The organism is Acetobacter fabarum, assembly GCF_022483405.1.
In the GTDB taxonomy this organism is placed as follows: domain Bacteria; phylum Pseudomonadota; class Alphaproteobacteria; order Acetobacterales; family Acetobacteraceae; genus Acetobacter; species Acetobacter fabarum.
Genome location: NZ_JAKVNI010000001.1, coordinates 1870001 through 1927671, shown reverse-complemented (window position 1 = coordinate 1927671; position 57671 = coordinate 1870001). Strand labels below are relative to the sequence as shown.

The 57671-nt window shown below is 56.8% G+C and carries 41 protein-coding genes, 1 tRNA gene, 2 rRNA genes and 5 pseudogenes (2 of these 49 running past the window's edge); 9 read left to right on the top strand and 40 right to left on the bottom strand.

What is annotated here, in order from left to right:
• From LKE65_RS08970 to LKE65_RS08955, 4 genes and pseudogenes are all read left to right on the top strand, one after another.
• Window positions 1-3330: the 3' portion of an alpha-2-macroglobulin family protein gene (locus LKE65_RS08970; protein ID WP_278741065.1), read on the top strand. It extends 1731 nt beyond the left edge of the window; 3330 of the gene's 5061 nt are visible here — the last part of the coding sequence; its start codon lies off the left edge, out of view; its stop codon occupies window positions 3328-3330.
• On the top strand, window positions 3327-5345 hold the full coding sequence (locus tag LKE65_RS08965) for a transglycosylase domain-containing protein (RefSeq protein WP_278741064.1): 2019 nt from the start codon (window positions 3327-3329) through the stop codon (window positions 5343-5345). The genes LKE65_RS08970 and LKE65_RS08965 overlap by 4 nt, the downstream gene beginning before the upstream one ends.
• 309 nt (window positions 5346-5654) lie before the next feature.
• On the top strand, window positions 5655-5894 hold the full coding sequence (locus LKE65_RS08960) for a hypothetical protein (protein WP_278741063.1): 240 nt from the start codon (window positions 5655-5657) through the stop codon (window positions 5892-5894).
• A 131-nt stretch (window positions 5895-6025) separates the two neighbouring features.
• A pseudogene (locus LKE65_RS08955) lies at window positions 6026-6715 on the top strand (transposase); the annotation flags it as partial.
• Between the two features lie 110 nt (window positions 6716-6825).
• Here LKE65_RS08955 and LKE65_RS13570 read toward each other — a convergent pair.
• The 25 genes and pseudogenes from LKE65_RS13570 to LKE65_RS08835 form a co-directional block, all read right to left on the bottom strand.
• A complete protein-coding gene (locus tag LKE65_RS13570) occupies window positions 6826-7155 on the bottom strand; it encodes a DUF6984 family protein (protein WP_408744058.1) in 330 nt (109 codons plus the stop codon).
• 190 nt (window positions 7156-7345) lie between these two features.
• Window positions 7346-7483, bottom strand: a pseudogene (locus LKE65_RS08950) (IS5/IS1182 family transposase); the annotation flags it as partial.
• 58 nt (window positions 7484-7541) lie between these two features.
• Window positions 7542-8063 (bottom strand): RidA family protein, encoded by a 522-nt coding sequence (locus tag LKE65_RS08945; protein ID WP_278741062.1) that lies wholly within the window; start codon window positions 8061-8063, stop codon window positions 7542-7544.
• A 477-nt stretch (window positions 8064-8540) separates the two neighbouring features.
• Window positions 8541-9866, bottom strand: coding sequence for an RNA polymerase factor sigma-54 (rpoN, locus tag LKE65_RS08940; protein ID WP_278741060.1), 1326 nt, complete (start codon window positions 9864-9866; stop codon window positions 8541-8543).
• 9 nt (window positions 9867-9875) lie between these two features.
• Entirely contained in the window at window positions 9876-10922 is a 1047-nt protein-coding gene (locus LKE65_RS08935; protein WP_278741059.1) for a HoxN/HupN/NixA family nickel/cobalt transporter, read from the bottom strand.
• Window position 10923: 1 nt separating this feature from the next.
• Window positions 10924-11979 (bottom strand): hydrogenase expression/formation protein HypE, encoded by a 1056-nt coding sequence (gene hypE, locus LKE65_RS08930; RefSeq protein ID WP_278741058.1) that lies wholly within the window; start codon window positions 11977-11979, stop codon window positions 10924-10926.
• Window positions 11979-13100 carry a hydrogenase formation protein HypD gene (hypD, locus tag LKE65_RS08925; protein WP_278741057.1) on the bottom strand — a complete coding sequence of 374 codons (1122 nt, stop codon included), beginning with the start codon at window positions 13098-13100 and terminating at the stop codon, window positions 11979-11981. Before hypD ends, hypE begins: the two co-directional genes overlap by 1 nt.
• A 3-nt stretch (window positions 13101-13103) precedes the next feature.
• Entirely contained in the window at window positions 13104-13385 is a 282-nt protein-coding gene (locus tag LKE65_RS08920; RefSeq protein WP_086646444.1) for a HypC/HybG/HupF family hydrogenase formation chaperone, read from the bottom strand.
• Window position 13386: 1 nt separating this feature from the next.
• Window positions 13387-14874, bottom strand: a complete 1488-nt coding sequence (locus tag LKE65_RS08915; protein WP_165925973.1) for a sigma-54-dependent transcriptional regulator — start codon at window positions 14872-14874, stop codon at window positions 13387-13389.
• A gap of 7 nt (window positions 14875-14881) precedes the next feature.
• The gene (gene hypB / locus LKE65_RS08910; protein ID WP_278741055.1) at window positions 14882-15808 is read right to left on the bottom strand and encodes a hydrogenase nickel incorporation protein HypB; all 927 of its coding nucleotides are present in this window, start codon (window positions 15806-15808) and stop codon (window positions 14882-14884) included.
• A complete protein-coding gene (gene hypA / locus LKE65_RS08905; protein ID WP_278741053.1) occupies window positions 15808-16149 on the bottom strand; it encodes a hydrogenase maturation nickel metallochaperone HypA in 342 nt (113 codons plus the stop codon). Before hypA ends, hypB begins: the two co-directional genes overlap by 1 nt.
• The gene (locus LKE65_RS08900) at window positions 16142-17146 is read right to left on the bottom strand and encodes a nickel-dependent hydrogenase large subunit (RefSeq protein WP_278741052.1); all 1005 of its coding nucleotides are present in this window, start codon (window positions 17144-17146) and stop codon (window positions 16142-16144) included. The genes hypA and LKE65_RS08900 overlap by 8 nt, the downstream gene beginning before the upstream one ends.
• A 2-nt stretch (window positions 17147-17148) precedes the next feature.
• The gene (gene hybE / locus LKE65_RS08895; RefSeq protein WP_278741050.1) at window positions 17149-17991 is read right to left on the bottom strand and encodes a [NiFe]-hydrogenase assembly chaperone HybE; all 843 of its coding nucleotides are present in this window, start codon (window positions 17989-17991) and stop codon (window positions 17149-17151) included.
• Window positions 17988-18878 carry a hydrogenase expression/formation protein gene (locus LKE65_RS08890; protein ID WP_278741048.1) on the bottom strand — a complete coding sequence of 297 codons (891 nt, stop codon included), beginning with the start codon at window positions 18876-18878 and terminating at the stop codon, window positions 17988-17990. Before LKE65_RS08890 ends, hybE begins: the two co-directional genes overlap by 4 nt.
• Complete coding sequence (locus LKE65_RS08885; protein ID WP_278741047.1) at window positions 18875-19285, bottom strand: hypothetical protein; 411 nt, start codon at window positions 19283-19285, stop codon at window positions 18875-18877. The genes LKE65_RS08890 and LKE65_RS08885 overlap by 4 nt, the downstream gene beginning before the upstream one ends.
• A 6-nt stretch (window positions 19286-19291) precedes the next feature.
• Window positions 19292-19660, bottom strand: a complete 369-nt coding sequence (locus tag LKE65_RS08880; protein ID WP_278741045.1) for a HypC/HybG/HupF family hydrogenase formation chaperone — start codon at window positions 19658-19660, stop codon at window positions 19292-19294.
• A gap of 3 nt (window positions 19661-19663) precedes the next feature.
• The gene (locus LKE65_RS08875; RefSeq protein WP_278741044.1) at window positions 19664-20314 is read right to left on the bottom strand and encodes a HyaD/HybD family hydrogenase maturation endopeptidase; all 651 of its coding nucleotides are present in this window, start codon (window positions 20312-20314) and stop codon (window positions 19664-19666) included.
• A 218-nt stretch (window positions 20315-20532) separates the two neighbouring features.
• On the bottom strand, window positions 20533-21294 hold the full coding sequence (gene cybH / locus LKE65_RS08870) for a Ni/Fe-hydrogenase, b-type cytochrome subunit (RefSeq protein ID WP_086646434.1): 762 nt from the start codon (window positions 21292-21294) through the stop codon (window positions 20533-20535).
• Between the two features lie 13 nt (window positions 21295-21307).
• The gene (locus LKE65_RS08865; protein WP_095349795.1) at window positions 21308-23128 is read right to left on the bottom strand and encodes a nickel-dependent hydrogenase large subunit; all 1821 of its coding nucleotides are present in this window, start codon (window positions 23126-23128) and stop codon (window positions 21308-21310) included.
• The gene (locus tag LKE65_RS08860) at window positions 23125-24204 is read right to left on the bottom strand and encodes a hydrogenase small subunit (RefSeq protein WP_025825895.1); all 1080 of its coding nucleotides are present in this window, start codon (window positions 24202-24204) and stop codon (window positions 23125-23127) included. Before LKE65_RS08860 ends, LKE65_RS08865 begins: the two co-directional genes overlap by 4 nt.
• A gap of 174 nt (window positions 24205-24378) precedes the next feature.
• Window positions 24379-26688 (bottom strand): carbamoyltransferase HypF, encoded by a 2310-nt coding sequence (gene hypF / locus LKE65_RS08855; protein ID WP_278741040.1) that lies wholly within the window; start codon window positions 26686-26688, stop codon window positions 24379-24381.
• Window positions 26688-28163 carry a nickel-dependent hydrogenase large subunit gene (locus tag LKE65_RS08850; protein ID WP_278741038.1) on the bottom strand — a complete coding sequence of 492 codons (1476 nt, stop codon included), beginning with the start codon at window positions 28161-28163 and terminating at the stop codon, window positions 26688-26690. The genes hypF and LKE65_RS08850 overlap by 1 nt, the downstream gene beginning before the upstream one ends.
• An 8-nt stretch (window positions 28164-28171) precedes the next feature.
• Window positions 28172-29170, bottom strand: coding sequence for a HupU protein (locus LKE65_RS08845; protein ID WP_278741036.1), 999 nt, complete (start codon window positions 29168-29170; stop codon window positions 28172-28174).
• A gap of 7 nt (window positions 29171-29177) precedes the next feature.
• On the bottom strand, window positions 29178-29717 hold the full coding sequence (locus LKE65_RS08840) for a sensor histidine kinase (RefSeq protein WP_278741035.1): 540 nt from the start codon (window positions 29715-29717) through the stop codon (window positions 29178-29180).
• Window positions 29710-30543, bottom strand: coding sequence for a PAS domain-containing protein (locus LKE65_RS08835; protein ID WP_278741033.1), 834 nt, complete (start codon window positions 30541-30543; stop codon window positions 29710-29712). The genes LKE65_RS08840 and LKE65_RS08835 overlap by 8 nt, the downstream gene beginning before the upstream one ends.
• Window positions 30544-30740: 197 nt before the next feature.
• Here LKE65_RS08835 and LKE65_RS08830 point away from each other — a divergent pair, with 197 nt between their 5' ends.
• Window positions 30741-31358 (top strand): YceI family protein, encoded by a 618-nt coding sequence (locus tag LKE65_RS08830; RefSeq protein WP_278741031.1) that lies wholly within the window; start codon window positions 30741-30743, stop codon window positions 31356-31358.
• A gap of 534 nt (window positions 31359-31892) precedes the next feature.
• Window positions 31893-32849 (top strand): GGDEF domain-containing protein, encoded by a 957-nt coding sequence (locus LKE65_RS08825; protein WP_278741029.1) that lies wholly within the window; start codon window positions 31893-31895, stop codon window positions 32847-32849.
• 91 nt (window positions 32850-32940) lie between these two features.
• Here the strand turns inward: LKE65_RS08825 and LKE65_RS08820 are convergent, their stop codons facing one another.
• The 5 genes and pseudogenes from LKE65_RS08820 to LKE65_RS08800 form a co-directional block, all read right to left on the bottom strand.
• Entirely contained in the window at window positions 32941-34137 is a 1197-nt protein-coding gene (locus tag LKE65_RS08820) for an MFS transporter (RefSeq protein ID WP_278741028.1), read from the bottom strand.
• A 275-nt stretch (window positions 34138-34412) separates the two neighbouring features.
• A pseudogene (locus LKE65_RS08815) lies at window positions 34413-34817 on the bottom strand (excinuclease ABC subunit A); the annotation flags it as partial.
• 36 nt (window positions 34818-34853) lie between these two features.
• A complete protein-coding gene (locus LKE65_RS13565; protein WP_075624942.1) occupies window positions 34854-36467 on the bottom strand; it encodes an ISL3 family transposase in 1614 nt (537 codons plus the stop codon).
• Window positions 36468-36527: 60 nt separating this feature from the next.
• Window positions 36528-38681 (bottom strand): annotated as a pseudogene (locus LKE65_RS13560) (excinuclease ABC subunit A); the annotation flags it as partial.
• Between the two features lie 11 nt (window positions 38682-38692).
• On the bottom strand, window positions 38693-39493 hold the full coding sequence (locus LKE65_RS08800; RefSeq protein ID WP_278741026.1) for a deaminated glutathione amidase: 801 nt from the start codon (window positions 39491-39493) through the stop codon (window positions 38693-38695).
• 221 nt (window positions 39494-39714) lie between these two features.
• Here LKE65_RS08800 and LKE65_RS08795 point away from each other — a divergent pair, with 221 nt between their 5' ends.
• Window positions 39715-40491 (top strand): acid phosphatase, encoded by a 777-nt coding sequence (locus LKE65_RS08795; RefSeq protein ID WP_253530135.1) that lies wholly within the window; start codon window positions 39715-39717, stop codon window positions 40489-40491.
• A gap of 101 nt (window positions 40492-40592) precedes the next feature.
• Here the strand turns inward: LKE65_RS08795 and LKE65_RS08790 are convergent, their stop codons facing one another.
• The 7 genes from LKE65_RS08790 to LKE65_RS08760 all read right to left on the bottom strand — a co-directional run bounded on the left by LKE65_RS08790 (window position 40593) and on the right by LKE65_RS08760 (window position 53872).
• On the bottom strand, window positions 40593-42812 hold the full coding sequence (locus LKE65_RS08790) for a TonB-dependent siderophore receptor (protein WP_278741023.1): 2220 nt from the start codon (window positions 42810-42812) through the stop codon (window positions 40593-40595).
• Window positions 42813-43094: 282 nt separating this feature from the next.
• Window positions 43095-43877 carry an AraC family transcriptional regulator gene (locus tag LKE65_RS08785; RefSeq protein ID WP_086646422.1) on the bottom strand — a complete coding sequence of 261 codons (783 nt, stop codon included), beginning with the start codon at window positions 43875-43877 and terminating at the stop codon, window positions 43095-43097.
• Window positions 43878-44243: 366 nt separating this feature from the next.
• Window positions 44244-46628: a TonB-dependent siderophore receptor gene (locus LKE65_RS08780; RefSeq protein ID WP_264802378.1), complete on the bottom strand. Its 2385-nt coding sequence runs from the start codon at window positions 46626-46628 to the stop codon at window positions 44244-44246.
• Between the two features lie 536 nt (window positions 46629-47164).
• A complete protein-coding gene (locus LKE65_RS08775) occupies window positions 47165-48406 on the bottom strand; it encodes an MFS transporter (RefSeq protein ID WP_278741022.1) in 1242 nt (413 codons plus the stop codon).
• Complete coding sequence (locus tag LKE65_RS08770; protein ID WP_278741020.1) at window positions 48406-50415, bottom strand: TonB-dependent receptor; 2010 nt, start codon at window positions 50413-50415, stop codon at window positions 48406-48408. The genes LKE65_RS08775 and LKE65_RS08770 overlap by 1 nt, the downstream gene beginning before the upstream one ends.
• A gap of 134 nt (window positions 50416-50549) precedes the next feature.
• Window positions 50550-52307, bottom strand: coding sequence for an ABC transporter ATP-binding protein (locus LKE65_RS08765; protein ID WP_278741019.1), 1758 nt, complete (start codon window positions 52305-52307; stop codon window positions 50550-50552).
• Entirely contained in the window at window positions 52304-53872 is a 1569-nt protein-coding gene (locus tag LKE65_RS08760; protein WP_278741018.1) for an ABC transporter ATP-binding protein, read from the bottom strand. The genes LKE65_RS08765 and LKE65_RS08760 overlap by 4 nt, the downstream gene beginning before the upstream one ends.
• Window positions 53873-54001: 129 nt before the next feature.
• Here LKE65_RS08760 and LKE65_RS08755 point away from each other — a divergent pair, with 129 nt between their 5' ends.
• Both LKE65_RS08755 and LKE65_RS08750 read left to right on the top strand, forming a co-directional pair.
• Window positions 54002-55615: an ISL3 family transposase gene (locus LKE65_RS08755; RefSeq protein ID WP_075624942.1), complete on the top strand. Its 1614-nt coding sequence runs from the start codon at window positions 54002-54004 to the stop codon at window positions 55613-55615.
• Between the two features lie 91 nt (window positions 55616-55706).
• Window positions 55707-56142, top strand: a pseudogene (locus LKE65_RS08750) (recombinase family protein); the annotation flags it as partial.
• Here the strand turns inward: LKE65_RS08750 and LKE65_RS08745 are convergent.
• The 3 genes from LKE65_RS08745 to LKE65_RS08735 form a co-directional block, all read right to left on the bottom strand.
• Window positions 56099-56175: transfer RNA gene (locus LKE65_RS08745), tRNA-Met, on the bottom strand. The pseudogene LKE65_RS08750 and the gene LKE65_RS08745 overlap by 44 nt on opposite strands.
• A 54-nt stretch (window positions 56176-56229) precedes the next feature.
• Window positions 56230-56345, bottom strand: a 5S ribosomal RNA gene (gene rrf, locus LKE65_RS08740).
• A gap of 112 nt (window positions 56346-56457) precedes the next feature.
• Window positions 56458-57671: ribosomal RNA gene (locus tag LKE65_RS08735) — 23S ribosomal RNA — on the bottom strand; it runs 1527 nt beyond the window's last position.

Sequence of the window (57671 nt, the reverse complement as noted above, 5' to 3'; positions counted from 1 at the left end):
ACCTTCATGCCGGATATTCCTCCGGGCCTTACCCGACCACTCGCGCTTGATATACGAGCCGGTTTTCTGGACCCCATGGGGCGGCGCGTGAGTGAGCACTTTACAATTCCCGTCCGCCGCACCGCGCCGCTGATCGGCCTCCATGTCGCGACCGATGCCTCCTCCAGCATGGGTAGTGCTGTTATCCCCGTTGATCTCGCAAGTTTTGCGCCAGATAACAGTCCAGTTGCCATCGACAAAATTCACTGGACCCTGTCACGCGTCAATCGGATCTATAACTGGTCCCACACACCCGACAATGGCTGGACCTTCAGCAGCCACACCGTGGACGTGCCCATGCGCTCGGGCGATATTGCAACAGATGCCAAAGGCACAGCGCGGATTACCCCCACGCTGGACTGGGGCGAATACCGCCTGAGTGCCGTCCCGAGCGAGAGTGACGGCGTAACAGGCAGTTCGCTCCGCTTTCAGGTCGGTTGGGGTGGTAGCGGTGATGCCAGCACACCGGACCATCTGCCGCTCAGCGTGCGCGATACCCATATCGCACCAGACGGCAGTACGGTCCTCCACATTGGTGGCGGTTTTGCCGGGCAGGCCCAGATAACGCTTGCAACAGACCGTGTGCTGAACACACGTTTTGTGGACGTACCGAAAGAAGGGCTGGACGTGCCCGTAACCGCCACACCGGACTGGCATTCCGGTGCTTATGCACTGGTCACACTCTACCGCCCCCTCAACAGCCCCTCCGGCCTGCGCCCGCATGACCCTGTGCGGGCGGTTGGTGTCGCATGGATTGGTGTTAATCAGGACACGCATCGGCTGAACGTAACGCTTGATGCGCCCCGCACGGTCACGCCGCGCCAGCGCATCACCATTCCCGTGGCTGTGCAGGCCAGTCAGGGTCTGCCAGTGGGGCAGGTGCAGGTTGCGGTGTCCGCGGTCGATCAGGGTATTCTCAACCTCACGCATTTCACGCCGCTCAACCTGTTTGATGCCCTTTACGGTCGCCCCCGCCTTGGGCTGGACATGCTGGACAACTACGGGTCCCTTCTGCTGAGTGATGCGAAAAATGGCCAGATCCGCTCTGGGGGGGATGCGGCCTCAAACGGCAGCAGCGCAGACGGCCCACCCGTGCGAACAACGGAAAGCGTCGCGCTGTTCGATGGTCCGGTCGCACTCGACAGCACCGGGCACGGCACGCTCTCATTCGATGTGCCGGATTTTGACGGCCAGCTTCACCTGATGGCCTCCGCCTGGAGCAAAGATGCCGTTGGCAACGCGCAGGCAGACATCACAGCGCGGGACCCGGTTTTCCCCGACCTGGGGTTGCCACGATTCCTCGCCCCGGGGGATACGGCGCAGGCACAGGTATCCATCATCAATGTTGATGCGCCATCAGCACCTTACGAGGTGCAGGTCACCACAGATGGGCCGCTCCGTGTTCTCGGCTCCAGCACACTCAACGCCCCCGTCAAACCCGGTGAGCGCGCTGACCTGCGCGTTGCGCTGGCCGCCACCCCTACCCTACCGGGCCGCACTGCCACTGCGCATGTCCATCTTACATTGCGCCGATCCGGCTCATCAAAAGCGCTGCTGACGCGAAGCTGGCCCATCGGCATCCGGCTGGCGCATGTTCCACTGACCGTCAGCCGGACTGCACCACTCCCACCCGGCAGCCACAAAACGTGGGACCGCACGGAACTGGTGGGCTTCAGCCCGGCAGACGCTCGGATAACCCTGAACATCTCCGCATCGGACGGCCTGGATACAGTCGGGTTGCAAGAATCCCTGCAATCCAGCGTCTGGGGGGATTCTGATACACTGGCGGCTCAGGCCCGTGCGCTGCTGCAACAAGGCAACCCGCCCCACCCCGAGACACACGACCACAGCAACACTCCGGGGCAATCCATCCAGTCAGCCATCAATACGCTTTTTGATCGCCAGAGCCCGTCGGGTGAGATTGGCCAGTGGGACCGCTCAGATGGCCTCAGTCTTCCCGATGATCTGGACTATCTCGCCGATTTCCTGATCCGGGCCAAAGCCGCTGGCTACACCGTGCCAGAGGACCGGCTCGGCCTGCTGCTCGACCATATTGAAAGCGAGCAGCTCCAGTCTCAAGACGTCGATGATGATGAGCATGACAGTGAAAGGCAGGCAGAACGGCTGAATACTCGCGCTTACGCGGCATACGTGCTGGCCCGTGCTGGTCGCCTCCACCCAGATGCAATCCATACTCTCGCGGCCTCGCTCGTTGCGCGGCAGGATGCTACCCGTGTCAGCTATGTCTGGGCTGACACGGCAGGCTCCAATGCACAGGCCAATCCTCTGGCCCTTGGGCATCTCGCTGTCGCACTCGCAATGGACGATGCACCGGAGGACAAGAGCGCAACATCGCCAGAAGCACTGCTGGACGCAGCTATCGCGGCACTCGGGCCGCCCCGCACTGGAAAGCCGGATCTGTGGGATTACCGATACTGGACCTACGTGCGCGATCTGGCCGGGCTGGCCGCCCTGACCGCCGAAGCACATGACGACCGGCGCACCCACCTGCTCATCGGGCGGTTTGGCAAGCTCTCTCTGTCGCCGGATATGCTGACAACCGCAACCAGAACGGCGCTACTCGAAGCCGCCAGCGCCCTGAACAAGGATACTGACGGGCGGAGTGTGCGTGTGCAGGGGCGCTCTAACACCACACCGCTGCGCCTGCCGCTGACCTACCCGTTTGAGTCCGCTGCACTCGGGAAAGGTCTTCAGGTTGAAAATACCGGCAGGAAGATGCTGTTCAGCACTCTGACCGTGCAGGGCGAGCCAGCCGGGGCAGTCAAACCTCTCACCAACGGGCTGACACTGACCATGCAGGGCTTTACCCTGACCGGCCAGCCATTTGACCTGACCCACATGCAACAGAATGACCGGTTTATCGTCAGCCTCAAAGGCACTGCCCTCCACCCTGGTCATTATCTGGTAGGCCTCACCAGCCTGCTACCTGCCGGATGGGAGATCGAGAGCATTGTGTCTCCTGATGAAGCCGCATCTGACGACCATGACGGGGATGACGCTGAAAACGACAGCACAAAGCCCCCTTACGCTTTTCTGGGCACACTCAGTAACACCGAACATGCTGCTGCGCTGGATGATCGGTTCAACGCTTCGGTAAGCTTCACAACGCAGTCTCCAGACCTTGCGATGCGGAGCTTCCATGTCGCCTACATCGTCCGCGCCATTACCCCGGGCCGCTTTACTCTGCCTGAAGCGATGGTCAGCGCCCGGAGTTTTCCGAGCCTGATGGCGCGCACGGCATCAGGGACTGTCGAGATCACCGCGCATTGAAGGCCCCCCTTCACCTTGCCAGAAACTGTACGCTCGGCCTGCTGCTTACCAGCCTCATTCCGGCTGGTCTGCTGGTGGCCGACCGTTTTAATCCACCAGACCTGCATCGGGCCGAGCAGGCAGCCCTTCTGGTTCAAGCCCGGGACCATACGCTGCTTGACGGCCATACAAGCCGCGATGGCTTCTGGCGTCTGCCGGTTGAAAGCCAGGATGTTGACCCGACCTACATAAAACTTCTGATGGTAACGGAAGACCACCGCTTTGATAGCCATCCGGGGGTTGATCCGCAGGCCCTTGCACGCGCCATCTGGCAACTGGCCCGGCGCGGTCATATTGTCTCGGGTGGTTCCACGCTGGCCATGCAGACAAGCCGCCTCCTTACCCCGCACCGTCATACATGGAGTGGCAAGCTGCGCGATATTCTGCGCGCCCTCCAGCTTGAATGGCGTTTCGGCCGCCGGGGGGTGTTGAACCTTTACCTCACGCTGGCGCCTGAAGGCACGAATATCGAAGGCGTCCGTGCGGCATCCCTGCTTTATTTCGGGCATGAGCCCCGCCACCTAACGCCTACCGAAGCCGCGTTTCTTGTAACTATACCCCGGCGCCCCGCTGCGCTCCGTCCGGACCGCCACCCTGAAGCCCTGCTAAACGCTGCGCACCGCACACTGCAACGCGCCACTCCATTACAGCCTGTTGCATGGCCAACACCAGATACACGCGGCGTGCCGCATGACGCCCCTGAACTCGCTGGCCATTTTCTCAGCGCAGGGCGCAGCGGCGTGGTGGTGACAACGCTGGATGCAAGGCTCCAGCGCAACGCACGGCAGGTGCTTGCCAGCCACCCTGCCCCGCTGCGTGGAACCTTTGCGGCACTGATTGTCGACCATGAACGGCAGATTGTAGCATGGGTCGGGGGGGCCGAACATAAAGCTCCGGGCAATGCGATAGACGCTGTTTTGGCACCCCGCTCCCCCGGCTCCACACTCAAGCCGTTTGTCTATGGCATGGCATTCGAAAACGGCTGGATGACGCCGCACACACATGTGCGCGATAGCCGACTTGCCATTGGCGGCTATGCTCCCAAGGACTTTGACCATACTTTCCGGGGGGAAACCACCGTGAGTGAGGCCCTTCAGCTTTCACTCAATGTGCCTGCCATTCAGGCACTGGAGCGGGTTGGCCCCTTCCGGTTCATGGACCGCCTCTCCGCCTGCGGTGTGCGGTTGCGACTGCCAGAAAACCCGGATGGCACACAAAGCGCACCGAGCCTTGCGATCGTTCTTGGGGGAGCAGGCATCTCACTCCATGACCTGACAATGCTGTATGCGGCACTCGACCATAATGGTCACGTCGCCCCCCTGCATCGTGAACCAACAGGTCTGAAATCGACTGGCCCCGCACCCGAGACAGTCCTGCTGTCCAGCAGAGCAAATGCCGACATTCGCACAATCCTGCGGGGCACCGCTCCACCGGCTGGTGTCGCATCATGGGAGGGCGTTGCCTTCAAGACAGGCACATCCTACGGCAATCGTGACGGATGGGCGATGGCCTCTACCCCGCAGGCAACAGTCGGTGTCTGGGCCGGACGCCCGGACGGCACAGCCTCTCCCGGGCTAACCGGGCGGGATACGGCAGGACCAGTGCTGGCAGCTCTCCTCTCTCTGCTTTCTTCCCCCCCGCATACATCAGCCTCGTCAGCCAGTGCCCAACCTCATCGTGCTGTTGCAGTCCTGTCGCCCGCTCTGCGCAGCTTGCAACAACGGCAAGCACCACAGATCATCTTCCCGCGCGATCACTCCGAAATTGAAAGCAGTTCTTCCGAAGGCACGATGCTTCCTGTCGGGTTGGAAGGTTCCGGCGGCCATCCGCCTTATCATTGGTATATCAATGGCATTCTGCTGGATGTGCCGCCCGGTGCGCAACCATCCTGGACACCCGATGCTCCCGGCTTTGCCCATATCACTCTTGCAGATGCGCAAAACGCCCATGCGACTATTGATATTCGTATACGGTAGAACGGGACACTCATGCACCGTCAATTTATTTATAATTTTGAACGACAATATATAATTGATAATTCTCAGGAGAGAACAAGAATTAAATACCCGAACCACAATTGCAGAAGCAAGGAATAATGATAAAATCTTTAAAAAGTAAACTCCCATTTTTTTGGAAAAAGAATTTGGAGAAATTAGAAGATCCATGAAAAATTATGTGAACAATAAAGTTCAGATAGTTGATTACATAAAATACGATATCCAATTCATAAGCACACTCGGCTTGAGTAATTTAACTATTTTCAATAACAAAAATCTGAATGGTTTATGGAGTTTGATGGCGAATTGGCGTCAGAAAATGCGGCATCCATGATGGACTATTATGTTTCAATGCTAATAGAGAAGCATATACCTTTTCCAAAAAGAGAAAATTTCATTTTATTTCCAGATCAAGAAGATCATATATGGCCGAATGATAATACATGTGGGATATATTTTACATTGCCAGCATATAGAAGTGAAGAATTTGATATTAATATGGAAATAATTGGAATTTTGGCAATTTAGGTTGTTCCAATAACAGATTCAGATAAAGATATTATTGAAAATAATGGGTGGGAATATTTAGAAGATGGAGGGTTCTAAAAACCTCTTGGTATTGAGACCTCCGCTATGATTTCATTTCTCCTGCGTTTTGACGCAACGCTGGTTATCTGCTGATGTCAGGCCAGATCCTGGATGCCACACAGGTAGCGGCTCCGAAGCAGCGCAATACCAATGCGGAGAAGGCGGATATGCGTGGAGGACGGATCCCCCAGGACTGGCAGGACAAGCCGTCAAAGCTGTCCCACAAGGACAGGCATGCGCGCTGGCCCTTGAAGTTCACGAAAGCGAAGCGACAGGAGGACGGGAGTATGCCTGCGACAGATATGGCCATCCCGTTCTTTGACTATAAATCGCACATCTCCATCGACCGGAAATTTCGGCTGATCCGCAAATGGAAGACGACAGATGCAGCCGCCAGCGAGGGCGCGCGATTGAGAGAGGGTCTGCTTGATAAAAGTAATACAGCCTCAATGGTCTGGGCAGACACAGCCTACCGCTCAAAAGCCAATGAGGACTTCATGGAAAAGCACGGCTTTGTCTCGAAGGTTCACAGGAAAAAGCCGCATCCCAAGCCCATGCCACGACATATCCAGAAATCGAATGCAGGAAAGTCCGTTATACGGTCGCGTGTCGAGCATGTTTTTGCCGACCAGAAGTCGCAGACAGGACTGTTCATACGAACCGTAGGCACCGTGCGAGCCACCATGAGGATCGGGCTGGCCAATATCGTCTATAATATGCGCCGCTTTCTCCTCCTCGAGCGGATTAACGCCGCCGCGTAGCAATCCAGGGTATGAGACCCTCCCTCTGTTCAAAATGCAGAGTGAAAATCAGGTCCAGAAACCAGCAATCAACGCACCAAAAACCCGAAATCAGGCAAAAGGGAAACCAATCAACGGTTTTTCGATCCCTCCACATTTTCCATCAAATAAAAAAAATTTTTAATGGGTTCATCATTTACTTTCCAGAAATCCAATTCTCCAAATTTATTTTTTTTTGTTAATAACAATGTGATAACAACAGGCGTCTCGTCTATATCTTTGGTTTCACATGTAGATACAGCATGTACTGGGGAGTATATCGTACAGTAATCTGCCCGTATAGAACCCATCTCTTGGTTAACGACCCATACAAATTGATTACTACTCACATCCATACTCATCGGTATGGCTGAGTATAGTATTTTGCAAAAATACAGTTCATAATTGTTAATTATCCTCATTTATCCTCCCAATATTAAAAGTTCCATCTTTAATCTTATATAAATTATACTGCAACCTGGAGGGTTCGAAGAACTGTTCATCTTTTGTTCTTTTGTCTGATTTCAGATTTTTGGCGTGTTGATTGCTGGTTTCTGGACCTGATTGTCACTCTGTGTTTTGAGCAGAGAGAGGGTCTCATACCCTGGATTGCTACGCGGCGGCGTTAATCCGCTCCAGAAGGAGAAAGCGGCGCATATTATAGATAATATTGGCCAGCCCGTTCCTCATGGTGGCTCGCACGGTGCCTACGGTTCAGACGAACAGCCCCGTTCGTGATTTCTGAGCAGCACAGGCATATAAGCCTGTGCCCCCTTCGCTCAGTTCAATAAATTAATAAGTCCCGACATTAATGATGTGGTGGTTTGACTGCCACAACGTCAATTTCCACCAACCAACCGGGTCTGGATAGTTGCGCCACCCCAAAAGCCGACCTGACCGGCAGGTTAGGCTGCTCTCTGGTGCCAAAAAATTTTGTGTAGCCTTGCATCATGCCCTCAAAGTCCATTTTTTTGGTCTGCGCATCCGTAACCATAAAAACATGCATCTGCACCACATCCCCCATACCCAGCCCCATATCTTTGAGAATATCCTTAATCCGCTTCAGGCTCGCTTCCGTTTGCGTTGCCATGGAACCATAGGCCTCCACACTTTTGGCAGGAGCAGCAAGATTTGTTATGGGAGCACCAATACCGCTGACATAAACAGTTGAGTATCCTGCGGGCACCTCAATGGCGGAGGCAATGGGGTATGCGGCCTCATTATGCCGGACAACGCCACCTTGCGCGCACGCGGGGAGGATGCCACCCATTACAACAAGAGCCGTTGTCGCAAACAGGGTTTTAGCAACAAGAACTTTTAAAATATACATAACCTACTCCACCGCTTGTGTCAGGTTTTGGCGCATAAACGCAATATCTGCAGGGTTAAGAACGTATTTGTAGTTATTACCAGAATGAATGCGAATATACGCCACTACATCAGCCACCTTCCGGTCACTCGGCAAGCCCGAAAATCACGGCATGCCACCTTAACTACTCAGGATACTGCTTGCGGGTATATGGTCATTTACAAATGTGGGAATGCGGGCTCCCGCCCCTTCATGCAAGCATCCAACGTAAGAGGCATATCCCCTGCTCCACTGCAAAGGCTGTAACACCACTTTTGCGTAAACCATTCCGGATAAACAACAAAGACAAAATCAGAGTATTCCTGTATCTTTGGCATAAGCGCACTGCCTGTTCGCTACAAACAGTAAATCGTGCTTTTCACAGCTCAGGTTCTATTGGCGATGGTCGGAGATCACGGTCGCGTTGAATGAACGACGCCCTCGCAATGCAATACGCGTTTATACTGTGGCAGCATGCCCTTTGCGGGCAAAGGATGAGCGTATTCCCATAAGCTGGCGATATTTGACAACAGTGCGCCGTGATACACTGAACCCCTGCTGCTCCAGAACTTCGACCAGAGCGCTGTCAGAAAGAGGGTTATCTGGTTTTTCCTCCCGCACGACCCTGCGCAGGCAGGCTCTGGCGGCCGCCGCGGCCCGTGGCGGGGCCTGCCCGTGGCGGCCCACCCCGGCTGTAAAAAAGAAGCGTAACGGCAGAACACCATCTGGTGTGGACATGTATTTGTCCGCCACAAGCCGGCTGACCGTACTTTCATGCACCTGCATGTCCTGTGCGATCTGGAACATGGTAAGCGGATGCAATGCCTCTACACCCCGGTTTAAAAAATCGGGCTGACGGGCCAGAATTTTCTGCCCTAGCAGAACAAGGCTTTTACGCCTTTTGGCAACAACATTCAAAAGCCAGCGTGCATTGGTCATCCAGTCCTTGACCTGCTCTTTTTCACGCGCGCTCATGCGCGTGGAAAGCTGGCTCCGCAATTGCGTATTCAACGTCAGCCCCTGTGCCGGGTCTGCATACGCAAACACATGCCATATGCCCTGTTCGTCCTGTTCAACGCGCAATTCGGCACGGCGCAGCAGGGCTGGTTCCATAGCCTGCCTGCAATAAGGGTATGGTTCCAGACGTTGCAGGGTCAGGAGCATCTGCTCCAGTTCCTGCGCACTCACGCCACAGAGCGTTGCCAACCCGGCCCGGTCCCCTTTGACCAGACGGTTAAGGTTAGCCAGCAATCTGGTAAATGCCTCGCTTAACAGCCCTTCATCATCAAGCTGTACGGCAAAACATTCGGCAACAGAAAAAGCCCCGACCCCCACCGGCTCCAGCCTGAGCAGGTATTGCCGGGCCTCTTCCGCGCAGGCCTGCACAACGCCACGGCTCTGGCAGAATGTATCCAGCACGGTGGAGGATAAGCGGCCGTATTCATCTACTTCTTCCAGCAGCAGCGCCGCCAAACGGCAAAGCCATGCGGGCCTGACGGAAAGTGCGATCTGGCGGAGCATCTGCTCCTCAACCGACACATCGGCCGAGGCCAGCCGCTCGGCCGCATCCTGAGTAGAGGCCGCACCAGACTGGTCTGGACGGCCCGCGCCCCGATCACACTCCCAGTTTGGCAGTTCCAGAAAAGGGTTCTGCTCCACCTGCTGGGCGATATAAGCATCCATATCCGCTTGCGGCAGACGCAACAGCCGGAGCGCCTCGCGCATTCTGGGTGTTACGGCAACACCCTGTTTGTGGCGGACCTTTTGCTCCAGAACCGTGCGCATGGCGCAGACTCAGCTCCTGGTATGTGGCACGGGGGCCATGCCCTCCGCCCGCCGGAGTGCCGCTTTATCCCACAGAAAAACGCCAGCCCATAACGCCAGAAATACTGCCAGAATAATACTGCCCAAAAGTGGGAAATGCTCCGCAAGGCCAGAGGCCATCTGCACAAGGGCAGACCCTGCGGCACCATCTTCCCCCAGCCCGGCCATATATTCCGTAGCCCCAACCCCAACGGCCGCCAGAGCGGATATGCTGGTAATGGCCAGATTATAAATCTGGCGGCGGGTGCGCGTATGTGCGCTCCAGCCATAGGCGCGCATCATCAGCACCGCATCCAGCGTGTCTATGGCAGACATGCCTGCGGTAAACAGCAACGGGAACATAAGAATACCCACAAGCCCCAGCCCCTGCGCGCTCTGGGCCGCAGCCAAACCCAGCAGGCCGACCTCGGTTGCCGTATCAAACCCCAGACCAAACAGGAAACCCAGCGGATACATCTGCCACGACCGCCCGATCAGCCGAAAAGCCGGCCCAAACAGGCGTGCCATCACTCCACCCGGGGCAGTGTCGGGCATATCGCTGTTGTGCCGCAACGCATGCCATTGCCGCCAGGCCGCATACACATTGTACGCCGCCATAAGGAACAGAAAGGAGATGGAAACCGCCGAGCCAACACTCCCCCCCACAAGGTGCCAGCGCTCCAGCCAGTCATGCGTCGGCAATACTGCCAGAAAGAGCACGGCAAGACACACAACCGAGGAATGCCCCAGAGAAAAGAACAGCCCCACCCCCAAGGGAGAGCGCCCGGCCACCATAAGCTTGCGGGTAACAAGGTCGATGGCCACAATATGGTCCGCATCCATGGCGTGGCGCAGGCCAAACACCCATGCCAGCAAAGCGGATGCCAGGAGCGTGGCATTCCCCCCAAAACAGAACCATGCCGCCACCCAGGCCAGCACGTTAAAAAACAGCAAAGCCGCCAGAAGCCTGTAACCCTGCATGGAGCGGGCCACCATGCCAAAGGAACTTAAAGCCGGAACAGATGGGTTTTGCCGCATATTAGCAAATCCTTGGCAATTGCTCGCCTGATGGCATGGTTAAAACCCGTGCACCACCAAACTCATTAACAACATGAACCGCCCCCTGCCCGCTGGCACTGGCTTGCAACGTGCCAATAATGGCAGCATTGCGCCCCAGCAGGTGGCTTTGCATGGCGGCAAGTGCGTGCTCCGCATGGCATGCGGGAACAACGGCCACCAGTTTGCCCTCATTGGCCAGAAACAACGGGTCCAGCCCCAGAATTTCACACACCCCTTCCACTTCGGGGTGCACTGGCAAAGCGGCCTCATTCACCGTCACCAGCACGTTGCTGGCCTCTGCCAGTTCGCTCAGCACCCCGGCAACGCCACCGCGCGTGGCATCCCGCATGCAGTGCACACCGGGGACAGCACGCAAAAGGGTATCCACCAGCGTGTTCAGGGGGGCGCAATCACTTTGCAGGTGCGTCTGAAGGGCCAGATCCCCACGTGCGCACAATATGGCCGCCCCATGGTCCCCCAATGTGCCATTGACCAGCACCACATCCCCCGGCTGCCCTGCGGCAATGCTTATGGTGTGTTCGGGCCGAATAACCCCGACCCCGCTTGTGGTTACAAACAGCCCGTCGCAGGCATGGCGGGGCACAACCTTGGTATCCCCCGTAACAATACGCACACCAGCCTGCGCTGCACTCCGGGCCATGGCCTCCACCACCCGGCGGAGCAGGGCAAGCTCCAGCCCTTCTGCCAGCACAAATGCAGCCGACAGGGCAACAGGAGTAGCACCACCCACAGCCAGATCGTTAACCGTGCCGCACACGGCCAATGTTCCAATATTCCCACCGGGAAATTCCAGTGGCTCCACCACAAAAGCATCTGTTGTGAATGCCAGCCTGTCCCCCGCCTGCGCCAGTGTGGTCAGGTCCAGCCGGGCCTGATCTTCCTGCACTGCTGGCGAGCCTTGAGTGAAGGCTGCCAGAAAAACCTCATCAATTAAGGAGCGCATGGCGCTGCCACCACCACCATGTGCAAGCGTAATGCGGCCATCTGCACCAACTCCAGTTAGAGTGCCGGGCATTATGCTGCCTCCCCTACGCCATGATATTCGTAATACGCTGCGCAAGCCCCTTCGGAGGAAACCATAAGCGCACCGGATGGATGGTCAGGCGAACAGGCCCGCCCGAACGCCTGACATTGCGGGGGTTTGATCCGCCCTGTCAGCACATCCCCGCAACGGCATTGCTCCTGATCCGCCAGATGGTGAGGGAGCACGGCAAAGCGTTTTTCCGCATCAAAACCGCTCCACTCAGCCCGCAATTGCAGGCCGGACCCTGCAATCTGGCCAAGGCCACGCCATTCGCATGCTTCTCGGACCTCATAAACCCGCGCAATGGCGGCCATGGCAGCCCGGTTCCCCTGTGCGGCCACCACGCGTGCGTACTGGTTTTCCACCCGGGCATCCCCCGCCTCAATCTGGAGGAGCACCATCAGGAGGGATTGCAGGATATCCAGCGGCTCAAAGCCCGCCACGACCAACGGACGTTTGAACTCCTGTGCAATAAAGGCATAAGGCTCTGTGCCAATCACCATGGAAACATGGCCGGGGCCAATAAACCCATCTACAGCAAAGTCAGGTTGTTCCAGCAGTGCGCGCAGGGTGGGAATAATGGTGATATGCTGGCACAAAATAGAAAAATTGCTGATTTTTTCTGCACCTGCTCGCAAAACAGTCAGGGCGGTGGATGGCGCTGTGGTTTCAAACCCCAAAGCAAAAAATACGACCTGCCGCTCCGGGTTGGCCCGTGCCAAGGCCAGCGCATCCAGCGGGGAATACACCATACGCACATCGGCCCCCGCAGCGCGGGCTTGCAACAGGCTGCCACTGCCACCGGGCACACGCATGGCATCGCCAAATGTGGTCAGGATCACACCGGGCTTGTGCGCAATGGCTATGGCATCTTCAATACGTCCTTTGGGCAGAACACACACCGGGCAGCCCGGACCATGTGCGAACTCGATATTGGCAGGCAACCGCCGGTCCAGCCCATAACGGAAAATCGTATGCGTGTGCCCGCCGCACACTTCCATAACCGTAACAGGGCGCTTGCGGGTACGCCCGATACGCTCGGCGACAAGGTTGATCTGCGCCAGAAGTGCTTCAGCCAGATGCGGGTTGCGGAACTCCTTTACAAACTGCATGGCTCAGGCCCGCGCGCTGTTACGCATGGTGTCCAGCTCCCCTGCCAGTTCATCCATGCTGGCGAGCAGCCTCAGGGTTTCCTGCGCTTCTGCCTCGTCTATCCGGCTCATGGCAAAACCTACATGCACAAGCACCCATGTGCCCACAAGCTCAGCCAGTGGTTTGCCCGGCTCTGCAACACACAGCACATCCACCTGCCTGCGCACGCCAGATACGTCCACCTCGGCCAGCATGGCCTGTTCATCCACAATTGCCGTTATGCGGCCGGGAATACCAAGACACATTTCAGGAATTTCCCTTCTGTAAACTCTGTTTTCCCGCATCGGGAACAATGCCGTAGCGCTCAAGCTTGGCCCGCAGCCCCACACGGGAGAGGCCCAGTTCACGCGCGGTCAGGCTTTTGTTCCACCCACACCGGGCTATGGTTTCCATCAGCACATCGGCTTCCAGCGCGTCCATGCGTTCCTGCAAGGTGCCGCTGTCATGCACAGTTGGTTCAGCGGCAAGTGGTGCCTGTGGTGTGACCGTAACGGGCCCCACACCCATAAGCATGGGGGAAAGCAGGTCCAGCCCCAGACAGTCACTTTCCGCCAGCACCAGCATGCGCAAGATTTCGTTTTGCAGTTCACGCACATTGCCGGGCCAGGCGTAGCGCACCAGCACGTCCATAACGCCGGGTGCAAAACCGCGCACATGCCGCCCGTGCCGTGCGCAGGCTGCGTCCAGCAGGTGCTGTGCCAGAACATGAATATCCGCAGGCCTGCTCCGAAGCGGGGGGATGCTCAGCACCATGCCTGTAAGGCGGAAATACAGATCCTCCCGGAACCGCCCTGCCCGTACCTCAGCACGCAGGTCCCGGTGTGTTGCGGCCAGTACACGCACATCCACACGCGTTGTCTCGTTTGTGCCAAGGGGGCGGAACTCGCCTTCTTGCAAAAAACGAAGAATCTTGACCTGAAACGCGGGAGAAATATCCCCGATCTCATCCAAAAAAAGCGTGCCGCCGTCAGCCTCTTCCACAAGTCCCCGGCGATTTGCATGTGCTCCGGTAAACGCGCCTTTACGGTGGCCGAACAGTTCGGATTCCAGCAGATCATCCGGTATCGCCCCGCAGTTGACGGCAACAAATGCCCCGGCACTACGCTGGCTGGCGTAATGTACTGCCCGGGCCAGCAGTTCCTTGCCTGTTCCGGTTTCGCCTTCAATCAGCACCGGAATGTCAAACACCGCTGTTTTGGCGGCCTGCCGGCAAACATCGCACATCGGGCTGGCTGGGCTGCGAATGATGGAGTCAAAATGGTAGCTGCCTGCCACCCGCTCCCGCTGCTGGCGCAAACGCCCTTCCACCACAGGTGGTGCCAGCCTGAGTTCGAGCGAAAGACGCTCGTATTCCCGCTGCATGGCAAAAAGCTGTGTGGCATTCCGTGCGGCCAGCAAAAGCTGGTCCGGGTGCCACGGCTTGGTAATATACTGGTAGATACCGGCCTGATTAATGGCGTCTATCATGTCGTCCGGCTCGGTATAGCCGGTTACGATCATCCGCACGATGTCAGGCCAGCGGGCGCGCACTTCTGCCAGAAACTCCACACCACTCATGCCCGGCATACGCTGGTCGCAAAAAATGGCGTGGACCCAGTTATTTTCCAGCAATGCGCGGGCCTGCTCCACGCTGGTTGCGCTCAGAACCTCAAAGTCCTCACGCAGAATACGAGCAATAACCTCCACGGAGCGTGGCTCATCATCAACAACCAGAATGCAGGCAGGTGCTACCACTTTTTGCTTACTCCGCTGCGCGCAGCATGTCTGCGCGGGCCTGCGCCTGTGCGGCCAGCCCGTCCAGCAAGGCGCGACGCTCGTCCTTCAGCCAGTCCAGCCATTGGGGCATGCCCTGCCCGTTGCGAGTGGAAACATGCAGGATACGCGCAGCAGGCGCTACGCGCTTTACGTTACTTTCCAGTGCTGCAACATCGACATCCAGATACGGCAACAGGTCGGTCTTGGTCAGCAGGACCATATCCGCTTTTTCAAAAATATCCGGGTATTTAAGGGGTTTATCCTCTCCCTCCGTTACGGAAAGCAGCGTGACCCGCCGTTTTTCCCCAAGGTCAAATGCCGCCGGGCAGACCAGATTGCCTACATTTTCGATAAACAGAATACCGCCCATGCTCATCCCAAGGTGTTCTGCCGCATGGCCCACCATATGGGCATCCAGGTGGCAGCCCTTGCCGGTATTGACCTGAATGGCAGGTGTGCCGGTCGCCCGGATGCGCTCTGCATCATTGCTGGTCTGCTGGTCGCCCTCAATCACCGAACACGCAATGGTGCCTGCTAGCGTTTTAAGTGTTTCAACCAGCAACGTGGTTTTGCCAGCCCCCGGGCCTGCCAGCAGGTTAAGGGCGAGATTGCCATTCTGTGCAAAACGGGCACGGTTACTGGCGGCATAGGTATCGTTTTTGGAAAGGATATTCCGCTCGATTTCCACCATCCGTGCCTGAGACAGCCCCGGCGCATGCGAGCGTGCAGGACCACTGCCATAGTCCAGACTGCCGTTGTCATGCGCGCTGTCATGCGGGTGCGGGTGATCGTGAGCGTGCTCATGTTCATGCGGGTGGGCATGGTCATGATGGTGGTGCCCACCGTGGGGGTGGGCATGGTTCTCCCCTTCAAACGTTGCGCCATCGCCGCTACAGCCACATGTTGTACACATCAGATTACCTCCATGTCTTTCAGCCTTATTTCCGTCCCGCCTGAAGGTTGCAGGCGCACACCCCCACATAGGGGGCATGGGTCCAGACGGTTTTCGAGCACCACAGTCTGCCCGCAGTCAAAGCACCATGCGCTAGCGGGCACATCCACAAAGTCCAGCCTTGCGCCTTCAGCCACTGTGCCGCGTGCTACAACTTCAAAACCAAAGCGCATGGCGGGCAGTTCCACCCCGGCAAAACGCCCCACTTCCACCCTGACGCACGTGACCTTTGTAAACCCCTCCTGCCGTGCACTCTCCTCAATCACGCCCAGCAGGCTTTCACATAAGGACATTTCATGCATGGTGCGCTGCCTCCACCGTAACAGGCACGCAAGGGTTAAGCGCGGCCAGAACACACTCGACCGACAACTTAGCGCAGCCGGGCCGCAGGCGGGAGATGGCCTGCCGGAAAAGCCCCCCTTCGGCCATATGCCAGAACGTGGGTGAGAGGATCTGATAATCTGTGACCAGTCCGTTACGCACCTGCACGGCATGGACCAGCATGCCCCGCGCGGCCCGGGCCACCCCAAATCCGGCCCCCATGCTGGCCAAAAAGGGGTTCACACGCGCAAACATGCCCCCCACATGCCCTTCCAGACAGGCCAGAAACTCCAGCAACCGGGCCACCAGCCGTGCAAAGGGCGTGACCTCTCCCGCTTCAGCCAGAGCCTGCATAACGGGGTAATGTGCATAATCGGGCCAGATACTGGCATCATACGCCATGGCAGGAACAGGCTGCCCCCGCTCATGCGCAAGCCGGGCCTGCACAGCCTGTGGGGTTAGCCCTGCCATGCCCACCGCCGCCCCCACACCTTGCAGAGCACTCCGGCAACGATTGAGCAGCCGAGGCAGAAAAGCACCGTTTTCCGTCTGCCCGGTGGCAAGCCATGCTTCAAACGCCTGAGCGTTCATGTGCGCCAGACTTACGTTTGTGCCTGTCAACTCGCCTGCAATGGCGCGCCCTGCCTGCCGGTCCTGCAAAACCCGGCACAGGCTCTCGCGCTGTGGGGGCAGGTTCAGTTGGGCGGGAAGAGTTACCAGCAGGGCCAAGGCGTGATCTTGCAAAATTTCATCCTGCATGCGGGCATGGTCCGGCATTGCGTGCCCGGCCAGCCCCATGGCCCGTGCGCTTGCCGCCATATGGGCGACCCGGCACAGACCAAAAACCCGGCCGATTAACGCCAGAGCCTGCTCTGGCTGCAAACCAGCACATAAAAGCCCGGCATCGACCACATTATGTGTCTGCACCTGCCAGGGCTGCCCGGCCTGCCCGCCACGCAGGAGAATTGTGCCAATCATACCTAGCCCCCCGCCCTTCTGGCTGACTGACCGACCAGAAGGCTCCTGCGGCCCATATCCGGCGTTTCTGCCGGTTGCCCGGCCTGCGGAACATGTGCTGCGGTTTGGGCGGTGCCGGGCTGCGGGTGGAGTGCGGGGTCCAGCAAGCCGCGCACGGCAGCCTGCGCCGTATCAACCGCTTGCAGCATGGTGGTAAAATTGAACATGGGTGAAAACAGCGAACACGCCCAGTAACCCGGAAGTGCGCCTTCCCCTCCATCACGCAAGGCCGCAGTAAACTCGTAGGCTCCGGAGGGGAACTCCAGCAGTTTTTTATGGCCCGAAACCACGCCAGACCAATCCGTACCCGCAGCGGGGAGCACGATCAGATTCATGAACCACGGTGTAACCAATGCCCCGACCAACTGCCCTTCGAACGAACAGAACCCTACGGCCTTAACGTTAAGCGCTTCGTTTACAAACGGCAGGCCCCGCATCTTGCTGGCATAAATATCTGCAAACACATCTTCCAGCGCACGGGCAAAGCCGCTGGCCGGGTCTGGCGTGTGTTTGGGTTCCTCCTGCGTAAGGGCGGCATTACTGGCGGCTACCTCCCCCGCAGGCGCGGGCGGCACGGGGGATGCCGACACCACCATAAACTGCTCTTTTGCGCCATCGCATGTAGGGCAGCGCCAGTAATCCGGCAGGCTGGAAAAGGGTGTGTGCGGGGGCACCTGCCATACCTCGCACCCTTCTGCGGGGTCATACACACTCCAGCAGATCTTGCATTCCATAACCGCATCATCCGTCAGACGTGCGGTATCCCCCAGATAAGATCCCTCAAACCGTGGGGTGAGGCTGCTCATGCCTGCCCTCCCTGCGGGCTGGCACTTTCCTCTTGCAGCACGGCGCATATTTCGCGCAGGCGGGTGGCGGAATCTGCAATATCTTCCACCGCAGCGCAGGCCACTTCGGGCACGGCAGACACTTCTATCGTGTCCAGAATAAGCGTATCCATGGAATTAAAATAACGCACACGCCAGACATGGGGCGTTGCTGTTGCCTCTATCCGGCAGTTGCCATACCCGCGTGAGAGAATGGTCAGCCGCCCCCGGCCCAAACTGGTTTCCAGCAGGGCCATATCCTCCGGCGTATGGGGCAGCAGGCTCAGGTTGACAACATGGGGGCTATTCTGGGGCTTCCAGTTTTCGCTCCGGTCAAACAGTTCGGTCAAAATAGCGGGAGCGTTCACAACCCCATCTGCCACACCCGCCGCCATATCGGGGCGGGCACGCCTGAGCGGAAACGCACGCGCCAGAAGTGCTTTGGGAAAAGCCGAGACCTCCACCTGTTCACGCACATCCTGCCCCGGCGGACCACCATAGGCACGCAGGGACCATATGCCTGCAAAAACCGTTTCCTGCACCTCTACCAGCCCTGCGGTGTCTTCCAGCCTGGCGGAGACTTCCCCCTCCCCCAGAGCATCATTTACTGCGACACCAGCGGCCGAGCTCAGGTTGTGCCGGGGCAGCATGCGGGCGTCTCCCTCCCGCCATGCCTGCGCCTGTTTTTGCAGGTCGCCCAGAAAGGCAAGCGTTGCCGCCATGGTAGCCGGGTCATCAATCTCGGGCACATGGGGTTCGTACACATGAACGCCCGATGGCATGGCCAGATAGTTCAGTTCCTCATCTTCCTGCCCGATCTGCGAACCCGGACCAAACCCGACGGGGGGGAACATAAAAGATGCGCTCATACCACCGGCTCCCCGCCTGCTGTTGTGGAGGGAGCAAAAAGTGCCCCAAACCTGCTGACATAGGTATCCCAGTCGCGCATGCGCGCAATGCTGGCTTTGACCTGTCCGTTTTCCAGCACCACCAGTGCGGGGAGGGAAAGATCACCCGCATCCCGCACCAGTTCGGCCTCCAGCGCGGCATCTGCCACAGCGCCACTGATCGGTTGCGCGCTCCGCAAATGGGTCGCCCCCAACTGCAACAGGTCCGGCAAAATGGCTGCAAGGTCTGGGGTTTCCAGATGTATTCTGGCGTGGCTGGGTAGCAACAGCAGCACATAGCCTGCCTGTGCCTGCTCCAGCGTGTGCAAAACGGGCATACCGTGCCGGGTTGTTAACCCTTGCACCAGAGGAAGTTCTAGAACGGACATTTTTACTCAGGCCTCCGTAAGCCCTGCATCGAATGCAGCCTGAAGGTGGGGGGGAAGGCGCGGTGGCGCATTGCACAGGTCTGCAAACCCGTGGGTTACAATTTGCTGGGCAGCCCCGGCATCCACTGGCGCCGCGGCCAGTGTGGCTAGAGCCTGAAGGGCATCTTGCAGTTTGCAGGCCTCATCCGGCTCCATGCGTGCACGTGCCATGCCCATAAAAACCAACACATAGTCCCCTTCCTGCACATGAGGCACCAGTATGGTATCAACCTGCTCCTGCCGGGCGGACTGCTGCTGGCCGGGGGGAGGTTCTGCCACGCAGAGCGCAAAGCTCCCTTCGCAACGCAGCACTTTCATGGGGATGCCAAGGCACATGGTTTATACCCCCCTACGTGCAAGCACGCGTTCATCACCATAGCGGCAGGCCAGTTCTTCAGACGGGCGGCCCTGCTCATACGCTGTGCGGGCTACGGCCTGTGTCATCACCCCTGCCCCCGGTGCTGGTGCGTGTTGCAAGGCTCTGGGGCAAACACCGTAGCGCTGCGCCAGAAGCTCCAGCACCATATGCACAGCGTGGGGCACCTGCCGGGCAACGGCCTCGGTCAATCCTCCGCCATAATCCTGCATGGTCACAGGCTGTACGCCCACCAGATGAATAGCGCGCGGTGCATGGCCACGCAGCTCCAGCAGGGCCAGCACTTCCTGAAAACCGGTCTGGTGGAGGCTCATCTTCCGCGCGCCAATTGTGGCGGGCACGGCAGAGCCTTCCACATGGTGCAAGGTGGCGGGGGAGAGGCCAAAATCTATGGCATCCACTATAATCAGGGTTTCAAGGTCTTCCAGCACGGGCAGCAGGTATAGACCTTGCGTACCACCATCCATGATCTGCACATCCGGGCCAAAACTGTAATGCGCGGCAAGGTGCTCAACAGCCCGAACACCAAACCCCTCATCTGCCCACAGGATATTCCCGATGCCCAGCACCAGAATTTTCCGCTCATTGCCATATAGAACCGCGTCTGCCGCCACGTCTGCCGCCTCCTGCTACCCTGCGTGGGAAACAGCGAACCGGCCTGAACTGGTTCGCGCTTTTCCTGCCATTCAATAGAAGCAAGAACCATGCCAACTTCCAGAATGGCAGATACGCGACCGGGCAAATACAAAAATCCCACCAACACGTAAATGTGATGGTGGGATTTTGTGGACTCTATCTTTCCAGATTGACCAGTTTTATGGTCACAGCCCTCTCACTCAGGGCGGTCATCCCTGTAAGAGCGGTAGCCATTGGTCATGGCGGAGAGCAACGTCTGACGGGACATAATATCCTCCCGCGTGACGGTGTAGATATGTATCATAACAAACAGAATAATAACCCACATACCCCAGTGGTGCAGGAAGTGAGTGCCAAGACTGCCCCCAAGCCAAGGCATGACCCAGCCAAAAACCCTGCCTTCCCAGCTATCAATTCCGGTGCCATCAGAATACAGCGCAAACCCGCTGATAATCATGAACAGGCCGGTCAGGGTAAAGCAGAAGAACAGGGCCGTACGGGCAAGCGGGTTATGCCCGATTGTTTTTTCGCCCTGCTTTTTGATAAAGGCATAGACCAGTATTTCGTCCAGCAGGCCTTTCCAGTAATCCTTGCGCCAGACCGGGATATAAAAAAGCTCCCGCGTGTAAATATTGCCCATAAAGGTCCATAAAATACGCCCGGCAAACCCTACGGCAAAAATCCACGCCGCAGAAAAATGCAGGTAGCGGATCCAGCCCATAAGAAAATGGTTACTGGCCTCCCCCGACAGTGAGGGAGGGGGTGAGCCAATAAAATACCCGGTAATAACCAGCACAACGATGGACGCCGCAGTCACCCAGTGCCAGAGCCGCACAGGGGCTTCGTACACATAAATCGTGGTGAGCTTGCGCGCACGCAATGCGCGCGCGTTTTGCCCTTGCAGGTTTGTGCCCTGCAAATCCTCGTCGGTCAGGATGTTTGATTTGGATGGAACCATCGGGCTATCCCCCTTAGCGCACGGTTACGCGGGCGAGTTCATCCCCATCTGGTGCCATGACATGCGTGGCGCAGGCCATGCAGGGGTCAAACGAATGGAGGGTGCGCAGGATTTCCACCGGCTGTTCGGGGTTGGCCATGGGCGTGCCCAGAAGCGAGGCTTCGAATGCACCAATATTGCCCTTGGCATCACGCGGGCCTGCGTTCCATGTGCTGGGCACCACGCACTGGTAGTTTTCTATCCGGCCATCCTTGATTTTGATCCAGTGGCCAAGACCACCGCGCGGAGCAGCCACAAGGCCAACGCCTTTTGCTTCCTTGGGCCATGTTGCGGGGTCCCAGCGGGACATGTTGGCTGTTGCCAGATCACCATTGCGGATGTTTGTAATCAGGGCATCGTAATCATCCAGCAGCTGCTGGGCACAATAATGCCCTTCCAGCGCGCGGGTTAACGTACGCCCAATGGTGGTTGGCAGCGCCTGCTGCGGGGTAAAGCTGGTGCCCGCCAGCGCGTTAAAGCGCCCCAGTGCATCATCCACCTGCGCCTTAACGTAGGGCACGCCTTTTGCATACGCCAGAATATAGCGCGCCAGAGGCCCGACCTCACACGCATTGCCACGCCAGCGCGGTGCTTTGACCCACGAATATTTGGCGTTTTCGTCCACTGCTTCAATATTGGTGCGCGTGCCTTTGGCCCCACTGCCCAGAGCGTAATGCGGGTCGGTTACCCCATCCCATGGATGCAGCCCAATATCTTCACGGCCCTGCCCGTAGCTGTACCAGCTATGGGTTACAAACTCCTGCACCTGTTGCGGGTCACGGGCATCAATCGGGTGGATTTCGTTCCAGTTGCCATTCAGGATTACACCACCGGGCAGACGGTCGGTGGATTTATCCCCCTGCACAGTTGGGTAATCGCCGTAATCCATGAGGTTATGGTTTGCCAGACCACCACCGTAGAGCCAGTTTTTGTAATAGCTGGCAATCGCGATAACATCGGGCACATACACGTTTTGCGAAAACTCGTAAGCTTCATCCAGCTTTTGTTTGATGAAGTTCAGGCGCTCCATGTTAAGCGGAGCCCCCGCTGCCATGTCCCCATCAATATTGATCGCGCAGGGAACGCCGCCAACCATGTAGTTGGGGTGCGGGTTTTTACCCCCCAGAATGGTATGGATTTTTACAATTTCTTTTTGAAAATCCAGTGCTTCAAGGTAGTGCGTTACAGCCATAAGATCGGCTTCGGGCGGGAGCAGATAGGCCTTGCTGTCCCAGTACCCGTTTTTGAAAATGCCGAGCTGCCCGCTCTCCACAAATTTTTTCAGCCTGTTCTGTACATCGCGGAAATAACCGGGAGAAGATTTGGCGTGGTTGGGAGAAACCGATTGCTGCAACATGGATGTTGCACGTGGGTCCGCCCGCAGGGCATTGACCGGATTAACCCAGTCCAGCGCATGCAGATGGTAAAAATGCACGACATGGTCATGCCATGCCAGAACCTTGGCCATGATCTGGCGAATAAGGAATGCATTGGTGGGAATGCGAATATCCAGCGCATCTTCCACCGCACGCACGGAGGCCAGAGCATGGCAACCGGTGCACACACCGCAGATCCGCTCCACAAAAGCCCATGCGTCACGCGGGTCGCGCCCACGCAGAATAACCTCCAGCCCGCGCCACATTGTGCCGGTGGAAACCGCATTGCGGATGATGTTCTGCTCATCCACATTAACCTCAACGCGCATATGCCCTTCAATGCGGGTCAGCGGGTCCACCACAATGCGCTTGCCACCGTTATCAAGCGCAAAACCGTTTGGTGTCTGGAGCGTGGTCATTGGGCATCATCCCCTTTGTAACGTGCGCGGCTGAGCGCGCTTATGGCGGCGTGGGCGGCAAGGCCCGCACCTACGGCCCCGGCGGCAACCATGCCCACCTTGTCCGCGCTGGCTTCTATGCCAAAACCCCCGACATTCTGGAGCCTTGCGTACCATGACCCCTTGTCCCAGAACCCATCTTCGGAACAGCCAATGCAGCCATGACCGGACTGGATGGGGAAGGACACGCCATCATTCCACCGCACGGTAGAACAGGCGTTATAGGTGGTTGGGCCTTTGCAACCGACCTTGTAGAGGCAGTACCCCTTGCGGGCCCCTTCATCATCAAAGCTTTCCACATACTGGCCTGCATCAAAATGCGGGCGGCGGTAGCATTTGTCGTGAATGCGCTGGGAGTAGAACATTTTGGGCCGCCCCTGCCGGTCAAGTTCGGGCAGGCGGTCAAATGTAAGCATGTAGGTAATAACGCCGGTCATGACCTCGGCAATGGGCGGGCAACCGGGCACCTTGATAATGGGCTTGTCCAGAATAACCTTGTGGACGGGGGTTGCCTGTGTGGGGTTGGGCCGAGCCGCCTGCACGCAGCCATACGAAGCGCATGACCCCCACGAGATAATGGCCTTGGCCCCGCTGGCCACTTTTTTAAGCTGCTCCACAAATGGCTTGCCGCCAATAATGCAGTACATGCCATCTTCATTAAGGGGCGGGTTCCCCTCCACGGCCAGAATATAGTTGCCGTGGTACTTCTCCATGACCTCGTCCAGAATGGCCTCAGCCTGATGCCCGGCAGACGCCATAAGGGTATCATCATAATCCAGCGAGATCATGGACAGGACCACATCCTTGACCAGCGGATGTGCCGAGCGAATAAAACTTTCCGAGCAGCAGGTGCATTCCAGCCCATGCAGCCACAATACGGGCAGGCGGGGTTTGGTTTCCATCGCGCTGGCAATCTGGGGCACAAACTCAGGCCCCAGACCAAGGGCCGCAGCGGTCAGCGAGCAGTATTTGATAAACGAGCGGCGGGTAATGCCCTGCCGTCGCATCACGTCATAAAACGTTTCAAGTCCAGCCATCAATGAAGACGTCCTCCTCAGGCGGCGAACCAGAACAGGTCCGCAATTACCTACAAGGAGAAAGCAAGAAGTGTGCCACACCCCAAAAAGGCAGGCGGCTCCGCCCCAGACACGCCAATGGACACAGCCCTGCCGACAGAATTGGCAGCCAGCTTTCCACTTTTATCTGCTCTTTCAGGCCTGACTGTGCCGGTATGCCGCCACCGCAGCCTGCCCCACGGCCAGCCCGCCATCCCCCGCAGGTACACACGCGGGCAGGAGCACGCGCAACCCGGCGGCCTGCAAAAGCGGCACCAGCAGGCCCACAAGCACACCGTTATGCATAACCCCGCCCGCCAGCGCCACCGTACCCACCCCCGTACGCCGGGCAAGCTGGCCTGCGGCTTTGGCCAGAACACGCGCCAGTCCGGCATGGAACGCCCAGGCCAGTTCGGGGGCAGCAACCCCTTCTGCCAGCCTGTGCAGGCCAGCGCGCCACATGGGAGCGGGGTCTATTTCCAGCAAGGTGCCGCACAGATGCAAACCAAACTCCAGCGGCTCACAGGCTCCTTCTACCCTTTCAGCCAGCGCTTCCAGTTGCATGGCGGCCTCTCCCTCATAACTCAGGCGGGTTGGGGCCGTGCCAACAAGGGCTGCCATGGCATCAAACAGGCGCCCGGCGGAACTGGTCAGGGGAGCATTAACCCCCGCGCGTACCATGGAGCGCAGGGCATCTACCGGCCTGTCCTTTAACGCGCAGAGTTGTGCCTGCACTTTGCTGGCCCCCTCCGCCCCCAAAGCGTTATCCAGATGTGCCAAAAGCATGCGCCAGGGTTCACGCGCGGCTTTTTCTCCCCCCGGCATGGGCACTGTGGCCAAACGGCCCAAGCGGGTCATATGGGCATAATCACACATCAGTATTTCGCACCCCCATAAGGTGCCATCCGGCCCATAGCCCGTACCATCAAGCGCCAGCCCCAGAACAGGCCCCTGCTCCCACCCATTCTCGGCCATGGTAGCGGCAATATGTGCATGGTGGTGCCAGACTGTTTCAAGCTGCCAGCCATGATCTTCCGCCAGTTTTTGCCCTACAGCGCGACTGCGGTACCCGGGGTGGTCATCCACTGCCACAATGGCGGGCGTTTGCCCGAACAGTGCCCTGTAATCCGCCAGAGCGGCCAGCATAGCCTGCTCCGTAGCCAGTTGCGCCATATCCCCCAGATGGTGGGACAGCAGAGCCCGCCCGCCCTGCGTCAGACAGAACGCGGCTTTTAAATCCCCCCCCATAGCCAGAACGGGGGGAGATTTTGCCATAAGAGCCGGTAGCGGCAGTGGCTCTGGTGCCAGCCCCCGCCCCCGGCGCAAAACCCGCGCCTGCCCGGCCAGCACGCGTACCACGCTATCATCCAGCCGCCTGGCAATAGGCCGGTCGTGCATGAGCCATGCATCCGCGATGCCCTGCAAGTTCTCCAGTGCTTCCGCATTATGCACAACCTGCGGCTGCCCCGAACGGTTGGCACTGCTCATGACCAGCGGCTGACCAACTTTTTGCATGAGCACAACATGCAGCGGCGTATAGGGCAGAAGCAGCCCGACCCGCTCCATACCCGGGGCCACATTGGGCGCAAAAGCCCACTCCCTGCGCTGGCGGACCAGCACGACGGGGGCTGAGACATCCTCCAGCGCCTGACGCTCCGCGGCACAGAAATAGGCATAGTCTTCCGCCATAGCCATATCCCGCACCATAACCGCAAGCGGGCGGGTAGGCCTGTTCTTGCGCTCCCGCAGTGCTGCAACAGCCGCCTCCGAACCCGCAAGGCAGGCCAGATGAAAACCGCCGATCCCCTTTATGGCCACCACCTGCCCCGCCAGCAGACTGCTCACGGCGTGATCAAGCGCCCCATCCCCCACAACAGGGTTGCTCCCCTTTTGCCCGGAGACAAACGTCAACCGGGGGCCGCACACCGGGCAGGCAACGGGCTGGGCATGGAAGCGCCTGTCCTGCGGGTTGGCATATTCGGCCCCACAGGCGGGGCACATGGCAAAGGCCGCCATGGTCGTGCGGGCACGGTCATACGGAATGCCGGTTACAATGGAAAAACGTGGCCCGCAATCTGTGCAGTTTGTAAAAGCGTACTGGTAGCGGCGGTCTTTTTTATCCGCAATTTCCGCAATGCAGGCGGGGCATATAGCCAGATCCGCCACAATGCCAGCCTGCACCGTACCGGGCTGGCTGGCCTGTATGGTAAAACCCTGCCAGCCTTCGTCCTGCGCCATGCTGCGCTTGAGCGCCACAATGCGGGCACGAGGAGGCGGGCTTGCGAGCGCGTCCACCAGTGCCGCCACCCGCTCTGGTGGCCCGGCTACGACAATCCGCACGCCATCGCCCCGGTTGCTCACATAGCCCCGCAACCCCAGCTTTTGCGCAAGACGCCATACAAAAGGCCGAAAACCAACCCCCTGCACCAAACCTGTTACAAAAATTTCCTCAGCACACTCGGGCATTAGTGCACGGTACATGCCATGCACGGGTCAAACGAGCGCACAATATGCTGCACGGAAAGCGGGGTCTGCTCCCCTTCTTTTACGGGAGCACCCCTTAGCGCGTATTCAAGCGGGCCTTCCACCCCGGCGCTGTCTCGCGGTGAAAAGTTCCATGTTGTCGGGGCTATAATCTGATAGCGCGAGATCAGTCCTTTTTCCACGCAAAGCCAGTGGCCCAGAGCACCACGGGCGGCCTCCGTCATACCTATGGCGCGCCCATCGGGCACGGTGCCGGGCTGGGCGTGGCACCACGGCTCGCCCGGACGCAGGGCGCGGACCCATTGCTCCATAAGCGGCACAAGCCGTGCAACCTCCACAAGCCGCGCCACCACGCGGGACAGAACATTCCCACCATGATCAGCCACAAGTGCACGCACCAATGGCTGGCCTGCCATAAGCTGGCGGGCCAGGGCGCCTGTCTCGCACGGCAACCCCGCCATGCGGGGAGCCTTGCACCATGTGTAGGACGCATCCTCGCGCATATGGGGTTCGGTCGTGCCTTCAAACGGGGGCAAAGGCTGCGGGGCCTGCGCCATATGGCTGAAGGTGTGATCCTCCCGCACCTCTTGAATATTCAAAGCCCGCACGGCTCCGGATTCAAAAATACCAGAGCGCCAGTGGCGTTGCCGGGGATCAGATTCAAAGCCCGGATACGCTCCAAAACTTAAAAACCGATCGTAGCTGCGCCCACTGTGCTGCAAGGCAAGGTCCTGGGCAATTTGTAAAAACAACCCAAAATCTGATCCGTTCTGTTTATCCCTCCAGTGGCGGAGGTCCTGCGGGGCGGACAGGGCGGCAACATCCTCCAGTCTTGTGCCAAACAGACTGTCCTCCAGCGCGGCGCGTACACCCCCCAGAATACCCAGCAGGCGCGTGCATTCCTGCTTTTCCACCCCGCGGGACAAACCGCCGGGCTGTATGGCCAGCGTGTGCGGCCAGTGCCCTGCCAGAATACCCATAACATGCAGTGCCAGTGCCCGCGTTTGCAAAATACCGCGCACGGCACTCCCGCGTAACGCGGCAAAACGCTCATACGCACGGGGGTGCCAAGGCCGCCCCTCATAATCAGGGCGGGCAAAATCGGGCATGAAGAACAAGTGAAAATGCGTGAGGTGATCTGCCAGATTTTCAGTCGCCAAGATCAGGTTGGTGGCAAGCTGGCCGTTATGGGTTGGCACCATGCCCATAACTCCCCCCAGCGCCAGTGCGGCCGCATGGGACTGGGAGACAGAACATATGCCGCAGATACGCGGCGCAATAACCAGTGCATCCATGGGGGTGCGGCCTTCCAGCACCCGCTCTATACCCCGGAAGAGCGGCGCATTCACCCAGGCCCGCTCCACCTGATGCCCCACAACATCCAGCCGCACTTCCAGATCCCCTTCCACGCGGTTGAAAGGGCCTGCCACCAGCCGGGTTTTTGTCTGCTCCACCATATACGCGCCTACCCCTCCGCCCCCGTGCTGCTTGGCGGCACAAGCAGATGATCGCTTACCGCATTGCGGGCAACACGCTCCGGCGTTGCCGCCTTTGCCAGCGTGGAGAGCGCAACGAACCATGCCTTTGGCATATCGGTTGGTAAGCCAACAGGAATACCGGCTATACGCGGAGTTTGGGCAAAGGGGTGTCCCGGTTCCTCAAACTCGGGGGCTGTGCAGTTAATGCAGGCATAGCCTCCTCGTGTGCAGGAGCCTTCCCCGTTCCACAGGCGGTTGTTACAGTCCGCATGGGCCTGTGTGCCGACACACCCCATATATTCCATCATGCAGCCCAACTGGGCGGGCTGGCGCGCACTGGCCTTGTATTCGTAATACTCATTCCGCGTGCAGCCCTGATGCACAAGCTGGTCAGCATACAGGCGGGGGCGACCGACTGCGTCCATATCCTCCGCGTGCAGGTTTTCCTGTGCCAGCAGGACCAGTGTCTCGATCACCCAGCCCGGATGCGTCGGGCAGCCTGCGATATTCACAACCGGCAAACCGGATTGCGCCCGAAAATCCGCCCCCAGCGCCCCACCAGGATGCACACCTTCATACTGCAACCCACAGGCATCCAGAATATTGGGGGACGCCGCAGCCATACCGCCATAGGCCGAGCAACTGCCCACAGCCACAACGTAACGCGCAACTGCGGCCAACTGGCGGACCCATTCCATCATGGGCAGGTCCGTGCCCCCCATAACATGGTAACGACCCGTGCCTTCCGGCCCACGCAGCACGGCCCCTTCCAGACACAGGGCATCCATCCGCACTCGGCCAGCCAGAATGTCCGCCAGCAGTGCCTTGACCTCCGCACCGCTTTGCTCCGACAGGCTGGGATGCCACAAAAACTCCACACCCGCACCGCGTAGCTGGGCCACAAGGTCCGGGGTTTCAGCGCACAGGAGCGACATGCTGCACCCGCCGCACCCACCGGACTGAAGCCACAGAACAGTAAAAGCCATGCTCTCCCTACCCTTCTTCCGGTAACACGGCTGGCCCGCCATCCGGGGCAAATGCGGGCAGGTCAAACGCCACAACCGCACCACCCTGCGCCCCGTTACGCACCGTAAACTGCCCCCCATGGTCGGATACGGTGCCATAGCAGATGGCAAGCCCTAACCCCGTTCCCTTGCCGACAGGCTTGGTTGTAAAAAACGGATCAAATATATGGCCCGCCACATCGGGGGGGATACCGCTCCCGTTATCGGCAATCTGCACGCGCACGCGCACGCCATCCCGCTTTGCTGTCACGCACATTACAGGGTGTGGCACATCTTCCATGGCATCGAGCGCATTCTGCACCAGATTCATGACAACCTGCTGCATGCGCCCTGCATGGCCTTCAACCTCCAGCGGCTCTTCCACATCCATGCGGGTTTCCACAATACGGTCCGCGCTGGCAAGCACCCATTCCAGTCCCGTACGCACAACGCCTGCCATATCAAACACAGCCCCAGCACTCCGCCGGTCTGATGAAAAGCGGCGCAGATCGGCCACAATATCACGCACGCGCTCGGCACCTTCTACAATACCGTCCAGCGTCCCCCCCCAGTTCGGAGACAACCATATCCACCCGCAATGCCTGCCGCTCCTGCGCAAACAGAGCTGCGCCGGGCTGGGCGTGAATGTGCTCCAGATACGTGACCAGCCGGGGAACAAAGCGTTTGAGCGTATAGGCATTGCCATATACGAACGAGATCGGGTTATTCAGCTCATGCGCAACCCCGGCAACCAGCCGCCCAAGGGATGCCATTTTTTCGGCCTGTACCAGCTGCACATGGGCAGCCTTGAGGTTACGGTGCGCCTGATCCAGCTCGGAATAAGCGCGCCTGACCTCCCCCAAGGGCCGACCAAGCAGCACAATGCCGGAAAGGCGTTGCCGCCGGTCGTATAGCAGCGTGCCATTAACGGCAAAAGGCAGCGCACCCGATGTAGTGGAGAACTGGAACTCCCTGTCCTCCAGCCCCTGCCGCCGGGTCATGCTGCTTGCAACATCCTCGGCTTTCAAGCCAGATGAGGGAGCTATCAGGTCCTCCAGCCGCACGCCGACAATGCTTTGCCCTTCTGGTGCAAACAGTTTTTCCGCAGCAGTATTCGTGCGCACGATGCGCAGTGCCGTATCGCACGCCACCAGCACATCGGACATGGATTCAAACACGCTGGCCATAAATGCGTGCGCTTCTTCCAAAGCGGCATTTTTACGCTCCAGCTCCACCTGCTGGCCAATAAGCTGGCCCCAGGTTTCTTCCATTTTACCTATGACGTTCAGCCATATCTGCTCGCCCTCGGCGGAGGCGTTAACAGGCTCGGGCTGTGGGGCCTTTCCGGTCAGCATTGACGGCCCTCCCCTTAATTCATACGTGAACGTGGCGGGGATTATAACACAGGCCCAAGCGCCGCCTACCCACAGAAAACGAAACAAAAAACATAACCAGAGCATTTATATTATTGTTATTCATTAATTCACGTGTGCCCTGCTATTCATATCTGGACACGTCTATCCTGACCTTACGCTTTGGAGCATTCCCCAGCATGAACCGCGCTTCTCTTTTATTTTCGGCAGCTTCGGCCATCATTGCCTTCAGCACCCTCAGCCCCGTATCCGCCCAGACCATTACCAAAGCGTCTCAGGTCCAGTCTGGCACCTATGCGGTAGAAGCCGACCATACCCAGATCGGGTTTTCCGTCCTGCATTTTGGGTTTACCAACTACTACGGTGCGTTTTCCAACGCATCGGGCACACTGGAGCTGAATGCCCAGTCCCCCGCATCTTCCAGATTATCCGTGACCATTCCGGTTGCATCCGTTCAGACAACCAGTTCCCAGCTGACTGATGAATTGAAAGGCCCGCAGTGGTTTGATGCGACAAAATTCCCGAATGCGACCTTTGTTTCGACCAGCATTAAAATGCTTGGCCAGAATGATGCGACAATCCACGGCAACCTGACCCTGCATGGCATTACAAAGCCGATTACCCTGAATGCGCATTTTGTAGGGGCTGGCATTAACCCGATGGACAAAAAATATACGACCGGGTTTGACGCCACAAGCACCTTCAACCGCAGCGACTTCGGCATCAAGACCTATGTGCCTTATGTGAGTGATTCCGTAACCCTGCGCATTTCCGGTGCGTTCGAAAAGCAGAATTAACCGTCCCGCCTGCGCACCACATGGCAACCCTGCTTTTTTAGAATGTAGTGGCAGCCATGAGGCGCGCAGGCCCTTTGTGGCTGCCCCCCAAGCACAATAATGTTAGGCGCAACCCAACTGAATAATCATCATCCACACAACAAATAAGCCCATTCCCTGCTGAGCCATCAATTCAACACACAATATTTCCCGCACATAATTCATTGAAAATCCAGAAAAAATCTTGGATTTATTATTACCACTCACGGCCTGTTCAACCCCCGAGTTCTCCCTTTAGTCGGCCATGGAATCCAGCGGGGCTTACATACCTGCCTTATCTGCCAAACGTAAATAATACAGAATGATTGATATATATCATTGTCTATGGTGTATTTAGGGTCGAAGCATGGCCAACTCACACTCGGGCACTATGGTTGTGGCCTGAACAGGCTTTATTAAACCCGTATGCTCGTTTTGGCTGAACTTTTGACTGAGCGCCCCGTTTACCAAGGCGCCAGACCAGCCCGGTACCGCTGCACAGGATAATACCCATCTATGAACGCCGATCCCCTGTCTGGTCAGTTTGATTTTTCTACCCTTCCTGATCTGGCGCCTCTGGGGCAAACACTTTTCAGGAAAGTTCCGATCGGGACAGTCGTTGTGCGTCTGTCCGATAGCCAGATTCTCCTGCGCAACCCGGCCTTCCGCCATATTGCGGACGACAAGATTTCCACCATGTCCGCACTGATCGACACCAGTTGCGTGGACCCCAAGCAGCAGGAACAGCTCCGCGCTCAGGTCCGGCATGCCAAAAGCCGGGCGGATCGGGAGGACACAAGCGAACTGCCAGAACTGGTGCTCGACCTTAAAGGCGCAGATGGCAGAATACGCATTGTGCAGCACTATGCGCTCATGTTCCATAAGCAGGGCATAGCGATTGGTATTTTCCGCGATATTTCAGACATCAAGCGCAAATACCGCGCACTCCAGAAAGATGCCTTTACAGATGAACTGACCGGCGTTGGCAACCGGCGCGGCCTGATGGAACGCTGGAATGAGGAAATAGAAGACGACCCCGCGCAGGCCATAGGCTTTCTCATGATTGATCTGGACCAGTTCAAACCGATCAATGACACATACGGCCATGCCACCGGGGATAACGTGTTGCGGAGCATGGCCCGCAGGCTGCGCAAAAGCGTACGTAAAAGCGACTACGTCGTGCGTATGGGCGGGGATGAATTTGGTATTCTGCTCCCCGGCATTGAGAGCAGAACCATGCTGGATACGGTCAGCAACAAACTGCTGGCTGCCCTGCGCCGCCCGGTAACGGTTGATACGCTCAAACTCTCCCTGTCGGGCAGCATTGGCGGCGGGCTTTACCCCGAGGACGGCAAGGACCTTGCCGCCATTATGGTCCATGCCGACCAGTCTATGTACAGCACCAAAAAGAAAATTCCTGCCAGAAAGCGCTCCCAAAAGCCCCTTGTCACCATCAAGCCCCCTGCACCTTAAGGTGCTCCGGCCCCAGCGCCCGGCCACATAATGGGAACGCTCCTACGCCTGACCAGCCCGACTGCTCCATGCAGGCAGGAGCACTAACCTTTTATTCCTCATGCTCTGCGGGATGCAGCACGTGCGGGAATGCGGAAGTGCTGAAAAACGCGATCAGAATACCACACAGGGCAACTGCAAGGGCCAGAGGTGTCAGCACCGCAAAGCCTGCCTGTGTCAGCACCACACCCCCGGCGGCAGAACCGAGCAGAATACCGGCATTGCTTGCGGCGTTAATGGCAGCACCGGCCACATCCGCCCGGGTGGCACGGGCCCGGATTGCGCCGGACATAACAAACGGAATAATGGCGGAATAACCAATACACCACAGGCCCACCGCCGCGACAGACATCCAACCCGACAGGATATGCCCATACAGAAGACCCATGCCCACAAGCATGGCCATACCGCTGGCCAGCATACCCGCAGCCGGTCGGCGGTCCACAATCTGCCCTGCACCCCATAGGCCCAGAATACTCAGCCCTCCGGTAAGCAGCAGAGCAATGCTGAGCACACCACTGGACAGCCCATGCTCAAGCAGGAGCGGCGTGACATACGTGTACAGCAGGTTATGTGCGAAAAAGAAGACCGCATCCACCAGAACCACAACCAGAAACGTGCGCATGACCTTGCGCGAGACAATGCTGGGCAGGCTCTCCTTGACATGCACGGCAGAAGATACGGGTGGCAGAAAAAACGCAATGCAGAGCGTGAGCACAACGGCAATGCCGGTCATGATGTACATAGCCACGCGCCAGCTGGCCAGATGCCCGACAGCCGCAGTCCCCGGCACCCCCAGAATAGCCCCGAGCGATGTACCGCCATACACGAACGAAATAGCCCGCCCGGTCATTCCCGCAGGCACAAGGCGGGCCGCGTAAGCCGAGACAATGGACATAAGCAGCGCATGGGCCAGCCCGCCAATACAGCGGCCTGCGCATAGCACAACAAAAGTGGGTGCCATGGCCACCACCAGATTGGACACCACATAGCCCGAGAGAGAAACAAGCATAAGCCGCTTACGGTCAATATGTGCGGTCATAATGGTCAGGGGCACGGCACCAAGAGCGACCATAAGCGCAAAAGCACTCACGGCCAGCCCAGCCTGACCTTCCTGTATATGGAAGGTCCCGGCCATTTCTATCAGTATGCCAACGGGTGCGACCTCACTGGTCAGCGCCGTAAAGGTGCAGGCAAACAGCGCCCAAAGCCCGATACTGGCTCCGGGAGGAAGATGTTTAAAAAGCATGACAACCTGTTTTAAAGACAGAAATACGGATTTATACCGTGTGTGCGGCGCCCTTCTGGCACTTCCTGCACCAAAGCGAAACACCTAAATGCTGTATAAACGAAGGGAGTTGGCTTTATTTCTTATATTCCGAAATCTTATAAAACTGTCATGCCAGCCCCGATTTTGCCTACGTTAACCATGGGCAGCAGACCATACCAACCACGCCTGCACACTATACTCCGGCACCCCACCCGGCCGTGCGCCTCCGGGTACCCCCCGCACCGGCCAGAGCCTTACCCGGTATAACGGGCCAAAAACGGGCCTGTTGTGCTGCCTTGTGTGTGTGCCACGTCATACGGCACACCCTGCGCCACAATGCACCCTCCCCGGCTGCCTGCTCCCGGGCCCAAGTCAATAACCCAGTCGCTCCTTGCAACAAGCCGCATATCGTGCTCGGCCACCAGAACGGTATTACCGGCCTGCACCAGCTCATGCAGATGTTCCATCAGCCTGTCTGCATCAAACGGGTGCAGGCCGGTTGTGGGCTCGTCCAGCACATAAAGCGTGTGGCCACGCCGCTGTTTCTGCAACTCCGTTGCTAGCTTGATCCGCTGTGCCTCCCCACCGGAAAGCTCTGTTGCAGGCTGCCCCAGAGTAAGGTGCCCCAGCCCGCCACGTTGCAGTGTGGCCAAAATCTGTGGTTCTTCCGCACTTTTCGTGATGATGTTTTTTGATTATGCGGGCTGAAGGACACGCGCCCTGAGGAGTTCGAAGCCTGCTCTTCCGAACATGGTTCGCTTGATCATTTTCAGTCGGCTGATCTGTCCTTCAACCGGGCTGGTTGTCCAAGGTGTGACAAGAGACGCTTCAATGGCAGCCGCATCCCGTTCAAGCGCGGGAATCAGACGTGACAGCAGCGTCGTCTTTCCTTCTTCCAGCAGAGCCTTCAGATCGCCTCCCGTGCAGGTGTCACCCCTTTTACAGAGCAGGGTCTGCATTTTCCTGAGCCAGCAGAGTGTGACGGCAAGGTGCGGTTCAGCTTCCAGAAGGGCAGGAACCAGCAGTCCCTCCTGTCCGGCAGATAACGGATCCTCTGCGAGGAGAAGCCGCGCAAGTCTGCGTCCCCGAGGTGCAACGACATGCGCGGAAGGAACGGGTTTCGCGGAACATCCCTGTCGCGTCGCCACCCATTTCCAGACGGTGCCATATTGTCCTGCAAAGCCCTGCTCCAGGAGTTCCCGCCATAGCTGACGACTATTGCGACATCCTTCGGACCATCTCTTTTCCAGGTGGGCTGCGTAAGGCACGAGTATGCTGCGTAGCGGAACCGTCCTTTTCCATGGTGGTGCATGGCCCCGCTGAAACCAGCGCCGCACGGTTTTTCTCTCTACCCCGATCGTTGTGGCGATAGCCTGAATGCTGTGTCCCTCTGCTTTCAGGGCAAGAGCTTCCTTGAAAAGAATATCACGTCGTTCCCCAGAGGCTGACCTGACGACCGCCTGCGCCTCTTCTGGATGCGCTCTGATTGTTTCAGATATTTTGCTTACTGCCGTTGATACGTTCAGCTGTCGTGTCAGGGTCCTCACTGTTGTCGTAAAACGGTCCAGAATGCTGACAAAAGCGTCTGACAGGTTCTTCAGCAGATGCCAGCGGTCTGTCACCTGAAGAGCGGATGGTGCGCCTCTGCGGCATCCGTCTGCATAAGCACCGGCACGGTCTCTGGCAATGATTTCAATACCGGGATGGACCTGCAGCCATCGGGCAAGGGTATCAGCGTCCCGATCTGGCAGGAGGTCAATGACATCATTTTTCTCAAGATCAACCACAATCGTTCCATAGTGATGTCCCCGCCGCCATGCCCAGTCATCCACCCCCACCACACGTGTACGGGCCATGCCTTTTGTGGTGTTCTGCGCACGTGAGAGAAGACGGCGGACAAGAGTATCGGCGCTGATGGGGCAACACAGGCGCACGGTCATTCGTGCTCCAGCGGAACCGCCCAGGGTATGGGCGATATAATAATGAAGATCGGCAAGACGTGTGGTCTGTCTGCCATGACGCACGGTTATCCCCTCAAGGGGCATGACAAACGTCCGACGTGGACAAAGCATCGTCTGGCAGAAAAAGCGCGGCACAGAAACGATCAGCGTGGCTGGACGGCCCTGCCATGGAAGATCCGCGAGTTTTCTCTGATAGAAACTGTGAATGCGTCGTGTCGGGCACTGACAGTCCGGACACACTGCACTCCGCTTTCGCAGACTGACTTCGATCTCCACTCTGTTGTCCAGTGCAACAACACGACGAACGACGAGGGAACGGGGAAGATCAAGAGACCGAAGGCGTGACACTGGGGAATATCCATGAAAGTGAACGACTTTCTGGATTTCCCAGTTCCGGAACCTAAGTACAAGATACCCATCACGAAAAGTGCGGAAGAACCAAATCTGTGCCGGACCCGCATCTTCGGCCAGGAACAGGCAGGCTTCATCCACCGTCATGGCCAGAAGGTCGGCAATGGAACGGCCACGGTAAGTAACCTCAAGCACCTGCGGTTTGTAACGCGCTCCATGGCATGTGGGGCATGGCGCGTACACACTGGGCAGAAACAGCAGCTCCACCATGGTTGCCCCGGCCCCTTCACAGGTTGGGCAACGCCCCTTGGGCAGGTTGAAGGAGAAGTACCCCGCATCATACCCCCGCTTTTGTGCCAGCTCCGTTCTGGCATAGAGTTTACGGATCATGTCAAACAGACCCGTATAGGTCGCAAGGTTGGAGCGGGGCGTGCGCCCTATGGGTTTTTGGTCAATGACCACCAGACGCCTGATATGCTCCAGCCCCTCCACAATATGGCCCTGCGGCTCCCCCATGGGGTTAGAAGCCACAATGGGGTCCTCTTCCTCCTCCACCACCGGGGTTTGCCCCAGCGCGCGGGCTACAATGCTGGTTAACACCTGACTGACCAGAGAGGATTTACCCGAACCCGACACCCCCGTAACCGCAACCAGCGTGCCAAGAGGAAAAGCCGCGGAAAGATTATCCAGATTATTCCACGTCATACCATCCAGCCGCAGCCACGCCTGTGGCGTTCTGGGCGTGTAGGCCACTTGGGCGGAGGGGGCAAACACGTAATGGCGGGTGTGGGACGCAGCAATATCTTCCAACCCGGCAAGGGGGCCGGAATACAGTATCTCTCCCCCCCGTGTGCCCGCCTGCGGCCCTACATCCACCACCCATTGCGCATGGCGGATAATATCCAGATTATGCTCAACCAGAAAAAGCGAGTTCCCTGCGCGGCGCAAGCGCTCCAGTGCGGTAAGCAGGGCCTGTGTATCCGCCGGATGCAACCCGGCTGATGGTTCATCCAGCACATAGACCACTCCAAACAGGTTGGAATGAATCTGCGTGCCAAGCCGCAGGCGCTGGTATTCCCCGGGCGAGAGAGTCTGCACACCCCGATCCATTTGCAGGTAGCCGAGCCCCAGCTCTTCGAGCACACCAATCCGGGCGGCCATGTCCTGCACAATCCGCTCCGCGGCAATGGCCGTTGCATCTGCTGCGGGCTTTGCGCCAATAGTCGTGCGGAGCGTTGCGGCTATTGTTTCCAGCGGCAAGGCGGTCATGGCAGCTATTGTGTGCCCGCCAAATGTTACACGCAGGGCATCGGCATTAAGCCGTTGGCCGTGGCAGGATGGGCAGAGTGTAGTGGTCATGAATGCCTCGACCCGGCGGCGCATCATGGCACTTTGCGATTTGGCAAATGTTTGCAGAATATATCGCCGCGCCCCCGTAAATGTACCTTGGTATGCTGGCTCCACGCCCTGCGCCATGGCCTGCACCACCTGCGCGTGGGTGAGGCCGGGATAGACCGGATGTGTTGGGGTCTCATCGGTAAAAAGTATCCACTCGCGCGTTTTTTTGGGCAGGTCGCGCCAGGGAATATCAACATCCACACCTCTGGTGATCAGAATATCCCGCAGGTTCTGCCCCTGCCATGCACTCGGCCACGATGCCACAGCCCGCTCACGGAGTGTGCGCGATGGGTCTGGCACCATGCTCTCCTCCGTAACATCATGAATACGGCCCAGCCCGTGGCAGCGTTTGCAGGCCCCCATAGGCGTATTGGGGGAGAAGGATTCCGCCTCCAGCCGAGCCAACCCCGGAGGATAATCCCCCGCACGCGAGTACAGCATGCGCAGCAGGTTGGAGAGTGTTGTAATACTGCCCACGGACGAACGGCCCGAACTCCCTCCGCGCTGTTGCTGGAGTGCTATGGCCGGGGGAAGCCCATCCACCCCGTCCACATCGGGAACGGGCATCTGCTGGAACAGCCGCCGGGCATAGGGCGAGACAGATTCCAGATAACGGCGCTGGGCCTCTGCATACAACGTGCCAAATGCCAGCGAGGACTTGCCCGAACCCGAAAGCCCCGTAAACACAACCAGACTGTCCCGCGGGATACTCAGGCTAACATTTTTCAGGTTATGTTCACGCGCCCCACGCACATGCACAAACCCGTTATCTGCCTCCCGGCCTGCTTCTTCCACTGGGTGCCTGCTGTGCATAGGGGATTACCTTACTCCTGTGGTGCCCTGAGTTCCGGGTCCTTGAACCGGCGGTTGGCCAGCACGGGCAGAACCTCACGGGTTGCGCGCATACGCTCCTTGTCCACAGTGGCAAAGAGCAGGTCCGGGCCACTCCCCGCGCGGACCACGGCAACCCCCATGGGGTCCACCAGCATGCTGCACCCTATGTTGCGGGGGCCGCACTCGCCCACGGCGGCCACGTAGCAGGTGTTCTCCAGCGCACGGGCCGTTACCATAACCTCCCAGTGCCATTCCTTGCCGGGGCCGCGCACCCATGCGGCTGGCACGCTCAGCAGGTCCGCACCACGCACCACAAGGGAGCGCGCGACCTCGGGGAAGCGCACATCGTAACAGGTCATCAACCCCACACGTATATCCCCCACCTGCACAATGGGGGGGAGTTCCGTGCCGGGCACATAGTCGTTTGATTCCTTCATGTTAAAGGCATCATACAAGTGCAGCTTGCGGTAACAGGCCACCACCCCGGTCGCATCAAGCACAATCTGGCAGTTATGGGTCAGCGCAGGTACGGCGGGGGTGGCAATGCAGCAGATAACGCTCAGCGCCTTACCAGCCAGCGCGTTAACCAGCCCGCTGACAAATGGCCCATCCAGCATTTGCGCCGTGCGTACGGTAATGCCGGGGTCGTGCATATCTGCCGCGATAATACTCTCTGGCAGAATAAGCAGCCCGGCCCCTTCCGCCGCAGCCCGCTCGATCAGGGATACGCATTGATCAAGATTGACGCGCCATTCCGGTGCAACGGCAAATTGTCCTAGAGCGATTTTCATCCGAGGAATCCTTAGGGGCCAAACCAGCGGCAGACGCAGGCACGCACACCAGCGCATCAGCTTGGGTAAAAGCATAACCGATCAGGCGCAAAATCAAACCCCCGACACCTGACTGCCTGATCATCCCTGCCCGGTTATTCATCATCAAATCATCACACTTTGCCCGGTGCTGTTTGGCGTATTGGAAGTATTTCTGCCCATGCCAACAAAAGGCCTGCCCCATGCGCCTGCGTGCTTTTGCCCTTTGCACTGTAACAGCCTGTGCGCTCCTGCACGGAGGGTTGGTGCAAATATCGTGGGCACAGCCCGCCCCGCTACCGGACGGACGGGCCGTGCTGCCCCCACCACCCACTGCGGGCTCACTGGCGCAGGAAGCAGACAGGCAGGCTTTTGAAGCCACACGCGCACTCCGGGGCAGTCCGCGCTGGCAACTGGCTCATGATGATGCCGACCTGAGCCCGCAACACATCATACGCGATTTTTCCTGTGCTGCAGGGTTTGCGCTTATCCCCGACAGGCTGCCAGCCCTGCTAACCCTATTGAACGCACTGGCCAAACCACTTGAACAACGCGTTACCGAAGAAAAAAACTTCTGGCACAGGACACGGCCATTTGTTGGCACCACGCAGGATATCTGCACCCCCGATGCGCGAACAAGACTGACCAGCAGCTTTGCCTATCCCTCCGGCCATACAACATGGGGGTGGATGGTGGCCTCCATTCTGGCAAGCGCCCTGCCTGAGCGCGCCAGCCAGATTATGCAGCGTGGCCGGGTTTTTGGAGAAAGCCGCATTGTTTGCGGCGTGCACTGGAAAAGCGATGTGCAGGCCGGCTACATAAACGGGAGCACCATGTTTGCCGCATTGCAGGCACAACCGTGGTTTACACAACAGGTCGCAGCAATCCGTAACGAGCTGGAGCAGTTGCAAACCCACCCCGGCACGCCCGATGCCGCAACCTGCGCCATTGAGCATGAGGCCGCAACAAACGCATACTAACCTCACACGCCCTGCCCCACAGCGCGGGGCTGAACAACCGTAGCCAGGCAGATCACCCGTAGCCTACGGGGCAGCAAAGAGGCGGCCCCACAGGCTGGATTTTACCAGCTATACCCTATGCTGGCCTGTGCGTTGCGGCGCTCCCCAAAGAAGCAATAGCCACCAACACCACCATCGGCATAGCAGTTGCCAATATAGTTCTTGTCAAACAGGTTGCGGACATTGGCCGAGATCTTCCACCCATGCAGAGAGGGGGAAGCATTGGACAGGTCATACGACACGGCCGCATCAAACAGGGCGTATTGTGGCAGCCATACACTCCCATTTTCCAGTTCACCGCCATATGTTTTGGCCGTGTAGCGCATCCCGCCACCAAAGCCGAACCCTTTCAACCGGCCCGAAGGCATGGTGTAGAATGCAAACAGCGAGGCATTCCCTCTGGAAGACTGGGTTAAAGGCTTACCGGTTGAATCATCCTTGATTTTTTGAACACTGACCGCTGCAGTCAGCATCAGATTACGGAAGGGTTCTGCGTGAGCTTCAAATTCAAAACCATCCGAATGCACCAGTCCGCTCTGGGTGTAGCTCTCCATGGCTGGAGGAATGGCGACAAGGACATTGCTCTGCTCAATATGGAACCCTGCAACGCTTAGCAAAAGAGAACTGCCGGGAAGCTGGTATTTTAACCCGCCCTCCAGCTGCTTGCCTATGGAGGGAGACGCCTGACGCGTCACCCCGCTGACAGATGTTGCAACATTCCCCACCTGCGGCTGAAAGGAGGTGGAGTAGCTGATATAGGGAGAAAGCCCGAAGTCGAAATGATAAAGGCCAGAAGCACGCCACGTAATCTGGCTGGAGCTCTGCCTGTCATCCGCAGGCGTAATATAGGTAATCCGGTGGGCATGGAACCAGTCATTCCGCAGGCTGCCGGTTAGAATAAAACGGCGCCAACGGATTTCGTCCTGCGCGTAAACACCAATCTGCTGTGAATCCACCCGGTACCCGACGGAGGGACTCATGTCGGGGATGGCCATATTATAATCAGGGTGCAGCACATCCATGTCCGGTGCAGTGCCCGAACTTTCATTATCCAGGGATTTCTGCTGCATATAATCCAGGCCAACCATCAGCGTATGCCGCAATGCGCCAGTATGAACATTCCCCTTGAACTGGCTGTCAAATGCCAGATTCCGGTTGTGCTCATGCGCGCCGTAGGAGGAACGGCCAAGCATGGTGCCACTTGTCATGTCAGCACTATCGTAATCGCCTGAATTGAGCACACTGCGATACGTTGTCATAATATCATCGTAACGGCCGCGCGTGCTAAAGCTCCAGTCCTCATTAAACCGATGGTTCAGGATATAGGTAATCCCACCCTGCCTGCGGTTGTATTTTTCAAAAGCTGCGTCCCCATCATAAAAATTGCGGGGGAGATAGCCAAATGTGCCGCGCTTGAGCGACCCTACAAGAGGTGCGCCGCCATAGGATCCATTTTCGGGGTCATACTGGTAATTCCCCAGCAGGGTCAGGGTTGTTGGCCCATCCCCCCCAAACGTAAAGGCCGGGCTGATGCTAAAGCGCCTGCTCCCCGTTCTGGCGAGTTGGGTATGCTGTCCATTGACCGTGCCATACAACCGGTAGCGCACAAGACCATCATCCGTTGCAAACCCGCCGACATCGGCATCAACACGGTAAAGGTCGAACATACCCCCTGTTGTATTAACACTACCGTAAAACTTCTGGTCCGTTGGCAGCTTGCTGGACAATGCCGTAAGCCCCCCGGGGCTGGACTGGCCATACAGTGCAGAAGCCGGGCCTTTAAGCAGTTCCACCCGCTCCAGCCGCGATGTATCGGTCTGGGCAATTGCAAAACCCATTGGGCTGTCCTGCAGTTTCAGCCCGTCCAAAAACGTGGGGACGGTAAAGCCGCGCAGGTCAAACAGATCATACCGCGTGCCCTCCCCGCCACGGGTATCAGCCGTTATCCCCGCAGCATAACGCACCGCCTGATTGAGCGTTAAAACACCGCGTGTATCCATTTCATCCCGCGTGATCACGGTCACGGATTGTGCGGTTTCAACCAGAGGTGTGTTTGTTTTGGTTGCAGAAGACGCCATGACGGAAGACCGGCCGTGGCCACGGACCTCCACCAGTTCATCCTGCGCAATGCGGGCTTTGGCTGGCTTGGTTGCGGTGTGTGCAGGTGTGGCGGTTTGTGACTGCGGGCGATTATCCGTCTGCGCATCCTGCTCTGCTGCGAACGCGGCGTCACTCAGAGCAAACGAGATAAAAACCGTATAAAAAAGTTTGCTGCGCTTCATACCCAACTCGTTTCGTTACCGGCTTCTCCTTACAGAGGGCAGCTGTCGGCATTCTTATTAATAATGAGACTAAATTGCGCTCCTATCCATATTCATAAAAGTCAGCAAGCAGCACCCCGTGCCATTGGCCCAAACGCGACACTATTCCGCCTGAACGCCAAAACCCGCTTGCCCGATACCCGGCAAGCAGGCCCGGCATGACGCACGGATATGATTTATTGTGGTGGGAAGGGAAAAAGCGCAGCGCCACAATGGGCGCAGGAGTGCGTAGAGCGCTCGCTTTTACGAGCGAGGCGTCGGCAGGGAATTAACCCGCAATGTGCTGGGAGCTACGCCAAATGTGCGATGAAACATGGTGCTGAAGCTACCGGCATTATCATAACCAAGGTCAAACGCGACCTCCGCAATGGATTGCCCTGTAGCAAGCCGGGAGGCTGCCTCCACTACCCGGACCCTGCGCCGCCATGCAGCAAAACCCATACCCATTTCCTGCTGGAAAAGCCGGGTAAACGTGCGCCGCGCCATGCCGGCTTCCCGCGCCCAGTAATCAATATCGCGGCAATCCCCCGGCTGGGCGGTAATGGCTTCGCAAACACGGCGCAGACGGGGGTCTGATGGAAAAAGAAACCTGTCTGCAATACGCGGCGCGCGGGCAACTTCATCCACTAACAGCCGGGCAATGGCTGACATGCGTTCATCCATGTCAAAATTAAATGTCATGGCAACAATTTCGTCCACCAGCCCGCGCACGAGCGAGGAGGCATCGAACATCTTGCATGGCAACGTATCCGCCCCGATCAGGCTGGGCGCGACATATACAACCTGAAAAGCCAGATCGGTCCGGCATGTTGCCTGATGCACAACATTGGCCGGTAGCCAGATTGCCTGCCCCGGCCCAAGCACAAAGCTCTCATTACGTGTATTAACGGTTACGCTCCCGGCCAGAAAAACCGAGAGCTGCCCCCGTTCATGGGCATGGAACGCATCCACAAACCCACCTGTATAACAATCGGAAAACCCGACAACGGGAGGCGGATGCCGCGGGAAATCGGCAGTTCGTTTCATGACGCTATAATCCAGTCCATTTTTTACAAAACCACCCAATGGACTGCCTTCAGGCTTGATCAGGCCGCATTATTTCAGATTTTTGGCCAAAATATCAAGTCTGTTCTGTAGGCCACAACGTGTGGCAATACGCCTTCTCCCACTCCAAAGCCGACGGTGCAAACTTCATCCGGTATTATGGGGCTTTCTCGTCCGGCTTGCATGGCACAAAAAACATTTGTCCATTTTTTTAGCGGTCACAAGGTCTGGCACCCCTCGCTCCCGAACTCTGGTGTTGCCACGCATGCGGGCATTGCAGGTTCAAAACTGAGAATGCCCCAGCCAGCGCACATCGCACACTGGCTGGGTCAATACCTGCATTCAGGCTTAGTAATGACCGCGTAGAGTAAAGCTGAACGTACGGGGTTCACCATAAATCATGCCATCGTAAAACCCTGCCTGCCGGACATAGGTGCGATCGGTAAGATTTGTAATGTTGCCTGCAATATCAAGCCAATTCGCAACACGGTAGCGGGCCATGATATTGATAAGCGTATACCCTTTAACCCGGAGGTTGGATGCATCATACTTGCCACCCCCAAGAGGACGCCCCGGGTTGGTTGTCCATTCCGTGCTGGACTGGCTGGATACACCCCCACCAATGGTAAGATGATGCAGTTTGCCGGGGAATGTGTAGCTCGTTGTCAAACGCACAAGGTGATGCGGGTCCTGACGATAGCTCAGGCCTTTTTCGTAAAGATAGCTATACCCAAAAAAGACATTCCAGCCGGGCAGCAGCTCGCCGGAGGCATCAAAGTCGATCCCTTCCGTTTTTACACCGTTGACTGAATCGTAAATGGCCTCACCCGTGGTAACGTTTGTGGCACCAGTTGCCTGTGCTACGTTGCTCTGCCGGTTAAGATAAAAAGCCAAAGATGTATTCAGGCGCTGTTTGAAGAATGCCCCTTTCAAACCCGTTTCATAGCTCTTGCCCATAACCGGGTTGAGAGGTTTGTTATCAGAATCCCGCAGGTTTGACTGAGGCGTATAAACGTTTGTGTAGCTTCCATAAATCGACATGGTTTTGGTAAAATCATAAACCATACCAGCATAAGGCGTTAGCACTGCATTCTGCTGCCCTGTGCTGGAAGAACCGGAATACTGGTTTGCCTTGTTATAAGTGCCCGTATAAGCCTGATAACTGCTGATACGCCCACCCAGAATAAGCGACAGCCCCTTGGCCAGAACAAAACGCCCGGATGTATAGGCACCATAATTGCGCGTAACATCAACCTCACGCGCGTGGGTGCGATGCGTTACAAAGTTGGGGTAAGAGCCATCCCATGTCTGCCAGTTCGCAATGGGCAACCCGGTCGCGCGGTACTGGCACCCTGAATACGGTGTAACCCCGGCAATGGAGCAGTTCCCCAAGGCATTGCTGAATGTATATTGCGTCAGCTCGTCATTATAACCGTTAAAGCCGAACACAAGCTGGTGCTCATGCCCCAGAAAATGCACCGGGCCAGAGACATGCACATCAGCATTGTCGCGTGCATCTTCATACTCGGCATGAAGAGCATTCAGATAAGCGCCTGTGCCGTCCTGATTCCAGAAACCACCATAGGTTTTCCGTGTTGCATTGTTAATTTTTGCAACGCCAAGGTTGTTATAGGAACTCCCCTGCGTACGCATGTATCCAGCCTTCAGGTGCCAACCGGCCGAGAAATCATGATCATAGTTAATAAAAGCGGTGTACTGGTCGCGGGTGGCCTGGCTCCAGTCTGCCGCAGGGTTTGTGCTACGGGAGAGGTTTGTTTTTGTCCCATCAGCATACCAGATTGGCACGTTTGTCCCCCAGGATGCGCCATCATTTTGAGTTCGTTCATACTGAAAGCCAAAATTAAGGGTATCGCGCGAGGATATGTCCGCCGTAAAGTTTGCCAGCGCACCAATACGGTTAACGTGTTCACGCACACGAAAAGTATCCGTATCATCCCACGAAAAAACATACCGGCTACGGATGGTGCCCGAGTGGTTTAATGGCGCATTCAGGTCCGCCATAACGCGGTGCTCGTTCCAGTTCCCCAGCCTTAACAGGCCGTTGGCGGAAAATTCGCGCTGCGGTGCCTTGCGTTGCAGGTAAATTGTTGCGGATGGATCCCCCGTCCCGCCCAGCAGACCATTGGCCCCACGGACAATCTGCACGTTGTCGTACAGGTCCATGTTCATGGACGAACCCACACCACCAAAGCTGGTTGAGGCATCAATCTGCATGCCATCAATCTTGTAGTTGGTAATATCAAAGCCACGGGCGCGGTAGGTTGTGCGACCGGCGTTATCGTTGGCGTAAGAGGTAACACCGGGGGTCGTGTTCAGAACATCATCAAGGCTATTGATCTGCTGATCATCCATGACCTGCCGGGTCATGACAGTCACAGTCTGTGGTGTTTCTCGCAGGCTTAGCGGCAAACCGGTTGATGCGCTTGTTTCCGATGCCGTGTAACTGCCGCGGTCCCACCTGTGGGCCTTAACCAGAATACTCTCGTCCGCCTTGGAAGCGACATTGACGATGGTCTTCTGATTTTTATTCGCCTTTACCGCTGGGGTTTTAGGGGCGTCCGCTTTTTTTTCCAACACTTCGTCTGAAGTTGTCTTGTTATTCTTATTATACGCCGCGTCTGCTGCCTGTGCAGACAATGCTCCCCCCAGAGAGAGGAATGTCGAGGCCAAAAGAGCGGTTACGCGGAAAGATGTTACGGGACGGAGTGTCACATCAAGGTCCTACCAAAGAGGTTAATGCGAGTCATTCTCATAAGCAGCGCGTCTAGCAGACTCCCGCCCTCACCCAAAGTGACAATATATTACAATTTATTCATATTTCTTGTGATTGTGATACCAGATAGAAGGAACCCGGCGGTATTCCCGCAGACAAAAAGGTATCGCCCTGCCAGATAATCCCCGTATTCTGAATGGAATTCTGTAGGTGTTCTGCAATAGCCTTTAGTGAGACTATGCCCCTAACAGGCATGGTCCATATAAAGCTGTATACACTTATTTTATCTGGAAACTGTTCATATCCATGCTTTCAGGAGCACCAGAGCACTATGGATAAACGCGCTCCGCGCAAATGAGAATATGTCGCAATTAGGCGTCTCCTTCATGATCCTTATCGTTCCCAATACAATGGCCAAAAATTCTTATGCCTGCTTCGGAAATAAATATCTTATTATTTGAACAAATAATCCGGATTTAAAATATATATTAAACACCATTAAATACTATTTCCCAAAATTATGCTATAAATACTGTTAGAAACATTTCTTCTGAAAAGAATTTATAAAAGGAATGAGACACAGTGCCACTAGAGATAACACAACCGAAATTAGAAAAACTGTCTCGTATCCTGTCCTGCCAGCCACAAAGGCACCAGTCGCTCCAAGAGAGGCTGCCGCAATAGCGCTTGCACTTTGAAATAGTGTAAAATCTATTCCGGGTTGATGAGGAGCCGTAAACGCCATTAGTCGAGAATAACTGGCAACAAAACTGGCCGCCATAAGGGCTGCCTCACACACAAAGAGGGCGAACAGAATGGATATGTGCAGGAACTGAAGCTTAATCGAGAAAAAAATCACAGCAAGCAAAGCGGCCTGACAGATGGCAATAAGATACATGCCATTTTTTGCACCGGCTTTGCGCACCACAATACCGCCAATAACTGTGCCGCATAGACCTGCAACAATACCACCCATACCATTAAAAACTCCAACAGTATTGAGCGGAATACCCTGATCAATCAAAAAAGGACCAGTCAAACCCTGCACTAACCGACCACTCATTTCATACGTCATGGTCAGAACAATGCCACACCATATTTCTCCCCTTCTGAGCGCATTCAAAAGGCCGGGGCGTAACTCTTGAGGTCTGACCAGAAAAACCTCTCTGTTTTCATGGTTATAAAAGAACATTGGAGCTGTAAGGCTTAAAACAGTAAAAGCCATAACAAAGCAGCCAATCTGCCACCCCAAGGCACCATATAGGCTTACAAAAACACTTCCACCCAATACCAGGCCAATATAGGCACCGCCCACCTGCGCCATATTGCCTTTTCCCCTCTCGTTTTCCGGGATCTGTTCAATAAGGAATGCATCGCAGGCAATATCCACGATTGTTGCGGAAACGGCCGCACACAAAAGAAGCATTAGCAGGCCGGAAAATAACCAAGGGGGCCAAAATGCAATCACACATAATAACCCAGCCGTAACACCCTCCCCCACCAGAATGATCTTGCGTGAGTGCCTGCGACCAGTTGGGGCAATGCGCAGCCTCTCAACAGGCTGCGCCCACAGGAATTTTATAGCCCAGATCAGCATAACCAATGAGAGCAGACCTATTTTCCCTAACGAGACATGCTGGTTGCACAGAATGGTTGGTAAACCGACAAACGTAAGCCCGCCCAATACACCTTGCGCTATGTAAATGCCCCAGATGGAGGGAAGAGCCCCAATATTGAACAAAGGGGCTAAACCATTTTTGGTATCGGCGGCTCTCATTATTTGGAGTTGTCTCCAATGGCGACCTTAAGGTTGAAACCGACAGTTCTGCCAAAACTGATCTGCGCCACATTCCCCGCAGGCCCTGTAAAGGCATAGGTGCGATACAGTTTGTCGGTTACGTTATTGGCGTAAACCATTACCTCGTAACGGTTCCCAAAAGACCAAGTCGTTCTCAGGTCTAGCTGTGTGTAGGTGGGTTGTTTTAGCTGGTTGGCAATATCAAAATACTGCGGACCGGTTACACGCAGGTTCAAGCCGGGTTCAATACGCCCAAAACCTGTTTGAAACCGGGTTGCAAGATGCCCCGCAGCCATAAACTCCGGAACGTAAGGCATACGCAGGCCGGCATAGTTATTGCCTGCGCCATCATTAAAACTATCGAACTTTGAGAGTGTTCTATTGCCATCTGCCCCAATAATCCAACCGGGTTTAAACTCCCACTGCACCTCGCCTTCCACGCCACTTGCATGTGCGCGTGCCGCACTGGCAATTGTCTGGTAGCCTGCCGGACCAACATAGACCTGCTCATTCTGCAGGTGATTATAAAAATACCCGGCCCTTACAAAGAATTGTTTATGACGGTACACCGTCCCTATTTCGTAACTCAGCTCCCGTTCCGGATTGTAGGATGTTGCATCTGCAATGCTGGTTGGGGCGTAATTAAACCCCGCAGGCTTGTAGCCCTGACTGACCCGACCATGAAGATGCCAGCCCGGCAAAGCTTCATAATCAAGCGAAACATTACCAAGACTCATGTTCTGATCACGGCTTTTATTGCCCGCATAAAGCGTTTGCCCGCCATAGGTCGAATTGAACGCTATGCTGGACATATCGCGCGAGAGACGACCACCTAGCCCCAGATCCAGATTTTTCAGAATATGCCAGTAAACATTGCCATAAAGAGCTACTGTTTCCGCACGGTTATGCGATGCGGTCAGCGGATAGGGCATGTAACTTGGAACATAAGCCGCTGTCTGGCTTGTGCGGTCCTGATATGTTGTCTGGTGATAAAACCCCGTTACAACATCAAAAAAACGATGTTTACCTTCAGTGCTCAAACGCAGCTCCTGCGTATTGGCACTCCACTGCTCCGGCTGGGTGGAAATATACGAATAGTATGGGAACGAACGCGCAATATCACTGTCTTGCCATGAGGCTATGGCGCTGAGTTTCCACCCATCAAAATGATAGGTGCCGTGCAGGGATTCATCATGCCCGCACCGGCTCAGGCGCGGGTCGGGAGTGCCCGGCACAACGCTTGCCACTTTACGATCCTGCAAATGGTTGAAGCCCACATAAACATCCTGGCTCCCGTAACTACAGGAACCATCAACAGCAAAGGCAAGCTCCCAGGGCTGATCGGTTGGTGCAAGCCGCAACGTGGCGCGCCCTCCACGGCTTTCAAAACCACCAAGGCGCCTGGAACCCGTGGACGGATTGCTCACATTGCCCTGCTGCTCCTGAGATGTCAGGGCAATGGAGCCGTATAACCAGTCTTTTATCAGGCTACCATCTGCCGTGCCGGTTACATGGTAGCCATAACGGCTTTCTGCCCCGGCCTCGAACGAGGCATGGGCACGCGGGCCGGGCTGGCGTGTTGCAATATCAATCACACCGCCTTCAGCACTCTGGCCATACAGGGCCGCCTGTGGTCCGCGCAGCAGCTGCACGCTCTCAATACCAATAAGAGACTGCATGGCGTTAATGGGAAGCACGGGAACATCATCCACATAAAACGTTGTGGCTGGATGATAGAGGTCCTGTGCCGAGGTAATACCCCGCACTGTAATGGCGGGGAAAAGAAAGCTCCCCGAGCTTTGAATCTGCACACCCGGTAACACGCGGGCCAGATCATTCGTGTCCCTCACCTGTTTCTGGCGGAGTTGTGTGCCCGTTACAAACTGCCCGCTTGTGCCCGTCTGGTCCAACCGCCGAGGCTGGCGGACACCCACGACCTCCAGATGTTCCTTTGCAGCTTTTGGCGCACTTGTGTTGTTTTTGGCCACTATTGTTTCTGCATGCGCAGAACAGGTCACAAGAACCCCGCCAGCCATAAGGCCTTTATAAAGCTTCTGATGCCACCGCGCTGATGTGTGACTGATCGAGTAAGACATATCCTGTTTTCCAAAGAGAGTAAGGGTCAGTTCAGTGGGGCATTGGGGGCAACCCATGACCGGGGGCGCTGTTGTGCGTGCCAGAGCCGGGCATAGGTGCTGTTGAAAGACATGAGGGTTTTGTGCGTGCCACGCTCTACGATGTGGCCGTTCTCCATCACCCAGATTTCGTCGGCGTCCTGTGCAATCCACAGGCGGTGCGCAATTGTGAGCAATGTGCGATCCCCCCCTATGTGCTGCAGGGTGTTGCGGATGGCAGTTTCGCTCATTGTGTCGAGCTGCGAGGTTGCTTCGTCCATCACCAGCAAAGGTGCGTTCATAAGTAGTGCACGTGCTATGGCGAGACGCTGCTTCTCTCCGCCAGAAAGTGCTGTTGCCACTGCCCGGATTTCTGTGTTCAGGCCATGCGGCAGGCGCTGAATGAACTCATGGGCATGTGCTTGTTTCATAGCCGCCAGCACAGCGGCCTCTGAGGCCGCGGGGCAACCAAGGCGGATATTATCGGCTATTGTTCCTTCAAAAAGGTGCACGTCCTGTGGCACCAGCGTAATGCTCCGGGCAAGCATATTGCGGTCCATGCTCCGCAAGTCCGCACCACCTATTGTAATGGCTCCTGCACCAACGTCCTGCAGGCGAAGAGCCAGATGTGCGAGTGTGGTTTTGCCAGAACCCGAAATACCAACAAGTGCAATTTTTGTGCCTTGGCGGATTGTTCCTTCAATCGGGGCAAGGCCACCAGCTGAGGGGTTATCTGCATCAAAAAGAACCGAAGCGTTTGGAAAATGCAGGCAATACCCCTCCGGCTCCGCGACTTTTTGAGTCTGGGCCATGCCGGGTTGCACCATAATCAGGCTCATGCGGCGGAGAGTATTCCTCGCAAAACGTAGCCCTGCAATCTGGCCTGCCAATTCAACAACGCAGCGGGCAAAGCGGTAGGTCAGTATAATGACCGCAAACACCGCACCTGCGGAAAGACTCTTTTGTTGAAAACTCATGACCAGCACGCCAATGGCAAGGGCCATTCCGGTCTGCGCAGCAAGGGCATACCCCATAATGGCAGGCGCAGGCGCCACCTCAAGCGCCATCTGGGCTGTTTTCAGGTTATCAGTTGCCGCTTGCGCACGAGAGAAAATCTGCCCCTGCGGGTCAAAAAAACGGATCTCACCGGCACCTTCCAAAAGCGTCAGTGTCGCCTGGGCATAAGCTTCCTGCGCAAAGGCCAGGCCTGCATCGGCTTTATCCAGCAGGCGGAATGCCAGCAGCATCATGCCAGCAACCGCCGGCAGGCTAAGCGCCAGAACAGCCGCAGCAGAAAATGAGAGGACCCCGATCAGGGCAAGGAGCAGAACGGGTAAAGCCATACCAGGAATAACAATGCCCCACAGATGGGTAAAAATATCCTGCACGGCAGCAAAACGACTTGTCATGAGGTCCAGCAGTCTGGCGCGCTCATCTGGCAACTGCCGCTGGGCCGGGAGCGCCATCAGATGATCAAGCAGGCACAGCCTGATCTGTGACATGGCACGATACGTTCCGGTAAAGTCCTGCACCAACCCCTGGGCGCGAAATAGCGCCTGCAAGCCAAACGCCACAGCCAGACCGAGCAGGATAAGCAGGGCGAATGTCATACTGCCACGCCCGTCTGCCATCCATTGCACACTGAGCAGCAACAGGATGTAGCCTGCGGCTTCCGTCAGAGAGGACGCCACCCCATACACAAACCCAGTACGCAACGCCGGGTCTGCCACAAGGGTGTGCAGCAGAGCTTTGTAATACCCCCTCATGGCATGGCTCCATCGCCAAACTGGTGACGGGCATAGGTTCCATAAAGTGCAGATTTTTCCATAAGGTCTTCATGCCGCCCCAAGGCAGTCAGGTGCCCATGCTCCATAACCGCGACCTGCGCGGCCTCGCGCACAGTGGCAAGCCTGTGCGCAACAATAAGAATAGTGCGGCCCTCCAGCGCACGCGCCAGAGCCGTTTGAATATGGAACTCGCGCTCCGGGTCAACAAAAGCCGTTGGTTCGTCAAGAAGAATAACAGGCGCTTGACTGACAAGTGCGCGCGCAATAGCCAGCCTTTGGCGCTCACCCCCCGAAAGGCGGGCTCCGTTCCGTCCAATCGGGCCGTGCAGCCCAAAGCGTTTGACACACCCGGCAAGATCACATTCGGCCAGAACATCAATAATTTCATTTTCGGCAAGATCGGGGCGGTACAGAAGCAGATTATCCGCAAGGGAATGACCTAAAAGAACAGGATTCTGGAATACCGGGCAAATAAGTAGTCCAATCTCTTGCTGTGAAAGTGCTTCAAGATCATGACCACCGATCAAAACACGGCCGGATGTGGGCTTAATATTACCTGCGACAAGCTGTAAAAGCGTGCTTTTTCCTGCCCCACTGGGGCCAACAAGACCCGTTACCTGCCCTGCAGGGCATGTTAGCGAGAAAGACGTCAGCACGTTCTCATTCCCGGAACGTTCAAGGCTGATATTTTCAAACACAACATCGTAGTCATGTTTATCGGTTTGAACTGTCACGGGTAGGAACCGTGCAACGGGCTGTGCTGTATTTTCTGCCTGAAGCACGTTCAAGCGCGCAATTGTCGCACGCAGGCGTGGAAGCGTGCCTGAAACAAACATGAGCCGCTGAAGTGGCGTCATCAGCCCCATTCCAAGCAGAATGGAAAACAGGCAATCAGGCAAAGCAAGATCATGCGCAATGTGCAGGATGATCGCGCATGGCAGCACCAGAAACAGGTTTGTGCCAACACATAGGAACACCATGACATAGCTCCATCTGGAGCGGCGGGTCATATCGCACGCCAGATGCGCCACATCCTGCAATGCGTCTTTTAGAGGAGGCAGAGAGCTTGGTGGGCTGTTAAAAACCTTGAGTGTCGTCAGCCCTTCCAGACAGGCCATGATGTTCTGGTTGATTTTAACATCAGCCTGATGCCACGCACGACCATTGCCGGAAGCAACACGCCCAATCTGTCGCCATGCCCATACGGCCACGGGCAGCAATCCAACGCTGGCCACAGCCATAACCGGAGAAATAACCAGCAGAAAAAGCAGGCTTACCAGTACAGTGACAAGACTGATAATTGCATCAGGGAAAGTGTGCGCAATAACCGCCTCAAATTCGGCACTGTCATCAAGGGCCAGTTTTTTTAACATTGCCCGGTGACTGGCTGCATAATCAGCAGGAAGTTTTTGCGTAAGACTTAAAATAGCCTTCCGCAAATCCCTGACAACATCAAATGCCAACCGATGACAGAACACAGATGTTGCCCCCTGACAAAGAAACGGCAGAAAAACAGCAGGGAGCAGAAACAGGGCTATCCGCACAGCCTGCTGCGTAGGTGTTGATTTTCACTGAGAACTGGGTTCTTCCGCACTTTTCGTGATGGGTATCTTGTACTTAGGTTCCGGAACTGGGAAATCCAGAAAGTCGTTCACTTTCATGGATATTCCCCAGTGTCACGCCTTCGGTCTCTTGATCTTCCCCGTTCCCTCGTCGTTCGTCGTGTTGTTGCACTGGACAACAGAGTGGAGATCGAAGTCAGTCTGCGAAAGCGGAGTGCAGTGTGTCCGGACTGTCAGTGCCCGACACGACGCATTCACAGTTTCTATCAGAGAAAACTCGCGGATCTTCCATGGCAGGGCCGTCCAGCCACGCTGATCGTTTCTGTGCCGCGCTTTTTCTGCCAGACGATGCTTTGTCCACGTCGGACGTTTGTCATGCCCCTTGAGGGGATAACCGTGCGTCATGGCAGACAGACCACACGTCTTGCCGATCTTCATTATTATATCGCCCATACCCTGGGCGGTTCCGCTGGAGCACGAATGACCGTGCGCCTGTGTTGCCCCATCAGCGCCGATACTCTTGTCCGCCGTCTTCTCTCACGTGCGCAGAACACCACAAAAGGCATGGCCCGTACACGTGTGGTGGGGGTGGATGACTGGGCATGGCGGCGGGGACATCACTATGGAACGATTGTGGTTGATCTTGAGAAAAATGATGTCATTGACCTCCTGCCAGATCGGGACGCTGATACCCTTGCCCGATGGCTGCAGGTCCATCCCGGTATTGAAATCATTGCCAGAGACCGTGCCGGTGCTTATGCAGACGGATGCCGCAGAGGCGCACCATCCGCTCTTCAGGTGACAGACCGCTGGCATCTGCTGAAGAACCTGTCAGACGCTTTTGTCAGCATTCTGGACCGTTTTACGACAACAGTGAGGACCCTGACACGACAGCTGAACGTATCAACGGCAGTAAGCAAAATATCTGAAACAATCAGAGCGCATCCAGAAGAGGCGCAGGCGGTCGTCAGGTCAGCCTCTGGGGAACGACGTGATATTCTTTTCAAGGAAGCTCTTGCCCTGAAAGCAGAGGGACACAGCATTCAGGCTATCGCCACAACGATCGGGGTAGAGAGAAAAACCGTGCGGCGCTGGTTTCAGCGGGGCCATGCACCACCATGGAAAAGGACGGTTCCGCTACGCAGCATACTCGTGCCTTACGCAGCCCACCTGGAAAAGAGATGGTCCGAAGGATGTCGCAATAGTCGTCAGCTATGGCGGGAACTCCTGGAGCAGGGCTTTGCAGGACAATATGGCACCGTCTGGAAATGGGTGGCGACGCGACAGGGATGTTCCGCGAAACCCGTTCCTTCCGCGCATGTCGTTGCACCTCGGGGACGCAGACTTGCGCGGCTTCTCCTCGCAGAGGATCCGTTATCTGCCGGACAGGAGGGACTGCTGGTTCCTGCCCTTCTGGAAGCTGAACCGCACCTTGCCGTCACACTCTGCTGGCTCAGGAAAATGCAGACCCTGCTCTGTAAAAGGGGTGACACCTGCACGGGAGGCGATCTGAAGGCTCTGCTGGAAGAAGGAAAGACGACGCTGCTGTCACGTCTGATTCCCGCGCTTGAACGGGATGCGGCTGCCATTGAAGCGTCTCTTGTCACACCTTGGACAACCAGCCCGGTTGAAGGACAGATCAGCCGACTGAAAATGATCAAGCGAACCATGTTCGGAAGAGCAGGCTTCGAACTCCTCAGGGCGCGTGTCCTTCAGCCCGCATAATCAAAAAACATCATCACGAAAAGTGCGGAAGAACCCAAATCTCGATGAAAATTTCCGCCCTACCCGGGTCAGTTCTCAGTGAAAATCAACACTCTATCTTTCAGAAGCGATCTCGATCGAAACCGTCAAAGAACGCGGATCGAATCTCGAAGCCCGCAAGGCGGAACTCAAGGAGTTCCTCGCGACCGCTGAAGCGCCCCCCCCTGCTCCACCCCCAGATGGCGGAGTTCTACCACCGACAGCTCGCGCGCCAGCACGATATGCTGCATTCCGAACTTGACGAGAAGCGTCAGGAGGCGGCCGAGGTCATCCGTTCGCTAATCGAGGCGATCATCCGTACGCCTGACCCGAACCGGGGCGAGATCGACGCGATGCTGTATGGAGAACTGGGGACGATCCTAAATTGGATCGAGCGACAAGCCATTGGAAAGGCTGAAAAAAGAAACACTCCCGGAGCGTTGCTCACGGGAGTGTCGGTATCAGTGGTTGCGGGGGCAGGATTTGAACCTGCGGCCTTCAGGTTATGAGCCTGACGAGCTACCGGGCTGCTCCACCCCGCGGTTGAGAGAGTGCTGATTTTGTTTTGGCTTAGTTTTGTGAGGGTAGACTGGAAGACCTGGCGGCGACCGACTTTCCCGCGGCTTAAGCCGCAGTATCATAGGCGCTGGGGGTTTTCACGGCCGAGTTCGGGATGGGATCGGGTGGAACTCTCCCCGCCATGGCCACCAGGTCATCCAGACTACCCTGTAAGGGTGTGTGGATGCGGTTGGTGCGTTTTGGTGTTTTGTGTGTGACGTGGTTATGGATGATTTCTGTGCACGGGCTATCCGTAAGGATAGTGTGAGAGTGAGCCTATTGGGTGATTAGGACCAGTTAGCTGCACGTGTTACCACGCTTTCACATCTGGCCTATTAACGTGGTGGTCTACCACGACCCTCAGGGAGATCTAGTTTTGAGGTGGGTTTCCCGCTTAGATGCTTTCAGCGGTTATCCCGTCCATACTTAGCTACCCGGCTGTGCCGCTGGCGCGACAACCGGTGCACCAGAGGTATGTTCATCCCGGTCCTCTCGTACTAGGGACAAATCCTCTCAAATCTCCAACATCCACGGCAGATAGGGACCGAACTGTCTCACGACGTTCTAAACCCAGCTCACGTACCACTTTAATCGGCGAACAGCCGAACCCTTGGGACCTGCTCCAGCCCCAGGATGTGATGAGCCGACATCGAGGTGCCAAACCTCCCCGTCGATGTGGACTCTTGGGGGAGATCAGCCTGTTATCCCTAGAGTACCTTTTATCCGTTGAGCGATGGCCCTTCCACGCGGGACCACCGGATCACTATGGCCGACTTTCGTCTCTGCTCGAGCTGTCACTCTCGCAGTCAGGCGGGCTTATGCCATTGCACTCAACAGCCGGTTTCCGACCGGCCTGAGCCCACCATCGCGCGCCTCCGTTACACTTTGGGAGGCGACCGCCCCAGTCAAACTGCCCACCATACAGGGTCCCGGACCAGGCTTACTGGCCGCGGTTAGACATCAGAAAAATTCAGGGTGGTATTTCAAGGATGGCTCCACAAGAACTGGCGCCCCTGCTTCAAAGCCTCCCACCTATCCTACACAGAATGTCTCTGATGCCACTGTAAAGCTACAGTAAAGGTTCATAGGGTCTTTCCGTCTGACCGCGGATACCCCGCATCTTCACGGGGAATTCAATTTCGCTGAGCCGATGCTGGAGACAGCGGGGAAGTCGTTACGCCATTCGTGCAGGTCGGAACTTACCCGACAAGGAATTTCGCTACCTTAGGACCGTTATAGTTACGGCCGCCGTTTACCGGGGCTTCAATTCAGTGCTCTCACACCTCCTCTTAACCTTCCGGCACCGGGCAGGCGTCAGACCCTATACGTCGTCTTTCGACTTCGCAGAGTCCTGTGTTTTTACTAAACAGTCGCTACCCCCTGGTCTGTGCCACCCACAAATGGTTGCCCAAATGTGGGTCTCGCTTATCCCGAAGTTACACGAGTAATTTGCCTAGTTCCTTCAGCATCGTTCTCTCAA

Excerpts from the sequence above, each read along its gene's own strand:
- LKE65_RS08960 (WP_278741063.1), top strand. The coding sequence starts at position 5,655 with ATGGAGTTTGATGGCGAATTGGCGTCAGAAAATGCGGCATCCATGATG.
- LKE65_RS13570 (WP_408744058.1), bottom strand. The coding sequence starts at position 7,155 with ATGAGGATAATTAACAATTATGAACTGTATTTTTGCAAAATACTATAC.
- LKE65_RS08945 (WP_278741062.1), bottom strand. The coding sequence starts at position 8,063 with ATGTATATTTTAAAAGTTCTTGTTGCTAAAACCCTGTTTGCGACAACG.
- rpoN (WP_278741060.1), bottom strand. The coding sequence starts at position 9,866 with ATGCGCACGGTTCTGGAGCAAAAGGTCCGCCACAAACAGGGTGTTGCC.
- LKE65_RS08935 (WP_278741059.1), bottom strand. The coding sequence starts at position 10,922 with ATGCGGCAAAACCCATCTGTTCCGGCTTTAAGTTCCTTTGGCATGGTG.
- hypE (WP_278741058.1), bottom strand. The coding sequence starts at position 11,979 with ATGCCCGGCACTCTAACTGGAGTTGGTGCAGATGGCCGCATTACGCTT.
- hypD (WP_278741057.1), bottom strand. The coding sequence starts at position 13,100 with ATGCAGTTTGTAAAGGAGTTCCGCAACCCGCATCTGGCTGAAGCACTT.
- LKE65_RS08920 (WP_086646444.1), bottom strand. The coding sequence starts at position 13,385 with ATGTGTCTTGGTATTCCCGGCCGCATAACGGCAATTGTGGATGAACAG.
- hypB (WP_278741055.1), bottom strand. The coding sequence starts at position 15,808 with ATGTGTACAACATGTGGCTGTAGCGGCGATGGCGCAACGTTTGAAGGG.
- hypA (WP_278741053.1), bottom strand. The coding sequence starts at position 16,149 with ATGCATGAAATGTCCTTATGTGAAAGCCTGCTGGGCGTGATTGAGGAG.
- LKE65_RS08900 (WP_278741052.1), bottom strand. The coding sequence starts at position 17,146 with ATGATTGGCACAATTCTCCTGCGTGGCGGGCAGGCCGGGCAGCCCTGG.
- hybE (WP_278741050.1), bottom strand. The coding sequence starts at position 17,991 with ATGAGCAGCCTCACCCCACGGTTTGAGGGATCTTATCTGGGGGATACC.
- LKE65_RS08890 (WP_278741048.1), bottom strand. The coding sequence starts at position 18,878 with ATGAGCGCATCTTTTATGTTCCCCCCCGTCGGGTTTGGTCCGGGTTCG.
- LKE65_RS08885 (WP_278741047.1), bottom strand. The coding sequence starts at position 19,285 with ATGTCCGTTCTAGAACTTCCTCTGGTGCAAGGGTTAACAACCCGGCAC.
- LKE65_RS08880 (WP_278741045.1), bottom strand. The coding sequence starts at position 19,660 with ATGTGCCTTGGCATCCCCATGAAAGTGCTGCGTTGCGAAGGGAGCTTT.
- cybH (WP_086646434.1), bottom strand. The coding sequence starts at position 21,294 with ATGGTTCCATCCAAATCAAACATCCTGACCGACGAGGATTTGCAGGGC.
- LKE65_RS08865 (WP_095349795.1), bottom strand. The coding sequence starts at position 23,128 with ATGACCACGCTCCAGACACCAAACGGTTTTGCGCTTGATAACGGTGGC.
- LKE65_RS08860 (WP_025825895.1), bottom strand. The coding sequence starts at position 24,204 with ATGGCTGGACTTGAAACGTTTTATGACGTGATGCGACGGCAGGGCATT.
- hypF (WP_278741040.1), bottom strand. The coding sequence starts at position 26,688 with ATGCCCGAGTGTGCTGAGGAAATTTTTGTAACAGGTTTGGTGCAGGGG.
- LKE65_RS08850 (WP_278741038.1), bottom strand. The coding sequence starts at position 28,163 with ATGGTGGAGCAGACAAAAACCCGGCTGGTGGCAGGCCCTTTCAACCGC.
- LKE65_RS08845 (WP_278741036.1), bottom strand. The coding sequence starts at position 29,170 with ATGGCTTTTACTGTTCTGTGGCTTCAGTCCGGTGGGTGCGGCGGGTGC.
- LKE65_RS08835 (WP_278741033.1), bottom strand. The coding sequence starts at position 30,543 with ATGCTGACCGGAAAGGCCCCACAGCCCGAGCCTGTTAACGCCTCCGCC.
- LKE65_RS08830 (WP_278741031.1), top strand. The coding sequence starts at position 30,741 with ATGAACCGCGCTTCTCTTTTATTTTCGGCAGCTTCGGCCATCATTGCC.
- LKE65_RS08825 (WP_278741029.1), top strand. The coding sequence starts at position 31,893 with ATGAACGCCGATCCCCTGTCTGGTCAGTTTGATTTTTCTACCCTTCCT.
- LKE65_RS08820 (WP_278741028.1), bottom strand. The coding sequence starts at position 34,137 with ATGCTTTTTAAACATCTTCCTCCCGGAGCCAGTATCGGGCTTTGGGCG.
- LKE65_RS08800 (WP_278741026.1), bottom strand. The coding sequence starts at position 39,493 with ATGAAAATCGCTCTAGGACAATTTGCCGTTGCACCGGAATGGCGCGTC.
- LKE65_RS08795 (WP_253530135.1), top strand. The coding sequence starts at position 39,715 with ATGCGCCTGCGTGCTTTTGCCCTTTGCACTGTAACAGCCTGTGCGCTC.
- LKE65_RS08790 (WP_278741023.1), bottom strand. The coding sequence starts at position 42,812 with ATGAAGCGCAGCAAACTTTTTTATACGGTTTTTATCTCGTTTGCTCTG.
- LKE65_RS08785 (WP_086646422.1), bottom strand. The coding sequence starts at position 43,877 with ATGAAACGAACTGCCGATTTCCCGCGGCATCCGCCTCCCGTTGTCGGG.
- LKE65_RS08775 (WP_278741022.1), bottom strand. The coding sequence starts at position 48,406 with ATGAGAGCCGCCGATACCAAAAATGGTTTAGCCCCTTTGTTCAATATT.
- LKE65_RS08765 (WP_278741019.1), bottom strand. The coding sequence starts at position 52,307 with ATGAGGGGGTATTACAAAGCTCTGCTGCACACCCTTGTGGCAGACCCG.